This window comes from Blastococcus goldschmidtiae (genome assembly GCF_031845325.1).
Classification (GTDB): Bacteria; Actinomycetota; Actinomycetes; order Mycobacteriales; family Geodermatophilaceae; genus Blastococcus; species Blastococcus goldschmidtiae.
In genome coordinates this window covers 112536-170206 of sequence record NZ_JAVREI010000001.1, presented here as the reverse complement: position 1 = coordinate 170206, position 57671 = coordinate 112536, and the positions used below count along the sequence as shown (strand labels likewise).

Below are 57671 nucleotides of genomic sequence, written 5' to 3'. Positions count from 1 at the left end.
GCCTGCTCCTGCTCACCCTCGAGCCGCGGGACGGCCTGGACGTCGTCACCGAGGACACGGCCGTCGAGCTGGCGGAACGCCTGGACGGCTACAACGCGCGGGGCGTGCCCGTCATCGTCCGCTTCGCACACGAGATGAACGGCTCCTGGTACCCGTGGGGGCAGCAGCCGGCGGCCTACGTCTCCGCCTTTCGCCTGCTCGCCTCGGCCATCCACACGCGGGCACCCGGCTCGGCCACCATGTGGGCACCCAACTACGGCGGTGGGCATCCCTTCGCCGGCGGTGCCCACCAGGCCGCCGCGGGGAGCCCGGACGCCGCCGCGCTGGACAGCGACGGGGACGGGGCGGTCACCGCCGCCGACGACCCGTACGCCCCCTACTGGCCCGGCGCCGACGCCGTCGACTGGGTCGGCATGTCGCTCTACCACTGGGGTGACAGCCACCCCTGGGGGGAGAACGAAGTGCCCGAGCCGGACAAGTTCGTGGCTCAGCTGACCGGTCGGTACAACGGGCTCGGCGGGGACGACCGGGGGCTGCCGGACTTCTACGGCCGCTACGCCGGCGAGCAAGGCAAGCCACTGGCCATCCCCGAGACCGCAGCGCTGTACGCGCCCGGCGCCGGCGGCGCCGATGAGCTCACCATCAAACGCGCGTGGTGGCGTCAGATCCACGACCCCGAGCTCAGCCGGCGCCTACCGCGACTGGCGATGATCAACTGGTTCGAGTGGCGGAAGGACGAGTCGGAGATCGGGGGCTCGGTCGACTGGACGGCGGCCACGAACCCGTCCGTGGCCCGCGCCTACCGCTCGGAGCTGCCCGACTGGGCCCGCTGGGCCGCCAGCGTGCCGGGCTGCGCGAGCACGTCCGACGAGGCGGGCGCCTGACGGCATCCCGTTCCGACCTGCCACGGCGGCCCGGCGCCGCGGGCTAGTTGGCCATGTCCACGAAGCGGCTGTAGTGGCCCTGGAAGGCGACGGTGACGTTCGCGGTCGGGCCGTTGCGGTGCTTGACCAGCATGATGTCGGCCTCGCCGGCCCGCGGGGACTCCTTCTCGTACATGTCCTCGCGGTGGATCATCATGACCATGTCGGCGTCCTGCTCGATCGAGCCGGACTCGCGGAGGTCCGACAGCATCGGCTTCTTGTCCTGACGCTGCTCCGAGCCACGGTTGAGCTGCGACATCGCGATGACGGGGACCTCGAGCTCCTTGGCCAGCAGCTTCAGGGCACGGGAGAACTCCGAGACCTCCTGCTGGCGGCTCTCCACCTTCTTGCCCGAGGTCATCAGCTGCAGGTAGTCGATGACGATGAGCTTGAGGTCGTTGCGCTGCTTGAGCCGACGGGCCTTGGCCCGGATCTCCATCATCGTCATGTTCGGTGAGTCGTCGATGTAGAGCGGCGCATCGGCGATCTCACCCATCCGGCGGGCCAGCTTCGACCAGTCCTCGTCGCTGAGCGAACCGGCGCGCATGTGGTGCAGCGGCACCTTCGCCTCGGCCGACAGCAGACGCATGGTGATCTCGTGCTTGCTCATCTCGAGCGAGAAGATGGCGGCGGGCATGTGGTGCTTGACCGATGCCGACCGCGCGATGTCCAGCCCCAGCGTCGACTTGCCCACACCGGGGCGGGCGGCGATGACGATCATCTGGCCGGACTGCAGGCCGTTGGTCAGCTCGTCGAGGTCGCGGATGCCGGTCGGCACGCCCCGGCTCACCCCGCCCCGGGAGGCGATGGCGTCGAGCTCGTCCATCGTGGGCTGCAGGACGTCGGCGAGACGGGAGTAGTCCTCGCTCATCCGCTTCTCGGTGACGTCGTAGATCTCCTGCTGCGCGCGGTCGACGATGTCGTCGACGTCGCCGCGCCCACCGGCCGCGCCGTAGCCGAGCTGGACCACGCGCGTGCCTGCCTCGACCAGCCGCCGCAGCACGGCCTGCTCGGCGACGATGGCGGCGTAGTAGCCGGCGTTGGCGGCCGTCGGCGTCGACTGGATCAGCGTGTGCAGGTAGACCGCGCCGCCCATCTTCGACAGCTGGTCGGTCCGGTTGAGCTCCGCGGCGACGGTGATGGCGTCGGCCGGCTCGCCTCGGCCGTACAGGTCCAGGACGACGTCGAAGATGATCTGGTGCGCCGGGCGGTAGAAGTCGGCGCCGTGCAGCACCTCGACGACGTCGGCGATGGCGTCCTTGCTGAGCAGCATGCCGCCGAGCACCGACTGCTCGGCCTGCACGTCCTGCGGGGGCTGCCGGTCGTACTCCGGCGCCGACGCCATCGGCCGGCTGTACTCGTCGGCCACCGCCACGGGGATACCTCCATCTCCTTGCGGGCGCGCCCGCGAGCCACTCACCGTGGGGAAGCCGGGAGTTCGGCGGGCGCCGCCGTACCGAACGCGTGTTCGGATGATTGCTACCGCCGGGCACTGACAGTTCGTGCCCGGCGGCAGCTGGGAGGGACGTTAGGAACCCGGAGCGGCGCCGTCCAACACCTCGATCTGCACAACATGTGGACAAGTCGGTGGACGGAGGCGTGTCGACATGTGGAGACCGTCGGGGATATCGACAGGCCACGTGCCCGACCGGAGCCGGTCACCTGCGGGTACGCCGTCCCCCGGCTGTGGACAGGAAATTCCCGAAAGTTTTTCTCGCGACGTGGCGCTCGTGGTGCTGGCGGGACCGACGGGTTCCTGCCGCGCCTCCTGGACGCGTGACGGCGCGCTCAGGAGCCGGCCCGACCGACGGCGTCCCCGAGGGGCGTGAGCAGGATGCTGCTGCTGCCGGTCGCGACCAGGTCGCCTGCCGCCGTCCGCGCGGACGCTTCGGCGAAGCAGACCCGCCGCCCGGACTTGGTCACCCAGCCGCGCACGTGCAGCTCGTCACCGGCGCGCACGGTGCGCAGATAGCTGACCTTGATCTCCACGGTGGTGAATGCGACACCGGCCGGCAACGTCGAGTGGACCGCCGAGGCGGTGGCCGCGTCCAGCAACGTGCACAGCAGCCCCCCGTGGATCACGCCGACCGGGTTGGTGAAGGACTCGTCGGCCACGCACCGGAACGCGACATCGCCGTCGGCCACCACGTCCGGCGTCAGGCCGGTCAAGCGGGCGATCGGGGACGACGGCAGGCGTCCGGCGTGCATGGCCCGCAGGTAGTCCGCACCTGGCATGGTCAGCCCGACGGCCGCTGTGGGGGCGGGGTCGTGCCAGGACACCGTGCGTGCGCGGGTCCTGCCCCAGCCGGCCTGGCCGGTGTGGTCCTGCGCGGCTGCGGGAACCGGGAACTCGTTCATCCGGGATGCACCTCTCTGGTCGGCGACTGCCGTCCCGCGTTTCGGGACGTCGTTACGTTACGACGCGAGGGGGTGGCCCCGGTAGCCTCTCCGGGTGCCACGGCCGAAGTTGCGGACACCGGAGCTCCGAGACCGCCTGCTGACCGAGGCCCTCGACCTGCTGGCCGGAGAAGGCGCCGCCGGGTTCACCGCGCGCCGTCTCGCCTCCCGCGCCCGGACATCGACTCCGGCGGTCTACGAACTCTTCGGGGACAAGGCGGGGCTGATCCGCGAGGTGTTCTTCCTGGGGTGGCGGCTGCTGGCCGACCGGCTTGCCCGCGTCGAGCCGTCGGCCGACCCCCGCGCCGATCTGACGCGGGTCGCCCGGCTCTATCGGGAGTTCATGCTGGAGAACCCCCGGCTGGCCGAGGTCATGCTCGCCCGGCCGTTCGCCGACTTCGACCCCGCGGCCGAGGAGGCCGAGGCGGGTGCTGCCGTACGGGAGCTGATCGTCGGGCACGTCCGGCGCTGCGTGCACGCAGGCCTGCTCGAGGGGGACGAGACCGACCTGGCGCACGTCGTCGTCGCGCTCGTGCAGGGGATGTCCGTGGCCGAGAACGCCCGGCGGCTCGGCAGGTCACCGGCGTCGGTCGAACGGCGGTGGCAGCTGGGGCTGGACGCACTGCTGCGCGGCATGACACCCACCTCCTGAGCGACGCTCGCCCGTCCCACCGGCCGCGGCCCCTGAGGTGCCCTGAACGCCACGAGGGGCGCCGGACCGGAGTCCGACGCCCCTCGGGGACGGTGCACGCGCTCAGGGTGCCTACGGCCCCGTCCAGAGGCTCACCCCGAGCTGGCGAGGGGTGAGGAGGACGGGGTCCTTCGATCAGCCCGCGACGACCTCGATCGCCAGCGAGGTGCTGACCTCGGGGTGCACCCGCACGGTGACGGTGTGCTGGCCCGTGGTCTTGATGCTGCTGGGCAGCTCGATGCGGCGACGGTCCAGCTCCGGGCCACCGGCCGCGGTGACCGCAGCGGCGACGTCGGCGGTGGTGACCCGGCCGAACAGACGCCCGCCGTCACCGGCGCGGGCCGGCACGCGGACCTTGAGACCGGACAGCTGCCCGGCCACGGCCTGCGCCTCCTCGAGCGAGCGCACCTCACGGCTGGCACGCGCCCGGCGGAGGGACTCGACCTGCTTCTCGGCACCCCGGGTGGCCTTGATGGCCAGCCCGCGGGGCAGGAGGTAGTTGCGGCCGTAGCCGCCCTTGACCTCGACGGTGTCGCCAGAGGACCCGAGACCGGTGACCTCCTGCGTGAGGATCAGCTTCAGAGTGCTCATGATCAGCGCGCCGTCGAGGTGTAGGGCAGCAGGGCCATCTCGCGGCTGTTCTTCACAGCTACGGCGACGTCCCGCTGGTGCTGGCTGCAGTTACCGCTGACGCGGCGGGCACGGATCTTGCCGCGGTCGGAGATGAACTTCCGCAGCAGCGTCGTGTCCTTGTAGTCGACGTAGGTCGCCTTGTCCTTGCAGAACTGGCAGACCTTCTTCTTGACCTTGCGAATGGGTGGCTTGGGCACCGGAGTACTCCAGAAAGTTCAGTGGAAGAGGGATCGAGGGATCAGAAGGGCGGCTCGTCGGAGGGGCCGGCCGGCGTCGACCAGGGGTCGCTCGCACCGCCGCCACCGCCGCCGCTGGAGCCGCCGAAGCCGCCGCCACCGCCGCCGCCGCCACCGAAGCCGCCGCCACCCTCACCGCGGGAGGCCTTGGTGACCTTCGCGGTGGCGTAGCGCAGCGAGGGGCCGATCTCGTCGACCTCCAGCTCGATGACGGTGCGCTTCTCGCCTTCCTTCGTGTCGAACGAGCGCTGCTTGAGCCGCCCGCTGACGATGACCCGCGAGCCGCGGGTCAGGGACTCGGCGACGTTCTCGGCCACCTGGCGCCAGACGTTGCACCGGAGGAACAGCGCTTCGCCGTCCTTCCACTCCTGCGACTGACGGTCGAAGGTGCGCGGCGTGGACGCCACGGTGAAGTTGGCGACGGCGGCACCCGACGGCGTGAACCGCAGCTCGGGGTCCGACGTCAGGTTGCCGATGACGGTGATGACGGTTTCGCCGGCCATGCTCAGTGAGCCTCGGGGCGCATCAGCTTCGTGCGGAGCACCGACTCGTTGAGGTTCAGCTGCCGGTCCAGCTCCTGGACGGCGGCCGGCTCGGCCTGGATGTCGACGATCGCGTAGATGCCCTCGGGCTTCTTGTCGATCTCGTAGGCCATCCGGCGACGGCCCCAGATCTCGGTCTTCACGGTGCCACCGGCGTTCGTGACCACGGTCAGGAACCGGTCGAGCGAGGGCGCGATGGTGCGCTCCTCGAGATCGGGGTCGAGGATGATCATCAGTTCGTAATTGCGCACGGAGAACCCCACCTCCTCTGGTCTCAGCGGCCGCAGGGGATCTGCGGCAGGAGGGTCTTGCATGCGTCGCGCGCCCCGACGAGCTCGTGGAGTGCCGGAACGCGCGGGCCCAGGCTACCAGTGCGCGCCCTCCCTGCCCCGGGCGTCGTCCACAGAGCCATGGAACTGCCGCGGCCGCCGTCCCGGGTGGAGACGGCGGCCGCGGCGACGGCTCCGGTTACTTTGAGGCGCGGGCGGCCTGGTGGGTGCGGACGAGCGCCGCGCTGACAGCGGCCAGGGCGACGACCGCGGCCAGCGCGGCGGCCGGCAGCGGGGCGGTGGTCGAGGCCGTGTCGGCGGTCGTGTCCAGCGCGCCGCCCTCCTCGTCGAGGTCCGACCCGTTCAGCCCGGCGAGCCGGCCGAACACCGGGACGGTGGCGCCGTCGTACGTGCCGGCGAGACCGCCGGAGCCCGAGCCGGTCGATTCCGTGGCGCTGCGGCCGGAGCCGAGGAAGCGGGACGGGTCGAAGGCCGCACCGGCCGAGTCCGCCCCCGGGCTCAGCTGCGCGGCGCCCGCGCCGGTCGCGTACGTGTACTGGCTGCCGGGCACGCCCTCGACCGGCGGCGCGGCCGGCGGAGCCGGGGCGGGAGCCGGCGCGGGGGCCGGGACGGGAGCGGCGGACGGCGGGGTGCTGGGCGGCGGCGGGGGAGGCAGCACGGCGGCGGAGGGCGCGGGCAGGGTCAGCGGCGGGAGCTGCGGCACGTTGACGCCCGGCAGGTTGGGCAGCGGGACCAGGGTGTTCACCACGAACGGCGTCGGGGCGGGCAGCGGGGGCAGCAGGTCCAGCGCCGCGTCGGTGAGCACCGAGGTCAGCGAGGCGTTGCTCTGCAGCCGGTAGCTGTAGGTGATCGAGCACGTCAGGCAGGTGCGGTCGAACGTCTCGGTGACCGAGGCGCCCGGCGCCAGCGCCCGCCGGCCCGACGGCAGGCCGAGGGTGACCTCGGTCTTGGCGGTGACGCTGACCAGCGCGGGCAGCAGGCCGCCGCCGCCGACCTGGACGGTCTTGTCCTGGATCTCGTTGACGAAGGTGACCGTGCCGCCGCCGTCGACGGAGACGACGGGCGGAGTGAGGTCGCGGATCGGGACCGTGACGGCCGGCGCGGCGACGGCCACCGGGGCCAGCACGACGGAGGCGGCTGCGACGGAGAGCCAGCCGAGGACCGCGACGGCGACCCCGCGCCGTGCGCTCCGGTGGATGCGACCGGTTGCCATGTGCCACGAACCTCCGACTCGACCTGCTGCTGGGTAATCCCCGTCACGCTGCAGCAACGATCATGTGTGATCGGGGTTACGGCTAAACCTGGGAACACGGAAGAACTAGGGTTCGACGGCGTGGCCAACCACCCGATCGGCGTACACGTGGGCTCCGCGGACGAGGGACCGCTCGCGGCGGCCGCCGCGATGGACGCCGGCGGCGTGCAGATCTTCCTGACCGACCCGCAGAGCTACAAGGCGCCGAAGCCGCGGCCCGACGAGGCCGACCTCCGGGCTTCCGACGTCGCGGTCGTCGTCCACGCGCCGTACATGCTCAACGTCGCGTCGACGAACAACCGGATCCGCGTCCCGGGCCGGAAGCTGCTGGCCCAGCACGCGGCGGCGGCCGCGGCGGTCGGTGCGCTCGGACTGGTCGTGCACGGCGGGCACGTGCTGGCCACGGACGACCCGGCCGCCGGCGTCGACAACTGGCGCAAGACCTTCGCCTACCAGGCGAAGGACGGGGGCTTCGCCCTCCCGCTGTTCATCGAGAACACCGCCGGCGGCGGGAACGCCATGGCCCGCGAGCTCGACGCGATCGCCCGGCTGTGGGAGGCGATCGGCGGGTTCGGCGCCGGCTTCGTGCTCGACACCTGCCACGCCTGGGCCGCGGGCTGGGACCTCGCCACCGCGGTGCACGACGTGCGGGCCATCACCGGGCGGCTGGACCTCGTGCACCTCAACAACAGCCGGGACCCGCACGGCTCCAGCCGCGACCGGCACGCACCGCTGAACGGCGGGGAGATACCGACCGAGCTGCTCCTGGAGGTGGCCCGCGCCGCCGACTGCCCCGTCGTCCTGGAGACCCCGGGCGACGCCGTGAGCCACGCCGAGGAGATCGCCCTCGTGCGCAGCGCACTGCGCTGACCGCCCGCCGTCCTCCCTCGCGGTACGGCGTCCTCCCTCACGGTGGGCGGCGGGGGAGGACGCGCCATGATCAGGGAACCTGATCCCGGACGGCTCGTGGCCGCGGTGATCCCCGGAGCGCGTCCGGGGCATGGTCCAGCGGCCCACCGGCGGGGTCGTCGACCCCCGGCCAGCTGGTCCGGACGACGTCCCGGTCCGGCTGCAGCACGTCCCGCACCACCAGGGCCATGAGAACGACGACGGCGACGTCCCGGATGCCCACCGCGAGGAAGAACCACTCGACCTCGATGCCCCGGTTGTCGACGCCGAGGTAGTGCAGCATCGTCGCCACCCAGACCAGCACCTCCGTGGCCTGCCACAGGAGCAGGGACCGCCACCGGGGCCGGGCGAGGACGACGAGCGGCAGCAGCCACAGCGAGAACTGTGGGCTCCACACCTTGTTCAGCAGCAGGAACCCGGCGACCAGCAGGAAGGCGATCTGCGGGACCCGCGGTCGCAGCGGCGCCGCCAGGGTCAGCCACGCCACCCCGAGGCCGAACACCACGAGCGATGCCATCACCCAGGCGTTGAGCACGGCGGGCGCCTGCCCCTCGGCGAGCGGTCCGTCGAACAGCTCCCCGCCCGCCGCGGAGATCGCCATGTTCCAGATCGACTCGGGATTGGCCCCGCGTTCGCGGCTGAGCACGAAGAACCAGGACCAGTTCTCCGGCGCGATCAGCGCGACCGGCAGGTTGACCGCGGCCCAGGCGGTCAGGGCGGCGAGCGCGGTCCGTCCCCAGACCGGCAGCCGGCCGGCCCGCAGGCAGAGCAGGAACAGCGTGCCGAGCAGCAGCAGGGGGTAGAACTTCGCGGCGACCCCCAGCCCGAGGAGGACGCCGGCGAGCACCGGCCGGGAGCGGGCCCAGGCGAGCATGGCGAACGCCGAGAGCGTGGCCGCCAGCAGGTCCCAGTTCGTGAAGGCGTGGACCACCAGCAGCGGCGACAGGCCGATCATCGCGGCGTCCCACGGCCTCCGGCCGGCCAGCCCCAGCACCGCGCGGACCAGCAGCAGCGCCAGCGCGGACAGCAGCAGGCCGGTGAGCACGGTGTAGCTCTCGACGGGCGGCACGTCGGGGAGCAGCCCGACCGCCGCGGCGGCGCCGTCGTACAGCCGGCTCCCGGCGGCGGCCAGCGCCATCAGCCCGCCGGTGAGGACGGGGTACTCGACCTTCGCGTCCAGGTAGGGCTGCGCTCCGGACTCCAGGCCGTAGACGCCGAACAGCGGGACGGCGTCGGAGTAGCAGAGGTGGGTGTACTGGCGGGAGCCGCTCCAGTCGCCGTCGGCACACGGTGCCTGCTTGATCCAGGCCAGCGCGAGGGCCAGAACCACGAAGAGCAGGCAGATCCGCAGCGGGGTCCAGAACAGGGCCCGGCCGGTCACCGCGTGCCAGCCCCAGGGGCCGCCCACCGCCTCGCTGGCCTGGGCGGCGACCGGATCGGCCCAGCTCGGCACGACCCGGTCGGGAGACACCGCGGGCCCGCCCGCGGATGCGGACGGGCCCGACGGTGTGCTGGTCACCCGGTCAGTGTGCGGGAGCGGTCAGTCGCCCTCGATGATGCCCAGGACACCGCCCTGCGTCGAGGATCCCTCGCCCTCGCCGTCACCTTCGCCCGGAGTGGGGGTCGGCGTCGGGGTCGGCGTCGGGGTCGGCGTGGGCGTCGGCGTCGGGGTGGGCCTGGGCGTCGGCGTGGCCGACCGCGTCGGCGCCGGTGCCGGCGTGGTGGTCCGCGGGGCCTGCGTCGTGCGCGAGGGCGTCGGGGTCGGCGTCGGTTCGGGCACGCCCTCGCCGGTGTCCCCCTTGATCAGCGGGGCATCGGGCAGGTCCTCCTCGGGCGTGCCCTCGAGGACGGTGTTCATGAACTGCTGCCAGATGTCACCGGGCAGGCCCGACCCGTAGATGATCGAGCCACCGGCGTTCCGGATGGGATCGCGCTGGTCGGTGCCGATCCAGACCGCCGCCGACAGCGACGGGGTGTAGCCGACCATCCAGGCGTCGGAGTTGTCCTCCCGGTTCAGGCCCTGGGTGCCGGTCTTGCTGGCCACCTCCCGGCCACCGGACAGGGCGAGGTCCGAGGACCGGGCGACGTCGGTGAGCGCGTAGGAGACGTCGTTGGCGACGCGGGGCTCGATGACCTGCTGGCCGGGGTCGCCGGTGTTCTCCAGCAGCACCGCACCCTCGCTGTCGGTCACCCGCGCGAGGAAGTACGGAGCCCGCTGGATGCCCCCCGAGGCGAAGGTGGCGAAGCCGACCGCCTGGTCGATCGGGCGCATCTCGTACTCGCCGATCCCGATGGCACCGCCGGTGACGCCGGTGGCGTTGGCCAGCGTCATGCTGCTGTCGTCCTGCCATGCCTCGGGCAGGCCGGTGGCCGCCAGCGCCGTCTGGCGCACCTCGGCCGGCCCGACCTCGACGGCCAGCCCGTAGAACGTGGTGTTCAGGGACCGCGTCATGGCCTCCCGGAGGGTGCAGGCGCCGCAGGAGACGCCGCCGGAGTTCACCACCGGGGCCTCGCGGTCGTCGAACTTCTGGTTGTTGCTGCCGTCCCGCCGCGCCGTGACGCTGATGCCGTCCTTCAGCGCGGTCGCCAGCGCGTACGGCTTCATCGACGAGCCCGGCTGCCGCTTGCCCTGCGCGTAGTCGAACCCGAGTCCGTCCTGCCCCCCGTAGTAGGCGCGCACCGCGCCGGTCCTCGGGTCGATGGCGACGAGCGCCTCGCGCAGTTCCTCCGGCTCACCGTTCATCACGTCGTTGACCGCGGTCACGGCGGCGTCCTGGTAGCGCTTGTCCACGGTCGTGACGATCCGCAGACCGCCGCTGTTGACCTGCTCCTCGCTGTAGCCCTTCGCGTACAGCTCGGCCAGCGCCCGGTCCACGATGTGGCCCTGCGAGTCGGACGGGATACCCCTCGACGGCGGCACCTTGGGCAGCACGACCGGGTACTGCGACAGGGCCCGCTCCTCGGCGGACAGCCAGCCCTCGCCGACCATCGCGTCGAGCACCAGCTCCCAGCGGTTCTGCGCGCCCTCGGGATTGGTCTCCGGGTCGTTGGCGGTCGGGCTGCGGATCAGCACCGCGAGGACTGCCGCCTGCTGGGCGGTCAGCTCGGCGGCCGGCACGCCGAAGTACGTCTTCGCGGCCGACTCGATGCCGTAGGCGCCGCGCCCGTAGTAGATGGTGTTGAGGTAGTTCTCGAGGATCTGCTCCTTCGAGTAGTTGTTGTCCAGCTTGATGGCCAGGAAGAGCTCCTGGAACTTGCGGCTGAACGTCTGCTCGGAGTTCTCCAGGATCGCGTTCTTCACGTACTGCTGGGTGATCGTCGAGCCACCCTGCGTCGAGCCACCTGTGACGTTGTTCCAGGCCGCGCGCACGATGCCCGTCGCCGAGATGCCCGGGTCGGTGTAGAAGTCGCGGTTCTCCGCGGCCAGCACGGCGTTCTGGGCGGCCTCGCTCACCTGGTCCAGCGGGACGCTCGTGCGGTTCTCGTCGCCGAGCCGGGCCATCTCGGTGGTGCCGTCGGCGTAGTAGACGACCGTCGTCTGGGCGTTGGTGATCGAGTCGGGGCTGGGCACCTCCGTGCTCGCGTAGACCACGCCGATGAAGACGCCGAGCAGCACGAACAGCCCGCCGATGACGCCGAGGCCGATCTTGAGCCGGCGCCTCCGGCGCTGCTTCTTCGTGCGCGCCGGACGGCCCTTGCCCCCGGACGGCCGGCCGCCGCCGGGCGGACGTCCGCCCGAGCCGGGCGGACGACCCGAGCCGGGGGGACCGCCGGAGCCCGGCGGCCGGCCCCCGGAACCGGGGGGACGGCCACCGGATGCGGGGGGACGGCCCGCGCTCCCACCGGCACCGCGGCCGGTCGCCGAGCGGCCGCGGCCCGGCGGCGGGACCGCCGGTCGGCCGGCGCCGGAGCCGCCGCGCGCAGCGCCACCGCCGCCCCCGGTGCTCCGGGTGCGGGTGGGTGCCGGACGGCGCACCGAACCGGCGCGCGGGCCGACGGGCGAGGTCTCGTCGTGGGGAGGCACGCGGGAGTACCCCTTTCCTGACTGGTGGTGGGCGACGGGGATGCCCACGTCGCAGCCTTGCGTCTTCAGCTGTGGATGCGGGGGAGGACCCCGTCCGGCGGCGCCCGGTAGGGGCTGCTGTGACGGAGGGGCCCGCCGTGACGGCGTAACCGTCCCGCGGCGGTCACTAGTCCCTGGCGGTCCGGCGCCGTCCCCGGCGGGGCTGACGCCCCGGCACGGGCTCGGTACCGAGGACGTACGAGCACTCGAGGTGGTTCCAGCCGCACCCGCGGCAGACCTCGACGGCGTACACGGTGAACTCCTCCTGGGCGGCGTCCATCCGGGCGAGCTCGACCGGGGTCTTGGCCTGGCCGGCCACGGGACCGAGGTGGTCGCCGTACACGTAGTTCACGCGGGTGAGGCGCTCCCTGCGGCACACCGGGCAGGAGGCCTCGGTCGGCTCACCGTGGTACTTCGCTGCCCGAGAGAGGTAGGGACTGGCGTCGCAGACCTCGAACAACCCGGTGCGCCCGGCGTACACCTCCGCCAGGACGGCTCGCCGCTGCAGCGAGTAGTCCACGACGGCTCGACGTCCGGGCACGGCGGCCAATGTACGTCGCGGGCCCGTGGACCGGGGAGTTCGCGACGAGCGCCACATGATGTCCACGAGCTGGTCCGGCGCTGCCGTGGCCGGCGGAGCCGCCGGTACCGGCTCGAGCTCGACCACGGGGATGTCGCGCCGAGTGGGCCCCGAAGGGGTCCGCGCAGGCGCGACGAAGGGGCTCCACGGCGCCGGGGAACGGCACCTGGCCGCGGTGCGGCCCGGAGGGTCGCCATGTCACGGTCCGCGCAGGCGCGACGAAGGGGCTCCACGGCGCCGGGGAACGGCACCTGGCCGCGGTGCGGCCCGGAGGGTCGCCATGTCGCGGTCCGCGCAGACGCGACGAAGGGGCTCCACGGCGCCGGGGAACGGCACCTGGCCGCGGTGCGGCCCGGAGGGTCGCCATGTCGCGGTCCGCGCAGGCGCGACGAGAGGGCTCCACGCAGCAGGGGACGGCAATCGGCCGCGGTGTGGTTCGGAGGACCACGATGTCGTTGTATCGTCTCGATACATCGATCGCAGGGACCGGGGGAGGCGTGGTGCTCGAGTTCGCCATCCTCGGTCTGCTGCAGCAGGCCCCGATGCACGGGTACGAACTGCGCAAGCAGCTCGCTCAGGTGCTCGGCGGGCTGCGCAGCATCTCCTACGGATCGCTGTACCCCGCGCTCAAGCGGATGCGCACGGCCGGGCTCATCAGCAGCGATGAACCTGATCCACACGCCCTGCTGCCGGCGGACGCCCCGCCGCTCACCGGCCGGCGCGGGAAGGTGGTCTACACGATCACCGCGGAGGGCAAGGAGCGCTTCCACGACCTGGTCAGCCAGACCGGGCCGGAGGCGTACGACGACGGCGGGCTCTTCGGCGTCCGCCTCGCCTTCTTCGGGCACACGGCCTCCGACGTGCGACTGCGGATCCTCGAGGGCCGCCGTCGCACCGTCGAGCGGCAGCGCGAAGGGTTGCGGTCCTCACTGTCGCGGACCCGCGAGCGGCTCGACCGCTACACCCTCGAACTGCAACGACACGGCCTGGAGTCGGTGGACCGCGAGGTCCGCTGGCTCTCGGAGCTGATCGATTCCGAACGCCGCGAGGCGTCGGGCAGCACGGCAGGACGCGAGGAGCCGGGCGCCGCACCGGCACCGGCGGCCCCTGCACCGTCATCCGCGGACCGCACCCGGTCCGCGTCCGTCGGACCCGACGAGGGTCCAGGGGAAGGAGAGCCATGGGCTCCGTGAAGGTCGCCATCGTCGGCGTCGGCAACTGCGCCGCGTCGCTCGTGCAGGGCGTGCACTACTACCGCGATGCGGACGAGAAGGCGTCGGTCCCCGGCCTGATGCACGTCCGCTTCGGCGACTACCACGTCTCGGACATCGAGTTCGTCGCCGCGTTCGACGTGGACGCCAAGAAGGTCGGCCGTGACCTCTCCGAGGCCATCGTCGCCAGCGAGAACAACACGATCAAGATCTGCGACGTGCCGCCGCTCGGCGTCTCCGTCCAGCGTGGCACCACCCTCGACGGCCTCGGCAAGTACTACCGCGAGACCATCGAGGAGTCCGACGAGCAGCCGGCCGACGTCGTCGCGGCCCTGCGGGAGTCCGGCGCCGACGTGCTCGTCTGCTACCTGCCCGTGGGGTCGCAGCAGGCCGCGGAGTTCTACGCGCAGGCCGCGATCGACGCCGGCGTCGCGTTCGTCAACGCCCTCCCCGTCTTCATCGCCGGCACCAAGGAGTGGGCGGACAAGTTCACCGCCGCCGGCGTGCCGATCGTCGGTGACGACATCAAGAGCCAGGTCGGCGCCACCATCACCCACCGCGTGCTCGCCAAGCTCTTCGAGGACCGCGGTGTGCAGCTCGACCGCACGATGCAGCTCAACGTCGGCGGCAACATGGACTTCAAGAACATGCTCGAGCGCGAGCGCCTGGAGTCCAAGAAGATCTCCAAGACCCAGGCCGTGACCAGCCAGGTCGACCGGGACATGGGCAAGGACAACGTGCACATCGGCCCCTCGGACCACGTGCCGTGGCTGAGCGACCGCAAGTGGGCCTACGTCCGCCTCGAGGGCCGCGCGTTCGGCGACGTCCCGCTGAGCCTCGAGTACAAGCTCGAGGTGTGGGACTCCCCGAACTCGGCCGGCATCATCATCGATGCCGTCCGCGCCGCGAAGATCGCCAAGGACCGCGGCATCGGCGGCCCGATCCTCTCGGCGTCCTCGTACTTCATGAAGTCCCCGCCGGTGCAGTACGACGACAGCCAGGCGCGCGACTCCGTGGAGGCCTTCATCCGCGGCGACATCGACTGAAGGACCGGCCTTCCCCCCACGCCTCGCACGCTCGGCGCGGGCCCCTGAAGGCCGGCCGTTCCAGCACCTCACGAGGGCCCGCACTCCTGCCGGAGTGCGGGCCCTCGTCGCGTCTGCCGGGCTCCGGGCCGCAGGCTCCCTACGCTGACGCCCATGCGGCCCCCGACCCTCGCGCTGCTGCCCGCACTCGGGCTGCTGGTGGCCCTGGTGGCCGGTTGCGCCGGTGACGGCGCACGCCGCGATGCCGGGGACGCCCTGACCGAGGCCGACGCGGCCCTGCTGGCCGGCCTGCTGCAGCGCAACCACGAGCAGGGCGGCGCCGACTTCGTGGTCACCGTCCCCTACGGGCGGCAGGCCGTGCTGACCCTGACCGGCGAGGTCGACTTCCGGGCCGGCACCGGCCGGGCGCAGGCGGTGACCAGCACGGGAGGCACCGAGGAGGCCCGCACCGTCTTCTTCACCCGGGACGACCTCTGGTTCGGCGACGTGCCCGGCATGGCCGAGGCGCTGGCCGGCACCGGGGAGACCTACCTGAGCCGGCCGATCGCCACGGACTCGGCGCAGCCGCCGCTGGTCGACGTCCTGGTGACCGTCGTGCTCGGACTGGCCGCCGACGACGCCGACGACCCGGCCGCCTTCCTCGACGACGGGTACAGCTGGCAGGGGCGGCGGTCGATCGACGGCCGGCCCACCGAGCTGTTCGGCCTGCCCGGCAGCCGCACCGTGGCCGTGTCCTCGACCGACGACGTGCTGGTGCAGTTCGCCACACCGCTGCCGGCCGGTCCCGGCGCCGACGACCTGGAGGCGACGACGACGCTGGCCGACCACGGCCGCCGGTCGCTGGACCTGCCGCCCGAGGAGCAGACCGCACCGGCGGCCGACCATCCCGAGCTCGCCGCGGCGCTGGGGCTCTGAGCGCGCGCCCGGGGCGGAGCTTTCACGCCCTGGACATGCGGGAAGGGGCGGCCTCTTCCCCAGACCGCCCCTTCCCAGGTACTTCCTACCAGATGACGGCGCCTTCCGGCACCGGGACTCAGTTCACCGACGGATCGGCCGGCGCGGTGCTGAGGACGGCGAGCCGTCCCGTCTGACGGCTCAGCACACGTCGCCACAGCTCGGGTCCGGAGACTTCGGCCAGGACGTCCTCCGGCGAACCGGGCACACAGGCCCAGGCTCCCTCGGCCAGCTCGCCGGCCAGCTGCCCGGGCGACCAGCCCGCGTAGCCGGCGAACACCCGCAGGCCCTGCACCCGGCCGGCCAGCGGGTCCGGGGCGACGTCGAGGTCGACCAGGTGGATCCCGTCGGCGACGGGCCGCAGCCCGCTGCCGGGCCCGGGCGGGGGCCCGACGCACCGCGCCAGGCAGAGCGCCGTGTCGGTCTCGCAGGGCCCGCCGACGTGGAACACCGCGGGAGCGACGGCCAGGTCGCACCAGCCGGGCAGCACGTCGCGGATGTCCACCTGGCTGGGGCTGCCCAGGACCACGCCCAGCGTGCCGGTCTCCGAGTGGTCGAGGACGTAGACCACGGCGCCGGCGAAGGTGGGGTCGATGAGCCCCGGCATGGCCACCAGCAGGGAGCCGGGCCGCACGTCCTCGAGCCGGCCGATGGACAGCGCCGGCACGGCCGCACGGCGGCGACCCGTCGCGGGTCGCGCGGGCGGGCCGGACTCGGGATCGGGCACCGGGGTCACCGGACCCAGTGTGCCGCACGACGGCGCCGTCGGCCCGTGCCCCGGCCTCCTAGGCTGACCGGGTGCGGGACGCGGGGACCACGGTGCGGTCGCTGCTCGTCCGCCCGGACTTCCGGCGGCTGTTCGCCACCCGGCTGCTGTCCCAGTTCGGGGACGGCGTCTTCCAGGCCGCGCTCGCCGGCACCGTGCTGTTCAACCCCCAGCGCGCGGCGGATCCGCTCGACGTCGCCGTCGGCTTCGCGGTCCTGCTGCTGCCCTGGTCGCTGATCGGCCCGTTCGCCGGGGTGTGGCTGGACCGCTGGAGCCGGCGGTCGGTGCTGCTGCGGGCCAACCTCGTGCGCGCCGGGCTGGTGGCCGCCGTGGCCGCCGTGGTGCTGGGCGGCGTCGACGGCGTGCCCTTCTACGCCGCCGGGCTGGTGGTGGTCTCGGTCAACCGGTTCGTGCTGGCGGCGCTGTCGGCCGGGCTTCCGCACACCACCGACGCGCTCGTGCCGGCGAACGCGCTCTCCACGACGTCGGGCTCCATCGCCGCGGTGGCCGGCGGAGGCGCGGCGCTCCTGCTGCTGCAGCTGACCGGCTCGAGCGACGCCGGGTACGCGGCGATCGCTCTGGCGGCAGCCGTTCCCTACCTCGCGGCCGCTGCGGTGGTCTCCGGCTTCACCCGCGGTCACCTGGGACCCGACGCCGTCGACCGGGCCGGCGCCCCGCCGGTCCGGACCGTCGCGGCGGGCATGGTCGCCGGAGCCCGGCACGCCTGGGCGCGGCCGGCCGCGGCGGCCTCGCTGGCCGCCATCGGCCTGCACCGCATCTGCTTCGGCCTGTTGACCCTCATGACCCTGCTGCTCCACCGCGGGCCACTGGAGGACGCCTCGGGCCTCTTCCCGGGCGGGCTGGCCGGCCTGGGCCAGCTGGTCGCGGCGATCGCGGCCGGTTCGCTGCTGGCGGCGGTGCTCACCCCCGCAGCGGTGCGCCGGTTCGGCCGGGTCCGCTGGACGGTCGGGCTGCTGCTCGTCGGCGCCGTCGCCCAGCCGCTGCTCGGGGCGCCGTTCCAGCCGCCCACGGTGATCGCCGGCGGGTTCGTGCTCGGGCTGGTCGGTCAGGGCGTGAAGATCTGCGTGGACGCGACCCTGCAGGAGACCGTGGACGACGACTTCCGGGGCCGGGTCTTCTCCGTCTACGACACGCTCTTCAACGTCGCCTTCGTCGCCGCCGTCCTGGCCGCGGCCCTCGTGCTGCCGCCGTCGGGCCGGTCGGTGCCGGTCCTGCTGGCCGTGGGCGCCGGCTACCTGCTGGCCGTCGCGGCCTATCTCGGCATCCGCCGGCGCCCGGTCCTGCCCGTCCCGGCCTGACGCGGGGTCAGCGCTGCTGCGCCGCCCACCACGCGCGCAGGGCCTCCTCGGCCTCGGCCGGATCCAGCGGGCCGCGCTCGAGCCGCAGCTCCTTGAGGAAGCGCCAGGCCCGGCCGACCTCGGGGCCGGGCGGGAGCCCGAGCAACTCCATGATCGCGTTCCCGTCCAGGTCCGGCCGCACCCTCGCCAGGTCCTCGGCCGCCGACAGCTCGGCGATCCGGGCCTCCAGGGAGTCGTACGTCTCCGCCAGCGCCGTGGCCCGTCGCCGGTTGCGGGTGGTGCAGTCCGAGCGCACCAGCTTGTGCAGGCGGGGGAGCAGGTCCCCGGCGTCGGTCACGTACCGGCGCACGGCCGAGTCGGTCCACTCACCGCGGCCGTAGCCGTGGAAACGCAGGTGCAGGAAGGTGAGCCGGGAGACCGCCTCGACGACGTCCTTCGGGTACTTCAGCGCCATCAGCCGCTTGCGCACCAGCTTGGCGCCGACCACCTCGTGGTGGTGGAAGGAGACCCGGCCCTTCGACTCGTGCCGCCGGGTGGCCGGCTTGCCGATGTCGTGCAGCAGGGCCGCCAGCCGCAGCACCAGGTCGGGCGACCCCGGGTCCGGATCGGCCTTCTCCAGTTCTATCGCCTGGTCCAGCACGGTCAGCGAGTGCGAGTAGACGTCCTTGTGCTGGTGGTGCTCGTCGATCTCCATGCGCAGCGCCGACAACTCCGGCAGGACGACGTCGGCCAGGCCCGTCTCGACGAAGAGCTCCAGCGCGGCGCGGGGGGAGTCCTGCAGCAGGGTCTTCGACAGCTCCGCCTGCACCCGTTCGGCGGTGATCCGGCCGAGCTCCGCCGACATCGCCGTCATGGCGCGCAGCACGTCGTCGTCGGGCACCAGGCCGAGCTGGGCGACGAAGCGGACGGCGCGCAGCATGCGCAGGGGGTCGTCGGCGAACGAGTCCTCGGCCGATCCCGGGGTGCGCAGCCGCCGGCGGATCAGGTCGCCCAGGCCGCCGAAGGGGTCGGTGACGGTGCGGTCGGGGCCGAGCGAGACGGCCATCGCGTTGACGGAGAAGTCCCGCCGGGCCAGGTCGTCGTCGAGGGAGTCCCCCCAGGCGACCTCGGGGTTGCGCGATTCCCGGTCGTAGCGGTCGGCGCGGAACGTGGTGATCTCCAGCCGGGTGCCCCGGACGTCGGCCCCCACGGTGCCGAAGGCGATCCCGGTGTTCCACGTGGAACCGGCCCAGCCGCGCAGCACCTCGAGCGTCTGCTCGGGCCGGGCGTCGGTGGTCAGGTCGAGATCGCCGGGGACCGTGCCGCTCCCCGGCCGCCCAGCGCCCGACGCGGCCGCCAGTAGCGCGTCCCGCACCGAGCCGCCCACGAGGTGGATCTGGAAGCCGGCGGCCGTGAAGCGCTCCCCGACCTCCGCGAGCACGGGGGAGAGGTCGACCAGGTCCCGCACGGTCTGCTGCACGGCCGGCGGAACCGGCTCCGCGGGCGGACGCGGTCGACCGGCCTCGCTCGGACGACTCGGGGGTTGGGCGGACACGACCAGCCAGGGTAGTGCGCGCAGTCGCGCTACCCTCCTGGCATGGCTGGGACCGGCGGACGAGGGCGCCCCGGCCGTCGGTTGCGTCGGGTCGACGAGACGTCCGCCGGTGGCCTGGTGGTCGCCGACGACGGCGTTCAGGGGCCCCGTGCCGCCCTCATCGGGCGCACCGACCGGCGTGGACGCCTGCTGTGGTCGCTGCCCAAGGGGCACATCGAGGCCGGCGAGACACCCGCGGACACCGCCGTCCGCGAGGTCGAGGAGGAGACGGGGATCATCGGTGAGGTGGTCGCTCCTCTCGGCATCATCGACTTCTGGTTCGTCGCCGACGGCCGTCGCGTGCACAAGACCGTGCACCACTTCCTCCTCCGGGCCGTCGGTGGCGCCCTGTCCGACGCCGACGTCGAGGTGACCGAAGTGGCCTGGGTGCCGTTGGACGAGCTCAGCGGCCGGCTCGCCTACGCCGACGAGCGTGCCCTCGTCGAGCGAGCACCCGGACTGCTGGCCGACACCGCGTGAGCCGGTCGGCCGCCGGTGGCGCCGGTGGTCGCCCTGCCGCCGCCTCGGGCTCCGTCCGCACCGGTACCCGGCCCGGGGCGCTGCTGCGCACCGCCGTCGTGCTCCTGCTGCTGGCGACCCTCGCGGTCCTCGCACCGCCCGCCTCCGCCGCGCCGGCCACTCCCGCCCTACCCACCCTGCCCACCCTGCCCGCCCTGGCGGACGACCCGGCGGACGACGCCCGCGATCCCGAGCGCCCGGTGCAGATCGAGGTCAGCCGGTTCGAACCGCGGACCGTGACACCGGGCTCGCTGGTCACCGTGACCGGCACCCTGACCAACACCGGGACCGCGCCCGTCGAGGACCTCAACGTCCGGTTGCAGCGCGGGGACGTGCTGCTCAGCCGGGCCGAGCTCGCCGCCGAGGACCTCGACCCCGATCCGGCGACCACCGTCGTGCCGCCCTTCCAGGCCATCCCGGAACTCGTCCTCGAGCCCGGTGCCGAGGTGCCGTTCAGCTACACCGTGGACTCCGCGGAGCTGCAGCTGGACCGCGACGGCGTCTACCCGGTGCTGCTCAACGTCAACGGCAGCATCGACGGCGACACCCGCCGGGTGGGGGAGCTGTCGACGTACGTCGTCCAGCAGCCGCTCCTCCCCGCCGCCACGACCGCCGTCGCCTGGCTGTGGCCGCTGACCGAGCGCACCCACCGCGACGCCGCCGGCCGGTTCGTCGACGACGGCCTCGCCGAGTCGGTGTCGGAGGGGGGCCGGCTCGACCGCGCGCTCGGCGTCATCGAGCGGTTGCCGCGCAGCACCCTTCCCGGCGCCTCCGCCGCGGAGCCGGCCCTCCCGGTGACCCTCGCGATCGACCCGGCGCTGGTCGAGGCGCTGCAGGTCATGGCCGCCGGCGACTACGAGGTGGCCGGCGGGACGGGCTCGGGGACCGAGGCGGCCGCGGCCTTCCTGGAGCGGCTGCGCGCCGTCGCCGCCGTGCACCCCGTGGTGGCGCTCCCCTACGGGGACGTGGACGTCGACGCGCTCGACGCCGCCGACCTCGGCGACGTCGTCACCCGGAGCCTGCCCGGCACCCCCGCGGGCACGGCGCAGGACCCGCCGGGCTCCCCGGCCGGGACGGCGGCCGAGGAGCCGCTCCTGCCGGCAGGTGGGACCGACGTCCCCGCGGAGGAGCAGCCGGCGCCCGAGGACGGCGCCGGTGCCCGCATCCTCGCCGACGCTCTCGACGTGGAGCCGCGGACGGACCTGGCCTGGGCGCCGGGTGGGACGCTGAGCGCCTCGAGCCTGGCGCGGCTCAGCGAGGGCGGGATCGACGAGGTGGTGCTCGCCCCCGGGGCGCTGACCACCGGCGACTCGGCCGTCGGCCTGACGGATCCCACCGCCGCCGCGTCGGTCACCCTGACCACGGCCGACGGGCCCGTGGACGCGCTCGTCGCCGACGCGCGGTTGAGCGACGTGGTGGCCCGCAGCGAGCACACCGACGGCGGGCCCCGGCTGGCCCAGCAGCGGTATCTCGCCGAGCTGGCCCTGCTCAACGCGCAGGCCCCGCCGGGCTCGACGCAGACCGTGCTGATCGCCCCGCCCCGGGAGATCGACGCCGGCCCCGACGGCGTCGGCGCGATGATGGCCGACACCGCATCGCTGCCGTGGCTCCGCGCGGCCACGGTGAGTTCGCTGGCTGCCGGCCCCCGCAGCGAGGACGGCGCACTGCTCGAGCCGGTCGGGCAGGTCCGCCTGGACGCCGCGGGCCTGGCCGTCGTCGACGAGGCCGTGGCCGCGCGCGACGACCTCGCCGGCGCCGTCGTGGGTGATCCCGCCCTCGCGCTGCAGGCCTTCGACGCCGCGGTGGCCCGCGCCACGTCGGTGGCGTGGCGCGACGACCCGGCGGGGTTCCGCGCGGCCGCCGACGACCTCGCCGCGACCATGCAGCGGCTCCGGAACGGCGTGACCCTGCTGGCGCCGGCCGACGGCACCTACACGCTGGCCTCGAGCGACGCCCCGCTCGTGCTGACCGTGCGCAACGACCTGCCCTTCGCCGTGCGGGTGCTGCCCCAGGTGCGATCCCGCGGCAACCGCGCGATCTCGGTCGGCGACGTCGGCGTCCAGGTGCTGGCCCCCGGTTCCCGCACGGTGCTGCAGGTACCCACCTCGATGCGCCAGTCCGGCGGCGTCGCGGTCACGGCGGCCCTCACCACGCCGGGGGGCGGCACCCTGGGCGAGCGGGTGGAGATGCAGGTGCGCAGCACGGCCTACGGACCGATCTCCCTGATCATCACGATCGGCGCGGCCGCCCTGCTGGCCCTGCTGTTCCTGCGCCGGCTGGTGCACTTCCTGCTGCGCCGCCGCGCCCGCGCCACCGGCTCCGACGCCGGCGTCCCCCCGCTCGGCCCGGACGGCCCGCCGACGCCCGTTCCCACGCGGAGCCCGGTGTGAGCACCGTTCCCGACGACGAGCAGCAGATGACCCCCGACCGGCCGCGCCCCCCGGCGGGCCGTCCGCTGCCACCTCCGCCCTACCGCGCGACACCGCCGGACGGGGCGGCCTTCGCCGCGCCCGAGGACGGCCGCGCCCCGCTGCCGCCGGTGCCGCCGCCGGTCCGGCGGGGGCACGAGGCGCCCCTGTCGCAGCCCGGCCCTGCACGCCGGACGCCGGCGCCCGGACCGCTCCCGCCGCTGCCGCCGCTGCCGCCGCTGCGGCACCGGTGGGTCCCCGCGGCCGACGAGACCCAGGTCTTCCCGATGCCGGTGCTGCCACCGGTGCCCCGGACGATCGACGACACCGACGACGACGTCGAGCAGCGCGAGGGCGCGCCCGGTGCCAGCGGGGGCATCCTGCGCGCCGCGGGCACCATGGCCGTGGCCACGTTCGTCTCCCGCATCACCGGCCTGCTGCGGACGATGGTGCTCGCCGCCGCCCTGGGCGTCGGCCTGTTCGCCGACGCCTACAACACCGTCAACACGCTGCCCAACATCGTCTACGAGCTGCTGCTCGGCGGTGTCCTGACCTCGGTGATCGTGCCGCTGCTGGTGCACGCGCAGGAACGCGACCGCGACGACGGCGTCCGGTACGCCCAGAGGCTGGCCACCGTCGCGCTGACCGGGCTGGTGGTCATGACCGTGCTGGCGATCCTCGCCGCGCCGTTGCTGACCGCGCTGCTCGGCCTCGACGAGGACCCCGAGCAGTACCGGCTGGCCAACTGGCTGGCCCGGATGCTGCTGGTCGAGATCGCCTTCTACGGGCTGGGCGCCTTCGCCCAGGCGATCCTCAACTCCCGGGGCATCTTCGGCCCGCCCGCCTGGGCGCCGGTGCTCAACAACGTGGTGGTGATCGCCACCGGCCTGGTCTTCCTCGCCGCGGCGGGCCCCGGCTCCCTCGAGCCGGCCACCGTCGCCCCCGGCCTGGTGTGGCTGCTCGGCATCGGCACGGTGCTCGGCATCGCGCTCCAGGCAGTGGTGCTCGTCCCGTTGCTCCGGAGGGCCGGGGTTCCGCTGCGGCCGCGCTGGGGCCTGCGCGACACCGGGCTGCGGGAGGCCGGGACCCTGGGGCTGTGGGTGATCGGCTACGTGGCCGTGAGCCAGATCGGCGTCGTGGTCGCGCTGCGGATCGCCAACGCCGCGCAGCGCGAGGGTGGCCTCGGCTCGTCGGTGTTCCAGTACGCCAGCCTGCTGTTCCAGATGCCCTACGGGATCATCGGCGTGGCCCTGCTGACGGCGCTGGTGCCCCGGATGAGCCGGGCCGCCGCGCGGCACGACGTGCCGGGCGTGGTCCAGGACCTCTCGCTGGGCACCCGGCTGTCTGCGCTGGGCCTGCTGCCGGTCACCGCCGTGCTCACCGTCCTCGGCCCGCCGCTCGGCGTCCTCGTCTTCGCCCGCGGCAACACCTCGGTGGAGGAGGCCCAGGCGATCGGCACGGCGCTGGCCGTCGGCGCCTTCGGGCTGCTGCCGATGGCGGTGACCCTGCTGCAGCTCCGGGTGTTCTACGCGATGAAGGACGCCCGCACGCCGACGCTGATCCAGGTCGGCATGGTGGCCGTCCGCGTGCCGCTGCTGCTGCTCGTCCCCGTGGTCGTCGGTCCCGAGCGCGTCGTCGCGGGCCTGATGCTCGTCACCAGCCTCACCTACGTCGCCGGGTGGGTCATCGGTGGCCTCGCGCTGCGCCGGCGGTTCGGCGGGCTGCGCACCCGGGAGACGTTCGGCCCGGTCGCAGCCATGGCGGCGGCAGCGCTGGTCGCGGGCCTGGTGGGCAAGCTTGTCCTGATCGTGACCGATGACCTGCTCGGATCGTCCACCGCAGGGTCGCTCGGCCGGGTGCTGCTCGGTACCGTGGTCATCGGCGCCGCGGCACTCGCAGGTCTCGTGGTCGCCCGTGTCCCGGAGATCCGCGAGCCCCTGGCAGCCGTCAGAGCGCGCGTCCGGCGCGGATGACCGGTCCTCCGCGGGACGCGGTGCCCACGCCGGTGCAGACGCATCGGCCGCTCGAGCAGAACAGGAGGTCGACGGTGTCGATGACGTCCACGGTCACCGGCCTCCCGGAGCGTTACCGGCCACTGGACCAGGTGGGCCCCGACGAGCAGACCGAGACCGGCGTCATCCAGACCTGGCGGGCCAAGGACCGGATCCTCAACCGCGACGTCGCGGTCCGCGTGCACACCCCCGCGGGCCCCGCCGCGCACGCCTGGATCACCCGGGCGCTGACCGCCGGCGGCCTGGCCACCCCGGCCCTCGCGATGGTCTACGACGCCTCCGAGGGCAGCGTGGGGACGCCGGGCGACGACGCCTCGCCCGGCGGAGCGGCCTACGTCGTCAACGAGTGGATCGACGGCGAGGCGCTGTCCGACCGGCTGGCCGAGGGGCCGCTCCCGGAGCGGGAGGTGCGCACCGTGCTGCGCCGCCTCGCCGACGGCGTCGCCGAGGCCCACCGCGTCGGCCTGGCGGTCGGCGGACTCACCCCCCAGAACGTGGTGCTGCGGCCCAACGGCCTGGTGGGCCTGCGGGGTGTGCCCGCGGCCACCGGCTCGATCGACGGCGACGTCGCGGCGCTGGGCGCCCTGCTGGACGCCTGCCTCACCGGTCTCCGGCCCGGGGAGCCCGAGCCCCGGCCGCTGACCGGTCCCTCCGACCTCGTGGCGCTGGCCCGGCGGGCGCGGTCGACGGAACCCGGTCAGGCCCTGTCCAGCGTGGCCGCCATGGCGGCCATCCTGGCCGAGCGCCCGCGCAGCCGGCCGTCGACGGGCGGCTCCCGGGCCGACCGGAACGACAGCCAGCGATCGGACCGGCAGCGCTCCGGGGCGCCCGTCCGCCTGGACCGCGACACCCTGCCGCCGGTTCCACCCGTGCGCCCGGCCGGACCGGGCACCGCGGTGTCACCGGTCGCCCTCGGCGGCGACACCGTCCACGCCCGGTCCGTCGTCCCCACCTCCGGTGCCTACGCGGGCACCCCGTCCCAGCCGTCCGACGACGGGCTCTTGTCCGACGACCTCTACACCGGCCCGGCGACCGGTTCCTCCACCTTCGACGACGACGACGACGAGGACGGCGCCCGCCGGCACAAGCTGCTCGTCGTCGGTCTGCCCCTGCTCGCGCTGCTGGTGGTGATCGCGCTGGCGTGGTGGGTGGGCACCAGCCTGCTGTCGGTCGCCGGCTCGGTCGACGAGGACGCACCGCCGTCGATCAGCGTGCCGACGGCCGGCCCGTCGGACGGGGCAGAGGAGGAGGACGGGACAGGGGACGCTGGCCCCGTCGCGGGCCCGGAGGTGGCCATCAGCGAGGCTTCGATCTTCGACCCGGGCGGCGACGGGGCGCCGGAGAACGACGGCGACGTCCCGCTCACCTTCGACGGCGACCCGGCGACGACGTGGTCGACGCTGAACTACCGCGGATCGCCGGCCTTCGGCAACCTCAAGCCCGGTGTCGGTGTGCTGTACGACCTCGGCAGCGCCCAGGAGGTGGCCGGGGTCACCGTGACCACCCCGAGCCCGGGCGCGACCGTGGAGGTCCGGACCGCGGAGACGGCGGCCGGCGCCCTGGAGGGCTTCGACGTGGCCGCCGCCGCCACGCTGGAGGACACCACCGAGCTGGCTTTCGACGAACCGGCCCAGGCCCGCTACGTGCTGCTCTGGATCACCGGACTCGTGGACGGTCCCGACGGCTTCTCCGCCCAGATAGGCGAGATCACGGTCCAGGCGGCCGGCTGACCTCCCGGGCGGCCCACCCCCCGGTGGAATGCCGCCCCTACGATCGTCGTTGTGCCGCCTGTGAGTGACTCCCCCACGCCCGGTCCCGCCGTCACGACGGAGGAGATCGTCGACCCCGTCATCCCGCCGGCCGAGCACGACGGCGTCCGCGACCTGATCATCATCGGGTCCGGCCCTGCGGGCTACACCGCGGCCACCTACGCGGCCCGGGCCAACCTGCACCCGCTGGTGTTCGAGGGCTCCCAGTTCGGCGGCGCGCTGATGACGACCACCGAGGTGGAGAACTTCCCCGGCTTCCCGGCGGGCATCCAGGGCCCCCAGCTCATGGACGACATGCGCACCCAGGCCGAGAAGTTCGGCGCCGAGCTCGTCCCCCGCGACGTCACCGAGGTCGACCTCACCGCGAACCCGAAGATCGTGAAGGTCGGCGACGAGGTGCACCGGGCACACGCGGTCATCGTGGCCACGGGCTCCAAGTACCGGTACCTCGGCCTGGAGAACGAACAGCGCCTGCTGGGCCGCGGCGTCTCCGCCTGTGCCACCTGCGACGGCTTCTTCTTCCGCGACCAGGACATCGTCGTCGTCGGCGGCGGTGACTCGGCGATGGAGGAGGCCACCTTCCTCACCCGCTTCGCCAAGAGCGTCACCGTCGTCCACCGGCGGGAGGAGCTGCGGGCGTCCAAGATCATGCAGAAGCGCGCGCAGGACAACGAGAAGATCCGCTGGGCGCTGGGCAAGCAGGTCACCGAAGTCCTGGGCGACACCACCGTCTCCGGCGTCGAGCTGACCGACGGCAGCGGGGCCACCGAGACGCTGCCCGTGAGCGGGCTGTTCGTGGCCATCGGCCACGACCCGCGCACGGAGCTGTTCGTCGGCCAGCTCAAGCTGGACGACGAGGGCTACGTGCAGGTCGAGCACCCCACCACCCGCACGAACATCGACGGTGTCTTCGCGTGCGGCGACGTCGTCGACCACATCTACCGCCAGGCCATCACCTCGGCCGGCACCGGTGCGGCCGCGGCGATCGACGCCGAGCGCTGGCTCGCCGACACCTTCGACGAGCGCTGAGCGGGCATAGAACCACCGTTCCGCGGGTTCCACCCACAGGACAGCGCTGATCGACTCAGAGCAAGCCGACGAGAGGGAGAACGACCGATGGCAGGCAACACCGTGACGGTCACCGACACCAGCTTCGCGTCCGACGTGCTGGGCAGCGACAAGCCCGTGCTCGTGGACTTCTGGGCGGAGTGGTGCGGACCCTGCAAGATGGTCGCGCCCGTGCTGGAGGAGATCGCCGCCGAGCACGGCGACAAGCTGACCATCGCCAAGCTCAACATCGACGAGAACCCGCAGATCGCCCGCGACTACCAGGTCATGTCGATCCCGACGATGACGGTGTTCCAGGGCGGCCAGCCGGTGAAGAGCATCATCGGCGCCAAGCCCAAGGGCGCGATCCTGAACGACCTCGCCGACTACCTGTGATGCCCGGCCCCTGCTCCGGCAGGGGCCGCCACGCTGAGTGACAACGGGTCCACCTGTCCACCCGGGCAGGTGGACCCGTCGGCGTCCGGGGACCCCGGCTGGGCCGAGGACGGCGTCGGGGACGACAATCAGGACACGATGGGAGCCAACGGCGGTATGCGAATCCTGGGCCCGGGTGACCGCGGCGCCGCCGTGGCGGACGTGCAGACCGCGCTGCGCAGCCTCGGGCTGCTGCCCGATGCCGACGGAGCGTCCGCGCCGCGCCCACCGCACGCCATGGCCACACTTCCCGACGTGGCGCTGGACTCCGCCGTCTTCGACGACGCCACCGAGCTCGCGGTCCGGCACTTCCAGCAGAACCGCGGGCTGTCGGTCGACGGGCGGGTCGGCGAGGAGACCTACCGCGCCCTCAACGAGGCGCGCTGGTCGCTGGGGGACCGGCTCCTGCGCTACGACCCCGAGCGCGCCATCCGCGGGGACGACGTCATCAACCTGCAGGAGCGCCTGCACGAGCTCGGCTACGACGCCGGGCCCGTCGACGGCATCTTCGGCGGCGACACCGAGGCCGGTCTGCGCGCCTTCCAGCGCGACTACGGCCTCACCTCCGACGGCACCTGCGGCCCGGGCACGTTGCGGGCCCTGCGCCAGCTCGGCCGGAAGGTGACCGGTGGACGCCCGCAGCTGCTGCGGCAGAGCGCGTCCTTCGTCGACAGCGGCCCGCACCTGATCAGCCGGCGGATCGTGGTCGACCCCGGCCACGGGGGCACCGATCCCGGCCACACCTACGGCGAGACGACCGAGGCCGACCTCGTCTTCGACCTCGCCTCACGGATCGAGGGCCGGCTCGCCGCCGCCGGAGCGACGGTATACCTGACCCGCGGCCGCAACCAGAACCCGACGGCGGCCGAACGCACCGCCTTCGCCAACGACGCCCGCGCCGACCTGTTCCTCTCCCTGCACCTGGACGCGCACGCCTCCGAGCACGCCCGCGGGGTGGCGAGCTACTACTACGGCACCGGATCGGGCGCGTCGTCCACCGTCGGTGAGCAGTTCGCCAACCTCGCGCGCCGCGAGGTGGTCGCCCGCACCGGGCTGCTGGACCTGGGGTCGCATTTCAAGACCTGGGACCTGCTGCGGATGACGCGGATGCCGTCCGTGCGGCTGGACTGCGGCTACCTCTCCCACCCCGTGGACCGGTTGCTGCTGCTGGACGCCCGGCTGCGCGCCTCGATCGCCCAGGGCGTGCTGGCAGCCGTGCAGCGGTTGTTCCTGCCCGCGGAGGCCGACCCCCCCACGGGCACCTTCACCCTGTCGTCCTTCGACGGCACCCGCTGAGCCATGACATCGTCGTCCTCCGCCGGGATCAGGTGACCTGATCGTCGAGCGTCCTACCTCACCGTGCACGGTCAGGGAGGACGCCCGGAGGTGAGGGAGGACGTGTGTCCGGGGCGGGGACAGCGGGCGCCCGGCGAGTGTGACGGGGCGGTCCGCTCGGCGTCCCGGAACTCGATTCCCCGCGGGCTTAGACTTCGAAGGTGGCCACTCTCCCGCCCGGCTCGTCGGCCGGTTCCGGACAGCAGGGCGCGCACCGCGGTGCGCCCCACCCCTCCCCGCGGCATCCGCGGCTGGACCCGCTGGCCGACCGCTACGCAGCACGCACCCATGGGATGAAGAGCTCGGAGATCCGGGCGCTGTTCTCCGTGGTGAGCCGGCCCGAGGTGGTCTCGCTGGCCGGCGGCATGCCCGCGGTCACCGCGCTGCCCCTGGACGCCGTCGGCTCGATGATCGGCGACCTGGTCTCCGGCATGGGCGCCCAGACGCTCCAGTACGGCTCCGGCCAGGGTGATCCCCGTCTGCGCGAGCGGATCTGCGACGTGATGGCCCTCGAGGGCATCACCGACGCCTCGCCCAGCGAGGTCGTCGTCACGGTCGGCTCCCAGCAGGCGCTGGACCTGGTCACCCGCGTCTTCGTCGACCCCGGTGACGTCATCCTGGCCGAGGCGCCGTCCTACGTCGGCGCCCTGGGCGTCTTCCAGTCGGCCGAGGCCCGCGTCCGGCACGTGGCGATGGACGACGACGGGCTGATCCCCGAGGCCCTCGAGGAGGCGCTGAAGGAGTGCCGCGCCAACGGCGACCGGGTCAAGTTCCTGTACACGGTGCCGAACTTCCACAACCCCGCCGGCGTCACGCTGACCGAGCCTCGCCGCCAGGCGATCGTCGCCCTGGCCGAGAAGTACGACCTGCTGGTCATCGAGGACAACCCCTACGGCCTGCTCGGCTTCGAGCACGAGCCCATGCGCGCGCTGCGCGCCCGCAACTCCGAGCGGATCATCTACCTGGGCTCGTTCTCCAAGACGTTCTCCCCAGGTCTGCGCGTGGGCTGGGTGCTCGCGCCCCTCGCCGTCCGCGAGAAGCTGGTGCTCGCGACCGAGGCGCAGGTGCTCTGCCCGCCGTCGCTCACCCAGTACGCCGTAGCCCGGTACCTGGACACCCAGCCGTGGCGCGAGCAGATCAAGCTGTTCACCGAGCTCTACCGCGAGCGCCGGGACGCCTGCCTCGAGTCGCTCGAGGCGCTGATGCCGGCCGGTACGACCTGGACCAAGCCGGACGGCGGCTTCTACGTGTGGCTCAAGCTGCCGAACGGGCTGGACGCCAAGCTGATGCAGCCGCGGGCGGTGAACGCGCTCGTCGCCTACGTCCCGGGCATCGGCTTCTACGCCGACGGCAGCGGCCAGGAGTACATGCGGCTGTCCTACTGCTACCCCGAGCCCGACCAGATCCGCGAGGGCGTCCGGCGGCTGGCCCGGGTCATCGAGGCGGAGCTGGACCTGCACAGCACCTTCGACTCCGTCGACACCGGCAGCTTCCGCGCGATCCGGCCGGGCACGGAGTTCACCGGCTCCGGCACGATCGTCGGCCCCGCCAACAGCAACGCCTACGAGGACGGCCGATGACCGAGTCCGCACCCGCACCGGCCCCCGAGACCGGGAACGACCCGCACCCGCTGCGCGCCGTGGTCCTCGCCGGCGGGCTCACCTTCGAGCGCGAGGTCTCGCTCTCCTCGGGCACCCAGGTCGTCGAGGAGCTGACCCGCGCCGGTCTGGACGCCGAACTGCGCGACGCCGACGCCGAGCTCCTGCCCGGGCTCGCGGCTGCACCCGCCGACGCCGTCTTCATCGCGCTGCACGGCGCCACCGGTGAGGACGGCGCCCTGCGTGCCGTCCTCGACCTGGCCGGCGTGCCCTACGTGGGCTCCCCCGCGGCGGCCTGTCGGCTGGCGTGGGACAAGCCGGCCGCGAAGTCCGTCGTCCGGTCCGCCGGGATCACCACCCCCGACTGGGTGGCCCTCCCGCACAGCACCTTCCGCGAGCTCGGCGCGGGCACCGTGCTCGACCTGATGGTCGCCCGGCTGGGGCTGCCCCTCATGGTCAAGCCCGCGTCGGGGGGATCGGCGCTGGGCGTGCAGAAGATCAGCCGGGTGGAAGACCTCCCGGCCGCCATGGTGAGCTGCTTCGCCTACGGGGACACCGTGATGGTCGAGCGCTACGTGGAGGGCGTGGAGGTTGCGCTCGCGGTCGTCGATCTCGGCGACGGCCCCCAGGCGATGCCGGCGGTCGAGATCGAGCCGGAGTCCGGCGTCTTCGACTACACCGCCCGCTACACCCCCGGCCTGACCGAGTACCACGCACCGGCCCGCATCCCGGACGACGTCGCCGCCCGGGCCGCGGCGGTCGCGGTGCGCGTGCACGAGGTGCTCGGGCTCGCCGACCTGTCCCGCACCGACGCGATCATCACCACGGACGGCGAGGTGCACTTCCTCGAGGTGAACGTGTCGCCAGGGCTGACCGAGACGTCGATGTTCCCGATGGCCGTCGAGGCCGCCGGCTACGAGCTCGGCGACGTCATCGCCCGGCTTCTCGCGGCTCGGGCTTCCTCGCCCCGCTGACACCGCACGCACCGACGAGCGCCGCTTAACGTCTGTGACGTTAAGCGGCGCTCGTCGGTGGATAGGCGCTGGTCAGGCCTCTGGACGTCGTCCGGTGATCTCGGGGGCCATCACGCCGATGATCCGCTGGAGGTCGTCGACCGAGCCGAACTCGACGACGATCTTCCCCTTGGACCGGCCGATCTGGATCTTGACCTTCGTCTCGAACCGGTCGGAGAGCCGGGAGCCGAGCTCCTCGACCCCGGGAGCCGAGATGTTGCGGGTCCGGCGCTTCGCGGTGGGGCGCTCGGCCGCGGCCATCGCGACCGCCTCCTCGGTGGCCCGCACCGACATGCCCTCCGCCACGATCCGGGTCGCCAGGGCGTCCTGGGCGTCGGCGTCCGGAAGGCCGAGCAGCGCGCGGGCGTGCCCGGCGGAGATGACACCGGCGGCCACCCGGGTCTGCACCTTCACCGGCAGCTTCATCAGCCGGATCGTGTTGGTGACCTGCGAGCGGCTGCGGCCGATCTTGCTGGCCAGCTCCTCGTGGGTGGCGCCGAACTCCTCCAGCAGCTGCTGGTAGGCCGCGGCCTCCTCGAGCGGGTTGAGCTGGACCCGGTGGATGTTCTCCAGCAGGGCGTCGCGCAGCATCGCGTCGTCGGTGGTGTCGCGGACGATCGCCGGGACCGTCTCGAGCCCGGCCGCGCGGGCGGCGCGCAGCCGGCGCTCGCCCATGATGAGCTCGTAGGTGACGGTCCCGCCGTCGGCGCCGGGGTTCTCCCGCACGACGATCGGCTGCAGGAGTCCGAACTCCTTGACGCTGTGGCTGAGCTCCTCCAGCGCCTCGTCGTCGAAGACCTGGCGGGGCTGCTTGGGGTTCGGCACGACGTCGTCGACCGAGACCTCGCGCAGCTGCGCACCGGGGACACCGAGCGCACCCGGCGCCTCGACCGGCGGGGCGATGCCGACGTCGACCCCTGCGGCGGCCGGGGCAGCCGGGACGTCGGAGGCGTCAGGGGTGGGGCGGTCGGCCGTCGAGGGCTCGGCGGGAGGCGGCACGAGGCTCACCGGCGACGGTGCGGCCGTCGACGGCGACTCGTCCGCCCCGGACCGGTCAGCCGGCTCCGTGGACTGCGGGGGAGCAGTGGGCGCCGACGGGGGCGGGCCGGTCGGGATGAGGGCGGCCAGTCCGCGACCCAGTCCACCGCGCTTGCTCATCTTGGCTCCTCGTTGGGGATCGCGCTCACTGGCCGTCCTGCGTGCTCACGCCATCGGCGACGGCGAACGCCGTCGCCGCGCCTGGCGTGCTGGTGCGGTCGATCGGGGGCAGGCCCACGCCGCGATGGGCGAGCTCGCGGGCTGCCTCGACGTAGCTGGTGGACCCGCGCGAGCCAGGGTCGTAGGTGAGCACGGACTGGCCGTAGCCCGGCGCCTCCGACACGCGCACGTTGCGCGGGATGACCGCGTCGAGCACCACGTCGCCGAAGTGGTTGCGCACCTCGTCGGCGACCTGGTCGGCGAGCTTGGTCCGACCGTCGTACATGGTGAGCAGGATGGTGCGGACGGCGATGCCCGGGTTGAGGTGCTGCCGGACGAGGTCGATGTTGTTGAGCAGCTGACCCAGCCCCTCCAGCGCGTAGTACTCGCACTGGATGGGGATGAGGACCTCGTCGCCGGCGACCAGCGCGTTGAGCGTCAGCAGCCCGAGGGACGGCGGGCAGTCGATGAGCACGTAGTGCGGGCGCTTCTCCGGGGGGAGGGCGGCGATGTAGCCCTCGATCGCCCGGCGCAGCCGATGCTCGCGGGCGACGACCGAGACCAGCTCGATCTCCGCGCCGGCCAGGTCGATGGTGGCCGGTACGCAGAGCAGGTGCGGGCTGGCCGTCGTCGGGTGCACCACCTCGGTCAGCGTGCTGTCGCCGACGAGGGCGTCGTAGATCGACGGCGTCCCGACCGTGTGGTCGACACCGAGGGCCGTGCTCGCGTTGCCCTGCGGATCGAGGTCGATGACCAGCGTCCGCAGGCCGTAGAGCGCCAGGGCGACGCCGAGGTTCACCGTGGACGTCGTCTTGCCGACGCCGCCCTTCTGGTTCGCGATGGTGATGATGCGGATCCGCGCGGGCGCCGGGAAAGGATCCTGGTCGGCCGCGTGCAGCACGCGGGTCGCCCGCAGCGCCTCCATCGCGATGGGGCTGTCGAAGTCCGCCATGCCCCCGGAGGACGACTGGTCGGCCGCGAGGCTGCTCCGCAGCCGCTCGCCCGGGTCGCTCATCGCAGTCCCTCCTGGTGCCGTTTCACGTGGAACGGGTCGGGTAGCTGTACCTGTTCCACGTGGAACAGGCTCGTGGAACGGCCCGCCGTCACCTCGCGGGGGAGAGCCGTCACCGTGCCCCACGCGTCATGACGACCACGGTAGTGGCAGCGGCCCCCAGGGATGCACCGACCGCCCGCGGATGGATGTCCCGCATGCCCGCCGCCTCCAGTTCCGGGATCAGCGCCGGGAGCTCCGCCAGGGCACGGGCACCGACGAGGGCCACCAGCTGGGTGCCCGGACGCAGCAGCCCCCGGCACCAGCCGACGAGCCGGGGGAGCGGGGCCACGGCGCGGGCGGTGACGACGTCGACCGGCCCGACGGAACCGGCCACCGACCGCTCCTCGGCCCGCCCACGGAGCACCTGCCACGGTGTGCGCTGGGCGTCGGCGAGCTCGGCGACCGCCTCCTGGAGGAACTCGACGCGGCGCGCCATCGGCTCGACCAGGGTGAGGGCGATGTCGCGGCGGGCCAGGCCCAGCGGGATCCCAGGCAGCCCCGCTCCACTCCCGACGTCGACCACGCGGGCGCCCTGGGGCACGGCCTCGGCGACCGCCGCACTGTTCAGCACGTGCCGCTCCCAGAGCCGGGGGACCTCGCGCGGCCCGATCAGGCCCCTCGCCACACCTGCGGAGGCGAGCTTCGCGACGAAGGCGCACGCCGCCGGGAGCGCGTCCCCGAAGACCTCCCCGGCCACCGCGGGCGGCGGCGGGGCGTCGGGAGTCGGCTCGGTCACGAGGCCTCCTCGCCGGCGCTCGTCAGCCGCGTCCGCGGGGCAGGTCCACCCACCGGTTCGCTCGCTCGACGGCTCACCGGTCCGGCAGGACCACGACGCGGCGGTTCGGCTCCTCGCCCTCGGACTCGCTGTGCACGCCCTCGACACCGGCGATGACGTCGTGGACGACCTTGCGTTCGAACGGGTTCATCGGGCTGAGCCGCTCCGGCTGCCCGCTGCCGGAGACCCGGCGGGCGGTCTCGCCGGCCAGTGCCGTCAGATCGGCCCGGCGCTTGGCGCGGAAGCCGCCGACGTCCAGCATCAACCGGCTGCGCACTCCGGTCGACTGCGCGACGGCGAGCCGGGTGAGCTCCTGCAGCGCCTCGAGGGTGGCGCCGTCCGGACCGATCAGGTCGTTCAGCCGGCCACCCACGATGGCGACCGAGGCGCGATCCCCCTCGACGTCGAGGTCGATGTCCCCGTCCACGTCGAGGATGTCGAGGAGTCGCTCGAGGTAGTCACCGGCGACGTCCCCTTCCTGGACCAGCAGGGCCTCCCCACGCGGCCCGGTGGACCCAGGGGCCCCACCCGCCCCGTCGGAGTCCAGGTCAGCCGCCTCGACGAGGGCGTCGTCGCTGGCGGCGTCGGCGTCCGGCAGCGCCGGGGCGGTGTCGGTGGTGTGCTGCTGCGGGGCACTCACGGAGGTTCCTCCACTGTCGGTTCGGGCATCCGGGTCGGCCCCGGTGGTCATGGTCCGGACCGTGGTCCGGCGTGCGCCGTCAGCGGCGCTTGCGCTTGCCCCGGTTCGCGGGGCCCTGGCCCGCCCGTCCGGCGCCACCGCGCGGGGCGTTGCCCGCACCGTTCGCGGACGGTCCGGCCGGGCGTCCGTCGGCCGCACCGCTGGCCGTCGCACCGCTCGCGCCGTTCTCACCGTCGACGGTGCTCTCGGGGGTAGCGGTCGCGGGCTTGGCACCCGGCTTGGGACGGACCGGCTTGGCGCCCGGCTTGGGCGCGAGCGTCTTCGGGTCGACCGCGGGCTTGTCGGCACCGGACTTCGCCTTGGCGGCGGCCGAGCCGGGCGGCGGCATCTTGCGCAGGATGAAGAACTGCTGGCCGAAGGTCCAGGAGTTGTTCACGACCCAGTACAGGAGGACGCCGATGGGGAAGAAGAACCCGGTGACGAACAGGCTCAGCGGCATGCCGTAGAGCAGCAGCTTCTGCACCGTGGCGGCCTGGCCCTCGACCGGACCGGAGCGCCGCATGATCTGCTTCTGCGTGAAGTAGGTGGTCAGGCACATCAGCGGGATGAGGATCAGCGCGACGGTGCGGATGCTGCCGTAGGTGACCCCGTCCAGCGCCAGGATCGCCGTCTCCTTGGCGCCGTCCATGTTGAACGACGAGGAGATCGGCGCCCCGAACAGGTCGGCCCGGGCTGCCTGGTCGGTGAGCTCGTCGGACCAGCTGTAGAGCCCGTCCTTGTCCGGCGCGAGCCGGCGCAGCACGTGGAAGAGCGAGAGGAAGATCGGGATCTGCGGCAGGATCGGCAGGCAGCCGGCCAGCGGGTTGACCCCGCGCTCCTTCTGCAGCGCCATGATCGCCTGGCTCATGCCCTGCCGGTCGCTGCCGTACTGCTTGCGCAGCTTGGCGATCTCGGGCTGCAGCTCCTGCATCGCGCGCTGCGACTTCACCTGCTTGACGAACAGCGGGAAGAGCAGCAGCCGGACGGTGACGACCAGCAGCGCGATGGACAGCGCCCAGGTGAGACCACCGGCCGGGTCGAGGAAGGTGGAGAGCACGTCGTGCCACCGGGCCATCACCCAGGCGATCGCGGTGTACAGCCAGTCAAGCAACGGAGGTCTCCTCGTTCGCCCGGCGCGAGGCCGGCGGGGTGGCACGTGCGGGTTCGGGTGCCACTGGCGCCGGCACCGCAGTGCTCGACGTGCGGGCGGGCTCGCGGGTTCCGCCGGGGACCGGGTCCACGCCCCCGGGGTGCCAGGGCGCGCACTTGAGGATCCGGCGGACGGCGAGCCAGCTGCCGCGCGCCGCTCCGTGGCGGTCGATCGCCTCGGCGGCGTAGGCGCTGCAGGTGGGGTAGAACCGGCACCGCGGCGGCAGCGCCGGGCTGATCGCCCGCGAGTAGAAGCCCACCGCGGCCAGCAACGCCCGGCGCACCGGTGCCCGGCCGCTCACCGGCGGGCCCGCGGGTCGAGCAGCCGGTCCAGCCCGCGGGCCAGATCGCGGCGCAGGACCCCGGAATCGGCGTCCGCCGCCTCCGGGCGTGCCCGCACCACCAGGTCCGCCGTGGCCGGCAGCCGGTCGAGCTCGGCCCGGACAGCGGCCCGGAGCCTCCGGGTCACGCGGTGACGGACCACGGAGTTGCCCACCGCCTTGCCGACGACGAAGCCGGCCCGCGCACCGGACGGCGCCGGTGGACGCGCCTCATCACCGGGCGCCGGGTCGCCGCCCGCCAGGGCGGGCCGCTCAGGGAGGAAGTGGAGCACCATGGTCGGCCGCCCGGCACGTCGGCCGGACCGGACGACCGCGGTGAATTCCGGGCGCCGGCGCAGGCGTGCCTGCGCGGGCAGCACGTCAGGCGGAGAGCTTCTCGCGACCCTTGCGCCGGCGGCCGGCGAGGATCGCGCGGCCCGCACGGGTGCGCATCCGCAGCCGGAAGCCGTGGGTCTTGGACCGGCGACGGTTGTTCGGCTGGAAGGTGCGCTTGCTCACGAGGTACTCCCACATCACGTTCGGCGGTGCGCGCCCCCGGTGGGCGGACGCGCAGGGGGTACCGGCACGAACGGCGCGAACCGTACCCACCCGGACCCCGGAAGCTGGTCTTCCGCGGACGAACACGTGCACGCCAGCGCCCGGTGTGCGGGCATGGCGGCAACAGCCGTCACGGACTCCGGACAGCATAGCCGAGGAAGCCAGGCTGCCGGTGCCCGGGACTGGTCCGGACTCCGCATGATCCCCCGGCGGCGCCACCGGCCCGGGACGGCACGCCGTCGCGACGCGCCCGAACCAGTGGACGCGTCGTTGCCGCCCTGTGGACGAGGCTGTTAGCGTCGCCGTCGCCCCGCACCGGACGACAGGGTCACGGCGCGTGGGCCGACCCCTCGGTCTCCCGACCCCCGAAGCGCCCGTGGATCCCGACGACGGGGCGCTGACCAGCGGAAACGCTGGACAGACCCCGGGCTCTCGTCGGCCTCGGTGGCAACGGCACCGGTAGTGCACAGCCTGTGGACACCCGTGTGGAACACGAATGTCCGCAGCTGACCGCCGGGAACGGAGCGCGGAGCCACGCCAGCCGTCAGGCTGACAGGACGCGGCGCTCGAGGGAACCGGCCGCTCGGGGTCGACGGCATGGGGAGGACGACGGCATGGCGGACGCCACGCTGGACCTGGCGACGGTCTGGGACCAGATCCGGGAGCGGCTGGCCACCAGTCTCTCCCCCCAGCAGAACGCCATGCTCAACCTGACCCGCCCGCTGGGGCTGGTCGAGGACACCGCGGTGCTGGCCGCACCCAACGAGTTCACCCAGACGGTGCTGGAGTCCCGGATGCGCCGGGTGCTCGCCGAGGCGCTGTCCGAGCAGTTCGGCCGGGACATCCGCGTGGCCATCCAGCTCGAGGACGCTCCCGAGGACCCGGCTCCGGGGAGCCAGGACGATGAGCCGACGCGCCGTCCCTGGTCGGCCGCCGAGGCGGCGCTCGAGGCGCGGCGCGCCGAGGAGGACCGGGCCAGCCGTGACCGGGCCGACGACGGCCGCAGCGCGTTCGGCGTCCGCACCGACGCGGTCGGCTCGGCGCCCTGGGACCGGGACCCGGCCGACGACCGGGCGGCCCGCGCGGAGGCGGAGGTCCGCGAGCTGCGGCCCGTCGACCGCGGCGCCCCCGAGGACTGGGCCACCCCCGCCTGGGGTGGCGAGCCCGCGACCCGTGACTGGGGCGGCTCCGACGACGGCCGCTCCGCCGACGTGCTGCCCTTCGACCTCTCCTCGCCGGACGGCGACCAGCGCGGCGCACGCTCCGGGGGACGGCGACGGCCCGAGACCAGCCGGCCGGCGGGACTCGACCCGGGGCTGAACCCGAAGTACGTGTTCGACTCCTTCGTCATCGGCAACAGCAACCGGTTCGCCCACGCCGCGGCGGTCGCGGTGGCGGAGGCGCCGGCCCGCGCCTACAACCCGCTGTTCATCTACGGCGAGTCCGGGCTGGGCAAGACCCATCTGCTGCACGCCATCGGGCACTACGCCGCCCGCATGTTCCCCAACGTCAAGGTGCGCTACGTCAGCACCGAGGAGTTCACCAACGAGTTCATCAACCTGGTGCACTCCGGCCGGGCCGAGGACTTCCGCCGTCGCTACCGGGACATCGACTTCCTGCTGATCGACGACATCCAGTTCCTGGAACGGGCCGAGCGGACGCAGGAGGAGTTCTTCCACACCTTCAACACGCTGCACAACGCCAGCAAGCAGATCGTCATCACCTCGGACCGCGCGCCGAAGAAGCTGACGACGCTGGAGGACCGACTGCGGACCCGCTTCGAGTGGGGCCTGATCACCGACGTCCAGGCGCCCGACCTCGAGACCCGCATCGCCATCCTGCGCAAGAAGGCATGGGGTGAGCGGCTGCAGGTGCCCGACGCGGTGCTGGAGTTCATCGCCAGCAAGGTGCAGACCAACATCCGCGAGCTCGAGGGCGCGCTGATCCGGGTCACCGCGTTCGCCAGCCTCAACAAGCAGCAGGTGGATCTGCCCCTGGCCGAGCTGGTGCTCAAGGACCTGATCAGCGACGAGCAGGGGCCGCAGATCACCGCTGCGATCATCATGGCCGCCACCGCCGAGTACTTCTCCGTGACGATGGAGGAGCTGCAGGGCTCCAACCGCAGCCGCACGCTGGTCAACGCCCGGCAGATCGCGATGTACCTCTGCCGCGAGCTGACCGAGCTGTCGCTGCCCCGCATCGGTGCCTCGTTCGGCGGCAAGGACCACACCACGGTCATGCACGCGGTCAAGAAGATCACCAACCTGATGAGCGAACGCCGGGCCACCTACACCCAGGTCACCGAGCTCACCGCACGCATCAAGAGCCGCGCCCGGCAGTGACATCGTGACACCGTCCTCCTCCGGAGGACACCGCGGCCACGTGCCGTCCCCCTGGCGCGCTGAGCGCATCCATCACGCCTGCGCGGAACCCTCCGGGCCCCACTCGGCGTGATCAGGCCGGGCTCGTCCCCTGCTGGGACGACCGCGTCGGTCGGCCCTGCGCGGGACCCTCCGGGCCCCACTCGGCGTGATCATGCTGGGCTCGTCCCAGGCCGGCGCTGAGCGCGTCGGTCGGGTCAGCTGACGCCACCCTCGGTCGACCGCGCGGTGTGGTGGGAACCCTCGCCGTCGACGGCGGGGGTCGCTGTTCCACAGCGTGTCCGGGACCCTGCGGCGGGGCTCGTCACGCGGCCGCCACCGGGACGTCGGACGGGCGTCGCGGACCGGTCGACATGTCGCTGTCCACAGTTGTGTGGAACTCCGTGGACAGCGGAACCCCAGTTCCCGCGCGTCAGACCCCGGCCGTCGACCGACCATCCGGTCGACACGTCGAGAAGTTGTCCCCAGGAATGTGCACAGGTTGGGGAGATCCGTGCCGGAGCCGGTCCGCGACGCCCGGCCTCGGTGACGAGCCGGCCGCGCTCCGGCGCTGCACAGGCCCGTGACCTGCACGTATGTCGGACATTCGGAGAGCAGGCCGCGGCGGGCGCGGGGAACGGTCGGCCGGCGTGCACACGGCATGGGGACGAACAGGGGGCAACCAGGGGAGTGGAGGTGGACGACCGGCGGTGTCTGTGCACGGCGGTCGAGTTGTCCACGTGTCGACAACAGGACGGCGGTGACCGCCCACAGCGAGCCAACAGGCCTGGTGGGGCACTGACCTGCGGAAAGGGGCCCGGTCCCCAGCTTCCACACGTGTGATGACGAGGATGAAGTACTTCTACCCAGAATTTCTCGAACCACATTCAGGGTGGGGACCCTCCGTTCGGGCCGTGCTCCAGGAGCGCACCCGGCACCGACGGAGCGCCGAGCAGAGCACCCGACAGGGGACAGGGTTTCCCCCGGAGGCACCTGAGCAGGCACCATGAGCACCGCACCGGCGGTGGGGCCTCCGCCTCGACGTCCGGCGCACCGTGGACGCAGACGAGATCGGGTGGATGGACAGATGAAGTTCCGGGTGGCACGAGAGGTGCTCGCCGACACCGTGGCGTGGACGGCCCGCAGCCTGCCGCCGCGGCCGTCGGTGCCCGTCCTCGCCGGCATCCTGCTCGAGGTCGACGGCAGCCAGCTGTCGGTGTCCGGCTTCGACTACGAGGTGTCCGCGCGCGCCGAGGCCGACGTGCAGGCGACCGAGAGCGGCCGCGTCCTGGTTCCCGGCCGGCTGCTGGCCGAGATCACCCGAGCTCTGCCGCCGCACCCGGTGGACATCACCGCCGACGGCCCGCGGCTGGCGATCACCTGCGGCAACGCCCGGTTCAGCCTGCCGACGCTGCCCGTCGAGGACTACCCGTCGCTGCCCTCCATGCCGTCCTCGGCCGGTGTGGTGGACAGCGACGTCTTCGCCGAGGCCGTCTCGCAGGTGGCGGTGGCGGCCGGGCGTGACGACACGCTGCCGATGCTCACCGGCGTCCGGCTGGAGATCGAGGGCGACCAGATCACCCTCGCCGCCACCGACCGCTACCGCCTCGCGGTCCGGGAGTTCGCCTGGCGACCCGACACCTCGGGGCTGTCCGCAGCCGTCCTCGTGCCGGCCCGCACCCTGGCCGACGCCGCCAAGACGCTGACCAGCGGTCCGGAGATCACCGTCTCCCTGTCCTCGGGCAGCTCCGGCGAGGGCATCCTCGGCCTCTCCGGCAAGGACCGGCAGGCCACCACCCGGCTGCTGGACGCCGAGTTCGTCAAGTACCGCGCGATCATGCCCAGCGAGTCCGCGGCCAGCGCCACGCTCCCGGTCGGCCTGTTCACCGACGCAGCCAAGCGCGTCGCCCTGGTCGCCGAGCGCGGCACGCCCCTGCGCTGCGAGTTCACCCCCGGGCAGGTCACCCTGCGGGCCGGCGGCACCGACGACGAGGGGCAGGCCGAGGAGCGCTGCGACGTCGACTTCGACGGTGAGCCGCTCACCATCGGCTTCAACCCGACGTTCCTGCTCGACGGACTGGCCGCGGTGCACACCGACCGCGCGCGGATGGACTTCACCAGCCCGCTCAAGCCTGCCGTGCTGTCCGGCGTCGAGGAGCCGGCCGACGACGGCGGAGCACCGGCGTCGCGTCCGGGCAGCTACCGCTACCTGATCATGCCGGTGCGCCTGCCCGGATGAAAGAGGACCCCGTCGCCCCCCGCGCCCCGCTCCGCTCGGCGTGGGACCCTGCGACGGGGCCTTCCAACCGAGGCCAGGACGCCGTGTCACCGAAGGAGCAGACGTGCAGCTGGGGCTGATCGGGCTGGGCAAGATGGGCGGCAACATGGCCGAGCGGGTGCGCCGGGCCGGCCACGAGGTCGTGGGGTACGACCGCTCACCGGGCAAGCGCGACGTCGACAGCCTGCCGGCGCTGGTGGAGGCGTTGTCCACACCGCGCGTGGTGTGGGTGATGGTGCCCTCCGGTGACCCGACCCGGGAAACGGTCAAGGAGCTCGCCGGTCTGCTCGAGCCCGGCGACGTCATCATCGACGGCGGCAACTCCAAGTACACCGACGACCAGGTCCACGACGTGATGTGCCGCGAGAAGAGCATCGGCTACATCGACGCCGGGGTCTCCGGCGGCGTCTGGGGCCTGGAGAACGGTTACGCCCTGATGGTGGGCGGCACGAAGGAGGACGTCGCCAAGGCGCAGCCGATCTTCGACGCCCTCAAGCCGCCGGCGCCGCACGACGAGTCCGGGCAGGCCATGCCCGGCGCGGGCTTCGTGCACGCCGGCCCCGTGGGCGCCGGCCACTTCAGCAAGATGGTCCACAACGGCATCGAGTACGCGCTGATGCAGGCCTACGGCGAGGGCTACGAGCTGCTGGCCGCAGTCGACCTCGTCGAGGACGTACCGGGCGTCATCGCGTCCTGGACCCAGGGCACCGTCATCCGCTCCTGGCTGCTCGACCTGCTGGTCCGCGCGCTGGACGAGGACCCGGAGCTCGAGGGGATCAGCGGCTACGCCGAGGACTCCGGCGAGGGCCGCTGGACCGTCGAGCAGGCGATCGAGAACGCCGTCCCCGTGCCGACCATCGCCGCGTCGCTCTTCGCCCGCTTCTCCTCCCGGCAGGACGACTCGCCGACCATGAAGGCGGTCGCCGCGCTGCGCAACCAGTTCGGCGGGCACGCCGTCCGGGCCGTGGAGACCCAGGAAGCCGAGAAGCCGGCCTGAACCGCCCCCGTCCGACCATTCCTGCGAGCTGAAGGGCCGAGGTGTACGTCCGGCACCTGCAGGTCGGCTCCTTCCGGAGCTGGGAGCGCGTGGACCTGCCGCTGTCCCCGGGCCCGACCGTGCTGGTCGGCCGCAACGGGGAGGGCAAGACCAACCTGGTCGAGGCCGTCGGCTACCTGGCCACGATGAGCAGCCACCGGGTCTCCAGCGACGCCCCGCTGGTCCGCCACGGGGACGCGCAGGCGGTCGTGCGGGCAGCGCTGCGCCGCGGGGACCGCGAACTGCTGGTCGAGATCGAGATCAACCCTGGCCGGGCCAACCGGGTGCGGGTGAACCGGGCACCGCTGCAGCGGCCGCGGGACCTGCTCGGCATGGTCCGCACGGTGCTCTTCGCGCCCGAGGACCTCGCGCTGGTGCGCGGCGACCCGACCGAGCGCCGCCGGTTCCTCGACGAGCTGCTGGTCACCCGCACGCCCCGGCTGGCCGGGGTGCGCGCCGACTACGACCGGGTGCTCAAGCAGCGCAACGCCCTGCTGAAGACCGCACGGCTGGCCCGCGGCAAGGCGATCGAGACCCTCGACGTGTGGGACGGCCACCTCACCGATCTGGGCGGTCAGCTCCTGTCCGCCCGCCTCGGTCTCATCGCCGACCTCGCACCGCAGGTCGCGGAGTCCTACGCCCGGGTGGCCGGCGACGGAGCGCTGGTCGCCGGTCTCGGCTACTCCTCGACCGTGCCGCTGGCCGGCGAGGGCACGGCGCTGCGCCCGGACGCGGCGCTGCCCACGGCGGAGGAGCTGACCGCCGCGATGCGCGAGCGCGTGGCCGAGCGCCGGGGTGACGAGCTGGACCGCGGGATGACGCTGGTCGGACCGCACCGCGACGACCTGGTCATCCACCTGGGTCCGGCACCGGCGAAGGGCTTCGCCAGTCACGGCGAGTCCTGGTCCCTGGCGCTCGGCCTGAAGCTGGCGACCTTCGCGCTCCTCCGGGCCGACGGCGAGGACCCGATCCTGGTCCTGGACGACGTCTTCGCCACGCTGGACGCCGAGCGCCGCGCGGCGCTCGCGGAGGTGGCACGCTCGGCCGAGCAGACGCTGATCACCGCCGCGGTGCTCGACGACGTGCCGCTCGAGCTCCGCGGCGGCCGGGTCGAGGTCGGCGCCGGCGCGGTGCGGGTGCTCGACCCCGGGGAGGTGGCATGAGCACCGCGAGGACGACGGGGGAGCGAGCATCGCAGCGAGCGCCAGCGAGCGAGGAGCGGAACGAGCCCGGAGTCGAGCCATGAGCGAGGACCGGCCGGCCCGTCCGAGCGACATCGCCCGGGCCGCCCTCGAGGCCGCGCGCGCCGCCTCTGCCGCCCGCCCGCGCCCGACGCGCCGCCGGATCGCCGGGCCCCGGCGGAGCTGGAGCGGCCCCGGCCCCGGCGCCGACGACCCCCAGCCGCTGGGCCGGCTGGTCGACTCGCTGGTCGACGCACAGGACTGGTCCGAGCGCACCCGGACCGGTGCGGTGTTCGGCAGGTGGGAGATGCTCGTCGGGCCGGAGATCGCCGCGCACTGCGCGCCGCAGACCCTCACCGAGGGGGAGCTGCTCATCGTCGCGGAGTCCACGGCCTGGGCCACCCAGCTGCGGCTGCTGGCGCCGACCATCCTGGGCAAGCTGCGGGCCGGGGTGGGCGGGGACGTCGTGACCCGGTTGCGCGTTGTCGGACCGACGGCCCCGAGCTGGAAGAAGGGCCCGCGCTCCGTGCGCGGCCGGGGCCCGCGCGACACGTACGGATAGGCACCGCACCACGACGGAAGGGCAGCGATGAGCACGCCTCGGGACCGCGACGGCTTCGACGACGACACCGGCCGGGCCTGGCAGGAGCCCGCTCACCTCGGCGGCGACGAGCCTGCGGGGGAGCCGCCGGCGCAGGAGGGACCGCCGGAGGACGCGCCGAACTTCGTGGACCGCCGCAAGCAGCCGCGCGACAGCGACCACTCCGTCGACCCGGAGGCCTGGCGGCCCGCCGGCTGGGACCTCCCGCCGGCCGAGCCCGAGCGGCCGGCCGCGACGCCGGGCCCGTCCGGCGTCGACCCCTCGTGGGCCCCGCCGGGCGCGCCGCAGGAGCAGGCGCCCGCACCCCAGCGGCGTGGGCTGTTCGGCGGCCGCCGTCAGCGGGACCCCGAGATGGAGCGGGCGTTCACCTACCAGGGCGACGTCGTCGGCGCGCAGGGCTGGGCGCTGCAGCGCGGCTGGACGATCTCCGACGGCACCGCGCCGGAGGACGCCGTCCTCTCCGAGCTGATCGCCTCGGCGCCGCCCCGGCTGACCAAGGACCACCGGCCCGGCAGCGTGCTGCGCGGGCGCGCGGGATCGCTCGAGCTCGTCGCCTTCGACGCCGTCTACACGTCCGGCCGGCACGTGGTGCCGGAGTACGCGATCACCGCGGCCCCGCTGCTCGGCACGCCCCCGCCGCTGCGGCTGTCCCCGGCCCGGCTGTGGAAGCACGGCGTCGGCGGCATGGTGCAGATCCCCTCGGAGGACCCGGACTTCGAGCGCCGCTGGACGCTGCTGGCCGCCGAGGACGGCCCGCAGGTGCGCCGGATCGCCGGCGACCCCGAGGTGCGCCGCCTGCTGCTGGGCACCGACGACGGCGACGAGTTCTGGACGGCGGGCGGCTTCCTGGCCGCGATCCGGCCGGACGGCCACCGTCCCGAGCTCATCGAGCACCACACCCGGCTGCTGACCGCGCTCATCGGCGCGCTCGCCGTCGGCTCCTGACCCGGCTCGTCCGCTGAGCGCCCCGGGCCGGTCCGACGCCGCACCCGCATCCCCCGGCGCGGGGCCGCGGGACCTGCTTCCGCTGCTGCGGCCGCACCGTCGCGCGCTGGCCGCGGCGGCCGGACTCTCCCTGGTGGCCGCGGCCGCGGCGCTGGCGCAGCCCGCCCTGGTCGCCCGGGTCATCGACGTCGTCGGTTCGGGGGAGGCGCTGCTGCCCACCGTCTCGCTGCTGGTGGTCGTGCTGCTGGCCGCATCGGCGCTGGGCGCGTTCCAGCAGTACCTGCTGCAGCGCACCGCGGAGGGCGTCGTCCTCACCACCCGGCAGCTGCTCGCCGACCGGCTGCTGCGCCTCCCGGTGGCCGAGTACGACCGGCGGCGCACCGGTGACCTCATGTCGCGGGTGGGTGCCGACACCACGCTCCTGCGCGCGACGGTCACCTCCGGCGTCGTGGACGTGGTCGGCTCGGCGGTGCTCGCCGTCGGTGCGGTGATCGCGATGGCGCTGGTCGACGTCTGGCTGCTGCTGCTCACCCTGCTCTCGGTCGGCATCGGGGTGACCGTGGTGGTGCTGGCTTCCCGCGGGGTGCGCCGCCTGTCGCGGCAGGCGCAGGAGGAGGTGGGCGCAATGACGGCCGCCGTGGAGCGGGCGCTGTCGGCCGTGCGCACCATCCGGGCCAGCGGTGCCACGTCCCGCGAGGTCGCCTCCGTGGGGGGCAGTGCGCGGCGGGCGTACGAGGCCGGCGTGCGGTTGGCCCGGCTGGAGTCGCTGATCTCCCCCGCCGGGTCCATCGCGGTGCAGGGTGCGTTCCTCGCGGTGCTCGGCGTCGGCGGCTACCGCGTGGCCGACGGCTCGATCACCGTGGCCGCCCTGGTCGCGTTCATCCTCTACCTGTTCCTGCTGGTGATGCCGCTGGGCCACGCGATCTCGGCCTGGACTCAGCTGCAGACCGGCCTGGGCGCCCTGGCCCGCATCCAGGAGGTGCTCGCCCTGGAACCGGAGCAGGACCAGCGCCCGGAGCGGGCCGGCACCGTCGCGCCGCGTGCCGGTGCACCGCTGCTCGAACTCGACGACGTCTCCTTCGCCTATCCGGACGGGACACCGGTGCTGCGCGGGATCTCCTTCGAGGTGGCGGCGGGGAGCCGCGTCGCACTGGTCGGACCGTCGGGTGCGGGCAAGTCGACGATCCTGGCGCTGATCGAGGGGTTCTACCCGGTTGCCGCCGGCGCGGTCCGCTGGGCCGGCACCGACGTCCGGGCCGTGCCCCGTGCGGCACTCCGCGCCCGGCTGGGCTACGTGGAGCAGGAGGCGCCGGTCCTCGCGGGGACGGTGCGCGACAACCTGCTGCTGACCCGGCCCGACGCGACCGACCCCGAGCTGTGGGCGGTGCTCGCCGACGTGGGCCTGACCGAGGTGGTGCGCCGGTCCCCGCGCGGCCTGGACGTGCTGGTGGGTGACGAGGGCGTGCTGCTCTCCGGTGGCGAGCGCCAGCGCCTGGCCATCGCCCGATCGCTGCTGGCCAGGCCCGAGCTGCTGCTCCTGGACGAACCCACCGCCAGCCTCGACGCCCGCAACGAGGGGCTGCTCCGGGAGACCCTCGCGGCCGCGGCGTCCGACCGTGCGCTCCTGGTCGTCGCCCACCGGCTGTCCACGGTCCTCGACAGCGACCAGATCGTGGTGCTCGACCAGGGCCGGGTGGTGGCCCGTGGCACCCACGCGGAGCTGGTGGAGACCAGCCCGCTGTACCGGGAGCTGGCCACCGCCCAACTGCTGGTCAGCTAGCCCGCGCCTTCCCCGCTGGGCGGCGGGGCTCCGCCGTGCTGGCGATCGACCACCAGTACGCGTGCCCGGCCAGCCCGCGCGGGGCGAACGTGGCCCGCTGCCGCAGCACGTCGGCATCTCCGGGCGCGTCGTGTTCCACGTGGAACTCCAGCCAGGCGAGGCTGGGCAGGCGCATCTCGGCGCGCAGGCGCAGCAGCCGGCTCGGCACGAGCTCCTCGACCGGCCAGAAGTCGAGGGCGTCACCGACGTAGAGGCGGTTCGTGTCCCGGCGGCCGCGCCGCAGCCCCACCCCACCGACCGCGCGGTCCAGCAGTCCGCGCACCTGCCACGCCAGCGGGAACGAGTATCGGCCGCGCTCGCCGCCGATCTCCTCGACCACCCGCCACAGGGCGCCCGGCTCGGCGGCGGTGCCCCGGGTCCGGTCGTCCACGAAGAGGCTGCCGCCGGCCCATCCCCGCGGTGCGGACGGCGTCGGCCATCACCCCGGCGGTGCGCCGGTCGGTCGCCTCGAACTCCGCACCCCCACCAGCGCGTGGACGAGGTAGTGGACGACGCCGGCACAGGCCGCCGCTACCTGCGCGGCATCGCCGACATCGGCGTGGGCCACCTCGACCTGCGCGGCCCACGGGTGGTCGCGGATCCGCTCGGGGTTGCGGGTCATGACGCGCACCCGGTGCCCGGCGGCCAGCAGCTCGGGGACCAGCCGCTCGCCGATGTAGCCGGTGGCGCCGGTGACCAGGCAGAGCTTCGGTGCGTCGGTGGGCATGGACCCGGGTGTCGGCGGGGTCGGCCGCACACGCCCGGATCACGGACGACCGGTGCCCGGGAACCGGTCGTCCGGACCCGGAACCGACCGCGACGGTGTGAGCCCCCCGAGGACGGCGTGTCGATACCGGGGGCAGGACATGTGGTGGCGGAGGTGCCGGAAGGGGCTCAGACACGACGTGAGGGCGTGGACGGCGGCATTCCTGTCAGTGGACCCGGTATCCTCGACAGCAGAAACCGCCAGCAACCGGCCCAGCGTCGTCCTGCGCCCCGAGGGGCCAGTGCCGTTCTGCGCGTCGTCCCCCGTCAGCACCGGGGGTCCGCGTGCCGGTTGCGCGAAAGGAAGGCCCCCCGTGGTCGCAGCACCGCAGACCGAGAACGCCTACTCCGGCAGCTCCATCACCGTCCTCGAAGGCCTCGAGGCGGTCCGGAAGCGCCCCGGTATGTACATCGGCTCCACCGGCGAGCGCGGACTGCACCACATGGTGTGGGAGGTCGTGGACAACTCCGTCGACGAGGCGCTGGCCGGCCACGCCGACCGGGTCCACGTCACCCTGCTGGCCGACGGCGGTGTGCGGGTCGAGGACAACGGCCGTGGCATCCCGGTCGACATGCACCCGGTCGAGAAGCGGCCCACCGTCGAGGTGATCATGACCGTCCTGCACGCGGGCGGGAAGTTCGACGGCAAGAGCTACGGCGTCTCCGGCGGACTGCACGGTGTCGGCGTCACCGTCGTCAACGCCCTGTCCACCCGGCTGGACGTCAACGTCTGGCGGGACGGGACCGAGTGGAAGCAGAGCTACGCCTACGCCAAGCCCGGCCCGCTGGAGGAGGTCGGCCCCACCAAGAAGCGCGGTACCGCGATCACCTTCTGGGCCGACGGCGACATCTTCGAGACGACGCGCTACTCGTTCGACACGATCAACCGCCGCCTGCAGGAGATGGCCTTCCTCAACAAGGGCCTGACCATCGTCCTGCGCGACGAGCGGCCCGGGCACAGCAAGGTGGAGTCCGGCCTGGGTGACGAGGTCACCCTCGCCGAGGCCGCGCCGGAGGCGGGCGCCGTCGACGAGGCCTTCGAGCCCACCGAGATCACCTACAAGTACGACGCCGGTCTCATCGACTACGTCGCCCACATCAACGCCAAGAAGTCGCCGATCCACAAGTCGGTCGTCAGCTTTGCCGCCGAGGGCACCGGCAAGAACGACATGGCCATGTCGATCGACGTCGCGATGCAGTGGTCCGAGGCCTACTCGGAGTCGGTCTACACCTTCGCCAACATCATCAACACCCACGAGGGCGGCACGCACGAGGAGGGCTTCCGCGCGGCGCTGACCTCGATCGTCAACCGCTACGCCGAGGAGAAGAAGCTCTTCAAGGGCAAGGACGAGAAGCTCACCGGCGAGGACATCCGCGAGGGCCTGGCCGCGATCGTCTCGGTGAAGCTGGGCGACCCGCAGTTCGAGGGCCAGACCAAGACCAAGCTCGGCAACACCGAGGTCAAGGGATTCGTGCAGCGGGTCTGCAACGAGCAGATCGGGCACTGGTTCGAGGCGAACCCGGCCGAGGCCAAGATGATCATCAACAAGGCCTCGTCGGCCGCGCGGGCCCGCCGTGCCGCGCAGGACGCCCGCAAGCTGGCCCGCAAGAGCCTGCTGAGCAACAACTCCCTGCCGGGCAAGCTGGCCGACTGCCGCTCCACCGACCCCCGCGACTCGGAGATCTACATCGTCGAGGGTGACTCGGCCGGTGGATCGGCCAAGTCCGGCCGCGACTCGATGTTCCAGGCGATCCTTCCCATCCGCGGGAAGATCATCAACGTCGAGAAGGCGCGCATCGACCGGGTCCTCAAGAATAACGAGGTCCAGTCGATGATCACCGCGTTCGGCACCGGCATCCACGACGAGTTCGACGTGTCGAAGCTGCGGTACCACAAGATCATCCTGATGGCGGACGCCGACGTCGACGGCCAGCACATCCGCACGCTGCTGCTGACGCTGCTGTTCCGCTTCATGCGGCCGCTGGTCGAGGCCGGGCACGTCTACCTCGCCCAGCCCCCGCTGTACAAGATCAAGTGGGGCGGCAAGCACGCCGACGACTACGTCTACACCGACCGGGAGAAGGACGCCGTGCTCAGCGCGGCCGCCCAGTCCGGCCGCAAGGTCAAGGACGACGCGATCCAGCGGTTCAAGGGCCTCGGCGAGATGAACGCCAAGGAGCTGTGGGAGACCACGATGGACCCCGCGACGCGCATCCTGCTCCAGGTCACCCTCGAGGACGCCGCCACCGCCGACGAGTTGTTCAGCGTGCTCATGGGCGAGGACGTCGAGGCCCGCCGCAGCTTCATCACCCGCAACGCCCGCGACGTCCGCTTCCTCGACGTCTGAAAGAGGACCCCGTCCTCCTCACCCCTCGCACGCTCGGGGCGAGCCTCTGGACGGGGCCGACGACAAGCCTTCATCCACCTCTGTGCACCGACCTGTGGAGACCTGAACCGTGACGGAGACCCCACCCCGCGACCGCGTCGAACCGGTCGACCTCCAGCAGGAGATGCAGCGCAGCTACATCGACTACGCGATGAGCGTCATCGTGGGCCGGGCCCTGCCCGAGGTCCGCGACGGCCTCAAGCCGGTGCACCGCCGCGTCCTGTACGCCATGTACGACCAGGGGTTCCGACCCGACCGCAGCTACGTCAAGTGCGCCCGCGTCGTCGGTGAGGTGATGGGTAACTACCACCCGCACGGCGACACCTCGATCTACGACGCCCTCGTGCGCCTGGCCCAGCCGTGGGCGATGCGCTACCCGCTGATCGACGGGCAGGGGAACTTCGGCTCGCCGGGCAACGACCCGGCCGCGGCCATGCGGTACACCGAGGCCCGGCTCACGCCGCTGGCCATGGAGATGCTCCGGGACATCGACGAGGAGACCGTCGACTTCCAGCCCAACTACGACGGCAAGAACCAGGAACCGTTGGTCCTGCCGGGGCGCATCCCGAACCTGCTGATCAACGGCTCCGCCGGCATCGCCGTCGGCATGGCCACCAACATGCCGCCGCACAACCTCCGCGAGGTCGCGGCCGCCGTCTTCTGGATGCTCGAGCACCCCGACGCCGAGCCCGAGGAGGCGCTGGCCGCCTGCATGGAGCGGGTCAAGGGCCCCGACTTCCCGACCCACGGCCTGATCGTCGGCCGGGACGGCATCGAGGAGGCCTACCGCACCGGCCGCGGCTCGGTGCGCATGCGCGCCGTCGTCACCGTCGAGGAGGACTCCCGCGGGCGGGTCCAGCTGGTCTGCACCGAGCTGCCCTACCAGGTCAACCCGGACAACCTCGCCGAATCCATCGGCGAGGCGGTCAAGGAGGGCCGGATCCAGGGCATCACCGACATCGCCGACGAGTCCAGCGACCGGGTCGGTCGCCGGCTGGTCTTCACGCTGCGCCGCGACGCCGTCGCCAAGGTCGTGCTGAACAACCTCTACAAGCACAGCCAGCTGCAGACCACCTTCGGCTGCAACATGCTCTCCATCGTCGACGGCGTCCCCCGGACGCTGCGCCTGGACGAGCTCGTGCGCGAGTACGTGAACCACCAGATCGAGGTCATCCAGCGGCGCACCCGGTACCGGCTGCGCAAGGCCGAGGAGCGCGCGCACATCCTGCGCGGCTACGGCAAGGCGCTCGACCATCTCGACGACGTCATCGCGCTCATCCGCCGCAGCCCGTCGGCCGACGAGGCCCGGACCGGGCTGATGGAGCTGCTGGACGTCGACGAGATCCAGGCCGTCGCGATCCTCGACCTGCAGCTGCGCCGGCTCGCGGCCCTCGAGCGCCAGCGGATCCTGGACGAGCTGGCCGAGATCGAGGCCCGCATCGCCGACCTGCTCGACATCCTGGACAAGCCGCTGCGCCAGCGGCAGATCATCAAGGACGAGCTGGCCGAGATCGTCGAGAAGTACGGCGACGACCGCCGCACGCAGTTCGTCGCGAACGACGGCGACGTGTCGATGGAGGACCTCATCGCGGAGGAGGAGGTCGTCGTCACCATCACCCGCACCGGGTACGCCAAGCGGACGAAGAGCGACCTCTACCGTTCGCAGCGCCGCGGCGGCAAGGGCGTGATGGGCGCGGCCCTCAAGCAGGACGACATCGTCGACCACTTCTTCGTGGGGTCCACCCACGACTGGATCCTGTTCTTCACGAACAAGGGCCGGGTGTACCGGTCCAAGGCCTACGAGCTGCCCGAGGCCAACCGCACGGCGCGCGGGCAGCACGTGGCGAACATCCTGGCGTTCCAGCCGGACGAGAAGATCGCCCAGGTCATGCAGATCAAGGACTACACGGTCGCCCCGTTCCTGGTCCTGGCCACCGCCCGCGGGCAGGTGAAGAAAACCCGGCTGACCGACTTCGACTCCCCCCGCCAGGGCGGCGTGATCGCGATCAACCTGCGCGACGGCGACGAGCTGGTCGGGGCGGCGCTGATCGACAGCACGTCGGACCTGCTCCTGGTCACCCGCAAGGCGATGTCCATCCGGTTCACCGCCGACGACGGCGCCCTGCGGCCCATGGGCCGGGCGACCGAGGGCGTGCGCGGCATCTCGCTGTCCGAGGACGACCGGCTGCTGTCGATGATGGTGGTGCAGGAGGGCGTGGACGTCCTGGTGGCGACCGAGCGCGGCTTCGCCAAGCGGACCGGCATCGAGAACTACCCGAACCAGGGCCGGGGCGGCAAGGGCGTGCTGACGGCGGACCCGAAGGCACGCAAGGGTGCGCTCGTCGGCGCCCTGGCGGTGACGCTCGGGGACGAGCTGTACGCCATCACCTCCGGCGGCGGCGTGATCCGGACGCCGGTCAACGGGGTGCGGCACAACAAGGACCGGGCGACCATGGGCGTCAAGTTGATGAACTTGCCGGAGGACGTGTCCATCGTGGCGATCGCCCGTACGACGGACAACGACGAGCCGTCGGCCTAGGGTGACACCAGGTGACGAATCGATCGGTCCCCGGGCACGCGCGAGCGCTGCCCGGGCGCCGGTCACGAGGGAGCGGTCTGTGCCGCGGGTGAACGGGAGACTGGCATGAGCGACCGGCCACAGGGTTCGGTGCGCACCGGGTCCCGCGGGGGAGACGGCCCGACCGGTGGCGACTCGCCCGGCGAGGGTGGGAACGCACAGCTCTCGGGGCAGGAGGGTGCGACCGGTCAGCAGGCCGCCGGTCAGTCCGCCCCCGGCACCGGGACGCAGTCCATCCCGACCACGGGGACGCAGTCCATCCCGACCACGGGGACGCAGTCCATCCCGACCACGGGCACGCAGTCCATCCCCATCACGGGGGCGCAGGCCGCAGCCAAGGCTCCGGCGGCGCCGGCCGGCCCCACCAAGGGGACGCAGTCCGGTTCCACCACCGGGACCCAGTCCATCCCGACCACCGGCACGCAGTCCATCCCGACCACGGGAGCGCAGGCCGCAGCCAAGGCTCCGGCCGCGCCGGCCACCGGGACGCAGTCCATCCCGGTTGCCGGCAGCCAGCGCGCCACCGGCGCGACCCCCGCTGCCGCTCCGCCGGCAGCGGTCCCGCCGGTGCCGGTTCCGCCGTCCGGCGGAGGAGCCCCGTCCGGCGGAGGAGCCCCGTCCGGCGCAGGAGCCCCGTCGGGTGGCCGGGCTCAGACCGGTGCCGCCACGGGACGTCCGGGACGGTCCTCCGGCCGCGGTCCGCGCCGGGCCCGGCTGCAGCTGCGGCACATCGACACCTGGTCTGCGCTGAAGATCTCGCTGGTCCTGTCGATCGCGCTGTTCTTCATCTGGATGGTCGCCGTCGGCGTGCTCTACCTGGTGCTCAACGCGCTCGGCGTCTTCGACACCCTCAACGAGCTGTTCGGTCAGCTGGGCACCGAGAGCGGCTCGGAGGAGGGCAGCGAGGTGCTGACCCCGGGCGTCGTGTTCGGCGGCGCGGCGATCATCGGCGCCATCAACATCGTGCTGCTCACGGCGCTGTGCACGGTGGGGACCTTCATCTACAACATGTGCTCCGACCTCGTCGGCGGCCTCGAGGTCACCCTCTCCGAACGGGACTGAGCGAGGACCCCCCTCCGGGGGTCCTCGTCGTCCCAGGTACGCTGTTCGAGGTTCACGGGCCTGTAGCTCAGGCGGTTAGAGCGCATCCCTGATAAGGATGAGGCCGGAGGTTCAAGTCCTCCCAGGCCCACCCGTGTGCCGGTGCCTCCGGTACCGCACGCCGTGCACCACGGCGCACCGACCGCCCAGGAGGTCTTCCGCGTGCTGAAGAAGCTGGCGCTGGTCGCAGCGGCCGTCGGAGCCGTGGCTGCCGTCCGCAAGCGCTCGAGCGGCAAGGTCGAGGCCGACCTCTGGCGCGAGGCCACCAGCGGCCCCCAGGCCGTCAGCACTCCCACCGCACGCTGATCCACCGGGGCCCCGGCCCCGCCGGGGACGTAGCTCAATTGGCAGAGCACCGCCTTTGCAAGGCGGGGGTTAGGGGTTCGATTCCCCTCGTCTCCACTCCTCGACACCGGACCCGCCGGTCGACCGCACGTCACCGCCGCGGCCGGTCACGGGGTCGTGACGGGACGGCGCGTCGGCGCCCGCCTGCGACCGGGGTCAGTAGCGTCGCGTCCCGCTGTCCCGAGACCCCGGAGGTCCCGACGTGAGCACCGAGCAGCCGCCACCCGCCGCGCCGGTACCACCTGCCGCGCCGCCACCCCCGCCGCCCGGCTGGCGCCCGGCGCCCCCTCCGTTCGTGCGCGAGCCCAGCCCCTTCCGGCGCGGCTTCGGTCTCGGCCTGGGCGCGAGCCTCGGCGCCGGGCTGGGCCTCGGTGTGGTGGGCGTGGGCCTGGTCGTCGTCATGGTGGTGGCCCTGGTCGGGCTGGTCTCCGGGGGTGGCGGGGACGCGACGAGCGATCCGGCGACCGAGCTGGCCTGGGGCGAGTCCACGGCGGAGTCGAGGCTGCTCGCGGTCCCGGTCACCGGGGTGATCCTCGGCGGGGAGAGCGACGGCGCCGTCTTCGGTGGCGCCACCTACGGCTACGAGGTCGCCGACACCATCGACGCCCTGGACGAGGACGACGCCGACGGGCTGATCCTGGAGGTGAACACCCCGGGCGGCACGATCTACGGCTCCCGCGCCATCGCCGACGCCGTGCAGCGCTACCAGGAGCGGACCGGCAACCAGGTGATGGCCCACGTGCAGGGGATGTCCGCCTCCGGCGGGGTCTACGCCATGGCCGGGGCCGACCAGATCGTGGCCGACCACGGCAGCCTCGTCGGCAGCATCGGCGTCATCATGGGCCCCTTCCAGCGCTTCCGGGACGTCACCGGCATCCCGGGTTCGCTGCTGGAGCCGGGCGTCACCACCGACGGCGGCATCACCGAGGAGTACCTGTCCCGGGGCCGCGGCAAGGACCTCGGCAACCCCTACCGCGACATGACCGAGGAGGAGCGGGCGGTGCTCGGCGCCGGCCTGGACCGCGAGTACGCCGCGTTCGTCGCGTGGGTGTCCGAGGCGCGCGGCATCCCGGCCCAGACCATCGTCGACGAGCTGGGCGCATTCGTGTTCGACAGCTCCACCGCCGTCGAGCGCGGCCTGGTCGACCGGGTCATGGGCCGGGACGAGGCCTACCGGTACGCCGCCGAGATGAACGGCGCCGACCCCGAGGACACCCGCGTGGACCGGATCAGCGGCCCGGGTCTGCTCGAGTCCCTGCTCTCGGCGCGGTCGCCCGGAGGCGGCACCGCGGCGGAGGCCCTGGAGCCCGGGCTGAGCACCGTGTGCACCGGCGCGCCCCTCGTGCTCGCCTTCCACGGGGAGCTCTCGGTCCCCTGCTCCGGGAGCTGAGCACACCGGCCGCCTCACCGGTCGCGCACCAGTGGGAGAGTGGAGGGGTGACTGAATCGACTCCCGCCCGCCGCGCGGTCCTGCACACCAACCACGGGGACATCACCGTGGATCTGTTCCCCGACCACGCCCCCAAGACGGTCGCGAACTTCGCCGACCTCGCCGAGGGCGCCCGCGAGTGGACGCACCCGCAGACTCGGCAGAAGACCACCGACAAGCTCTACGACGGCACGATCTTCCACCGGGTCATCTCCGGCTTCATGATCCAGGGCGGCGACCCGCTCGGTCAGGGCATCGGTGGCCCGGGCTACCAGTTCGGCGACGAGTTCCACCCCGAGCTGTCCTTCGACCGGCCCTACCTGCTGGCCATGGCCAACGCCGGGCCGGGCACCAACGGCTCGCAGTTCTTCATCACCGTGGGCCCGACCCCGCACCTGAACCGGAAGCACACCATCTTCGGCGAGGTGGCCGACCAGGCCGGCCGGGACGTCGTGGACACGATCGCCGCCGTCCCCACCGCGCGAGGCGACAAGCCGCTCGAGGACGTCGTGATCGAGTCCGTCGAGGTGCAGCGCAGCTGACCACCACCCCGGACGACGGGGGCGCCGGCGCGGGGAACCGGCCGGCGCCCCCGCCCGCCACCTGCTACCGGCACCCCGACCGGCCCACGGGGATCTCCTGCACGCGCTGCGGGCGGCCCGTCTGCCCGGAGTGCATGGTCCCGGCCTCGGTCGGTTTCCAGTGCCCGCAGTGCGTCGCGGCCGGCAACGCCACGGTGCGCACGGCACGCCCGCGCACCCTTCGGACGGCGGGACGGCGGTGGGGTGTCGTCACCCTGGGCCTGATCGCGCTCAACGTGGCGATGTTCGTCGTCACGGCGGTGTCGGCCTTCTCGGTGGGCAACTCCCCGGCGGACAACCAGCGGTCCCCCGTCTTCGTCGACCTCGCGCAGTGGCCGGCCGGCGTCCACTACCTGGACGAGTGGTGGCGGGTCCTCACCGCGGCGTTCCTGCACATCGGCCCGGTGCACCTGGCGATGAACATGCTGGCCCTGCTGCTCTTCGGCTCCGAGCTGGAGCGCCAGCTGGGATGGGCGCGCTACCTCGCCGTCTATCTCGCCTCGGCGCTGGGCGGCGCGGTGGCCATCCAGCTCCTGGGCGACCCGAGGGTCGTGGTCGCCGGTGCGTCGGCCGCCATCTACGGGCTGCTCGGCGCTCTCGGCGTGCTGATGCTGGCGAGCCGGCAGGACGTCCGCGGTCTGCTGACCCTGCTCGCGATCAACGTCTTCATCAGCTTCCTGCCGGGGATCTCGCTGCTCGGCCACCTCGGAGGACTGGTGGCGGGTGCGCTGGCCGCCGGGGTCCTGCTGCTGCTCCGCCGCCGGCCCCACCTCCAGGTCGCGGCACTGGCGCTGCTGGGCGTCGCGCTGCTCGTCGTCTCCCTGACGGTGCCGACGCTGACCGTGCTGGACCTCTAGGCCGTCGGGTCCAGCCGGCGCAGCTCGCGGGCCACCGCGGACGGATCGGCACCCAGGTCCCGGCGGCCCAGCACCACGAGCACTCCGTCGTCGTCGTCCGGGCCGGCGGCGGTGTCCAGCTCGAGGGTGGGGGTCCGCAGGCCCAGGCGGCGGGT

Annotated in this window: 52 protein-coding genes, 2 tRNA genes and 1 pseudogene (2 of these 55 cut by a window edge); 32 read left to right on the top strand and 23 right to left on the bottom strand. The window is 73.2% G+C overall.

What is annotated here, in order from left to right; all coding sequences use genetic code 11:
- Nucleotides 1-884, top strand: partial view of a glycoside hydrolase family 26 protein gene (locus RM425_RS00835; protein WP_311343281.1) — the 3' portion only. It extends 349 nt beyond the left edge of the window; 884 of the gene's 1233 nt are visible here — the last part of the coding sequence; the start codon falls outside the window, past its left edge; it ends in the stop codon at nucleotides 882-884.
- A gap of 43 nt (nucleotides 885-927) precedes the next feature.
- Here the strand turns inward: RM425_RS00835 and dnaB are convergent, their stop codons facing one another.
- Complete coding sequence (gene dnaB, locus RM425_RS00830; RefSeq protein WP_449495066.1) at nucleotides 928-2298, bottom strand: replicative DNA helicase; 1371 nt, start codon at nucleotides 2296-2298, stop codon at nucleotides 928-930.
- 413 nt (nucleotides 2299-2711) lie between these two features.
- On the bottom strand, nucleotides 2712-3281 hold the full coding sequence (locus RM425_RS00825) for a PaaI family thioesterase (RefSeq protein WP_311343280.1): 570 nt from the start codon (nucleotides 3279-3281) through the stop codon (nucleotides 2712-2714).
- A gap of 94 nt (nucleotides 3282-3375) precedes the next feature.
- Between RM425_RS00825 and RM425_RS00820 the strand changes: the two genes are divergently transcribed.
- The gene (locus RM425_RS00820) at nucleotides 3376-3972 is read left to right on the top strand and encodes a TetR/AcrR family transcriptional regulator (RefSeq protein ID WP_311343279.1); all 597 of its coding nucleotides are present in this window, start codon (nucleotides 3376-3378) and stop codon (nucleotides 3970-3972) included.
- Nucleotides 3973-4146: 174 nt separating this feature from the next.
- Here RM425_RS00820 and rplI read toward each other — a convergent pair whose 3' ends face one another.
- The 5 genes from rplI to RM425_RS00795 all read right to left on the bottom strand — a co-directional run bounded on the left by rplI (nucleotide 4147) and on the right by RM425_RS00795 (nucleotide 6925).
- Nucleotides 4147-4602 (bottom strand): 50S ribosomal protein L9, encoded by a 456-nt coding sequence (gene rplI, locus RM425_RS00815; RefSeq protein ID WP_396137013.1) that lies wholly within the window; start codon nucleotides 4600-4602, stop codon nucleotides 4147-4149.
- Nucleotides 4603-4604: 2 nt separating this feature from the next.
- Entirely contained in the window at nucleotides 4605-4841 is a 237-nt protein-coding gene (rpsR, locus tag RM425_RS00810) for a 30S ribosomal protein S18 (protein WP_026856604.1), read from the bottom strand.
- 41 nt (nucleotides 4842-4882) lie between these two features.
- Nucleotides 4883-5383: a single-stranded DNA-binding protein gene (locus RM425_RS00805; protein ID WP_311343278.1), complete on the bottom strand. Its 501-nt coding sequence runs from the start codon at nucleotides 5381-5383 to the stop codon at nucleotides 4883-4885.
- 2 nt (nucleotides 5384-5385) lie between these two features.
- The gene (gene rpsF, locus RM425_RS00800) at nucleotides 5386-5673 is read right to left on the bottom strand and encodes a 30S ribosomal protein S6 (protein ID WP_311343277.1); all 288 of its coding nucleotides are present in this window, start codon (nucleotides 5671-5673) and stop codon (nucleotides 5386-5388) included.
- 217 nt (nucleotides 5674-5890) lie between these two features.
- Nucleotides 5891-6925, bottom strand: coding sequence for a hypothetical protein (locus RM425_RS00795; protein WP_311343276.1), 1035 nt, complete (start codon nucleotides 6923-6925; stop codon nucleotides 5891-5893).
- A 120-nt stretch (nucleotides 6926-7045) separates the two neighbouring features.
- On the opposite strand from RM425_RS00795, the gene RM425_RS00790 reads away from it, so the two are divergent.
- On the top strand, nucleotides 7046-7834 hold the full coding sequence (locus RM425_RS00790; protein ID WP_311343275.1) for a deoxyribonuclease IV: 789 nt from the start codon (nucleotides 7046-7048) through the stop codon (nucleotides 7832-7834).
- 70 nt (nucleotides 7835-7904) lie between these two features.
- On the opposite strand, the gene RM425_RS00785 is transcribed toward RM425_RS00790, so the two are convergent.
- From RM425_RS00785 to RM425_RS00775, 3 genes are all read right to left on the bottom strand, one after another.
- On the bottom strand, nucleotides 7905-9392 hold the full coding sequence (locus RM425_RS00785; protein ID WP_311343274.1) for a glycosyltransferase family 87 protein: 1488 nt from the start codon (nucleotides 9390-9392) through the stop codon (nucleotides 7905-7907).
- A gap of 21 nt (nucleotides 9393-9413) precedes the next feature.
- On the bottom strand, nucleotides 9414-11897 hold the full coding sequence (locus tag RM425_RS00780) for a transglycosylase domain-containing protein (protein ID WP_311343273.1): 2484 nt from the start codon (nucleotides 11895-11897) through the stop codon (nucleotides 9414-9416).
- 166 nt (nucleotides 11898-12063) lie between these two features.
- Entirely contained in the window at nucleotides 12064-12477 is a 414-nt protein-coding gene (locus RM425_RS00775; RefSeq protein WP_311343272.1) for a DUF5318 family protein, read from the bottom strand.
- 539 nt (nucleotides 12478-13016) lie between these two features.
- Here RM425_RS00775 and RM425_RS00770 point away from each other — a divergent pair.
- From RM425_RS00770 to RM425_RS00760, 3 genes are all read left to right on the top strand, one after another.
- Nucleotides 13017-13709: a PadR family transcriptional regulator gene (locus tag RM425_RS00770; RefSeq protein ID WP_311343271.1), complete on the top strand. Its 693-nt coding sequence runs from the start codon at nucleotides 13017-13019 to the stop codon at nucleotides 13707-13709.
- Complete coding sequence (locus RM425_RS00765) at nucleotides 13697-14773, top strand: inositol-3-phosphate synthase (protein WP_311343270.1); 1077 nt, start codon at nucleotides 13697-13699, stop codon at nucleotides 14771-14773. Before RM425_RS00770 ends, RM425_RS00765 begins: the two co-directional genes overlap by 13 nt.
- A gap of 153 nt (nucleotides 14774-14926) precedes the next feature.
- Nucleotides 14927-15688: a hypothetical protein gene (locus RM425_RS00760; protein ID WP_311343269.1), complete on the top strand. Its 762-nt coding sequence runs from the start codon at nucleotides 14927-14929 to the stop codon at nucleotides 15686-15688.
- A gap of 118 nt (nucleotides 15689-15806) precedes the next feature.
- Here the strand turns inward: RM425_RS00760 and RM425_RS00755 are convergent, their stop codons facing one another.
- Complete coding sequence (locus RM425_RS00755; RefSeq protein ID WP_311343268.1) at nucleotides 15807-16463, bottom strand: YqgE/AlgH family protein; 657 nt, start codon at nucleotides 16461-16463, stop codon at nucleotides 15807-15809.
- Between the two features lie 62 nt (nucleotides 16464-16525).
- Here RM425_RS00755 and RM425_RS00750 point away from each other — a divergent pair, with 62 nt between their 5' ends.
- Nucleotides 16526-17812, top strand: a complete 1287-nt coding sequence (locus RM425_RS00750; RefSeq protein WP_311343267.1) for an MFS transporter — start codon at nucleotides 16526-16528, stop codon at nucleotides 17810-17812.
- A 7-nt stretch (nucleotides 17813-17819) separates the two neighbouring features.
- Here the strand turns inward: RM425_RS00750 and RM425_RS00745 are convergent, their stop codons facing one another.
- On the bottom strand, nucleotides 17820-19271 hold the full coding sequence (locus tag RM425_RS00745; protein ID WP_311343266.1) for a CCA tRNA nucleotidyltransferase: 1452 nt from the start codon (nucleotides 19269-19271) through the stop codon (nucleotides 17820-17822).
- A gap of 117 nt (nucleotides 19272-19388) precedes the next feature.
- Between RM425_RS00745 and RM425_RS00740 the strand changes: the two genes are divergently transcribed.
- The 9 genes from RM425_RS00740 to RM425_RS00700 all read left to right on the top strand — a co-directional run bounded on the left by RM425_RS00740 (nucleotide 19389) and on the right by RM425_RS00700 (nucleotide 31482).
- The gene (locus RM425_RS00740; protein ID WP_311343265.1) at nucleotides 19389-19865 is read left to right on the top strand and encodes an NUDIX hydrolase; all 477 of its coding nucleotides are present in this window, start codon (nucleotides 19389-19391) and stop codon (nucleotides 19863-19865) included.
- The gene (locus RM425_RS00735; protein ID WP_311343264.1) at nucleotides 19862-22294 is read left to right on the top strand and encodes a DUF6049 family protein; all 2433 of its coding nucleotides are present in this window, start codon (nucleotides 19862-19864) and stop codon (nucleotides 22292-22294) included. The genes RM425_RS00740 and RM425_RS00735 overlap by 4 nt, the downstream gene beginning before the upstream one ends.
- Entirely contained in the window at nucleotides 22291-24285 is a 1995-nt protein-coding gene (gene murJ / locus RM425_RS00730) for a murein biosynthesis integral membrane protein MurJ (RefSeq protein WP_311343263.1), read from the top strand. The genes RM425_RS00735 and murJ overlap by 4 nt, the downstream gene beginning before the upstream one ends.
- A gap of 80 nt (nucleotides 24286-24365) precedes the next feature.
- Nucleotides 24366-26054: a protein kinase family protein gene (locus tag RM425_RS00725; RefSeq protein WP_311344014.1), complete on the top strand. Its 1689-nt coding sequence runs from the start codon at nucleotides 24366-24368 to the stop codon at nucleotides 26052-26054.
- A gap of 51 nt (nucleotides 26055-26105) precedes the next feature.
- The gene (trxB, locus tag RM425_RS00720; protein ID WP_311343262.1) at nucleotides 26106-27122 is read left to right on the top strand and encodes a thioredoxin-disulfide reductase; all 1017 of its coding nucleotides are present in this window, start codon (nucleotides 26106-26108) and stop codon (nucleotides 27120-27122) included.
- Nucleotides 27123-27209: 87 nt separating this feature from the next.
- Complete coding sequence (trxA, locus tag RM425_RS00715) at nucleotides 27210-27536, top strand: thioredoxin (protein ID WP_311343261.1); 327 nt, start codon at nucleotides 27210-27212, stop codon at nucleotides 27534-27536.
- Nucleotides 27537-27605: 69 nt separating this feature from the next.
- Nucleotides 27606-28871 carry an N-acetylmuramoyl-L-alanine amidase gene (locus RM425_RS00710; protein WP_311343260.1) on the top strand — a complete coding sequence of 422 codons (1266 nt, stop codon included), beginning with the start codon at nucleotides 27606-27608 and terminating at the stop codon, nucleotides 28869-28871.
- A gap of 200 nt (nucleotides 28872-29071) precedes the next feature.
- Nucleotides 29072-30490 carry an aminotransferase-like domain-containing protein gene (locus RM425_RS00705; RefSeq protein ID WP_311343259.1) on the top strand — a complete coding sequence of 473 codons (1419 nt, stop codon included), beginning with the start codon at nucleotides 29072-29074 and terminating at the stop codon, nucleotides 30488-30490.
- Nucleotides 30487-31482, top strand: a complete 996-nt coding sequence (locus RM425_RS00700; protein WP_311343258.1) for a D-alanine--D-alanine ligase family protein — start codon at nucleotides 30487-30489, stop codon at nucleotides 31480-31482. Before RM425_RS00705 ends, RM425_RS00700 begins: the two co-directional genes overlap by 4 nt.
- Nucleotides 31483-31554: 72 nt before the next feature.
- Here the strand turns inward: RM425_RS00700 and RM425_RS00695 are convergent, their stop codons facing one another.
- The 8 genes from RM425_RS00695 to rpmH all read right to left on the bottom strand — a co-directional run bounded on the left by RM425_RS00695 (nucleotide 31555) and on the right by rpmH (nucleotide 37214).
- Complete coding sequence (locus RM425_RS00695) at nucleotides 31555-32679, bottom strand: ParB/RepB/Spo0J family partition protein (RefSeq protein WP_311343257.1); 1125 nt, start codon at nucleotides 32677-32679, stop codon at nucleotides 31555-31557.
- Nucleotides 32680-32704: 25 nt separating this feature from the next.
- Nucleotides 32705-33733 (bottom strand): ParA family protein, encoded by a 1029-nt coding sequence (locus RM425_RS00690; RefSeq protein ID WP_311343256.1) that lies wholly within the window; start codon nucleotides 33731-33733, stop codon nucleotides 32705-32707.
- A 109-nt stretch (nucleotides 33734-33842) separates the two neighbouring features.
- Nucleotides 33843-34508: a 16S rRNA (guanine(527)-N(7))-methyltransferase RsmG gene (gene rsmG / locus RM425_RS00685; protein WP_311343255.1), complete on the bottom strand. Its 666-nt coding sequence runs from the start codon at nucleotides 34506-34508 to the stop codon at nucleotides 33843-33845.
- 73 nt (nucleotides 34509-34581) lie between these two features.
- Complete coding sequence (locus RM425_RS00680; protein ID WP_311343254.1) at nucleotides 34582-35187, bottom strand: Jag family protein; 606 nt, start codon at nucleotides 35185-35187, stop codon at nucleotides 34582-34584.
- Nucleotides 35188-35266: 79 nt separating this feature from the next.
- A complete protein-coding gene (gene yidC, locus RM425_RS00675; protein ID WP_311343253.1) occupies nucleotides 35267-36337 on the bottom strand; it encodes a membrane protein insertase YidC in 1071 nt (356 codons plus the stop codon).
- Nucleotides 36330-36677 carry a membrane protein insertion efficiency factor YidD gene (yidD, locus tag RM425_RS21585; RefSeq protein ID WP_396137012.1) on the bottom strand — a complete coding sequence of 116 codons (348 nt, stop codon included), beginning with the start codon at nucleotides 36675-36677 and terminating at the stop codon, nucleotides 36330-36332. The genes yidC and yidD overlap by 8 nt, the downstream gene beginning before the upstream one ends.
- On the bottom strand, nucleotides 36674-37075 hold the full coding sequence (gene rnpA, locus RM425_RS00665) for a ribonuclease P protein component (protein ID WP_311343252.1): 402 nt from the start codon (nucleotides 37073-37075) through the stop codon (nucleotides 36674-36676). Before rnpA ends, yidD begins: the two co-directional genes overlap by 4 nt.
- Before the next feature lies 1 nt (nucleotide 37076).
- Entirely contained in the window at nucleotides 37077-37214 is a 138-nt protein-coding gene (rpmH, locus tag RM425_RS00660; RefSeq protein ID WP_040338882.1) for a 50S ribosomal protein L34, read from the bottom strand.
- A gap of 653 nt (nucleotides 37215-37867) precedes the next feature.
- On the opposite strand from rpmH, the gene dnaA reads away from it, so the two are divergent.
- From dnaA to RM425_RS00625, 7 genes are all read left to right on the top strand, one after another.
- Nucleotides 37868-39595, top strand: a complete 1728-nt coding sequence (dnaA, locus tag RM425_RS00655; RefSeq protein WP_311343251.1) for a chromosomal replication initiator protein DnaA — start codon at nucleotides 37868-37870, stop codon at nucleotides 39593-39595.
- Between the two features lie 1105 nt (nucleotides 39596-40700).
- Nucleotides 40701-41852 carry a DNA polymerase III subunit beta gene (dnaN, locus tag RM425_RS00650; protein ID WP_311343250.1) on the top strand — a complete coding sequence of 384 codons (1152 nt, stop codon included), beginning with the start codon at nucleotides 40701-40703 and terminating at the stop codon, nucleotides 41850-41852.
- Nucleotides 41853-41892: 40 nt separating this feature from the next.
- Nucleotides 41893-42888, top strand: coding sequence for a phosphogluconate dehydrogenase (NAD(+)-dependent, decarboxylating) (gene gnd / locus RM425_RS00645; protein WP_311343249.1), 996 nt, complete (start codon nucleotides 41893-41895; stop codon nucleotides 42886-42888).
- 41 nt (nucleotides 42889-42929) lie between these two features.
- On the top strand, nucleotides 42930-44090 hold the full coding sequence (gene recF, locus RM425_RS00640) for a DNA replication/repair protein RecF (protein ID WP_311343248.1): 1161 nt from the start codon (nucleotides 42930-42932) through the stop codon (nucleotides 44088-44090).
- A gap of 79 nt (nucleotides 44091-44169) precedes the next feature.
- The gene (locus tag RM425_RS00635; RefSeq protein ID WP_311343247.1) at nucleotides 44170-44670 is read left to right on the top strand and encodes a DUF721 domain-containing protein; all 501 of its coding nucleotides are present in this window, start codon (nucleotides 44170-44172) and stop codon (nucleotides 44668-44670) included.
- A gap of 27 nt (nucleotides 44671-44697) precedes the next feature.
- Nucleotides 44698-45654, top strand: coding sequence for a hypothetical protein (locus RM425_RS00630; protein ID WP_311343246.1), 957 nt, complete (start codon nucleotides 44698-44700; stop codon nucleotides 45652-45654).
- A 13-nt stretch (nucleotides 45655-45667) separates the two neighbouring features.
- Nucleotides 45668-47434 (top strand): ABC transporter ATP-binding protein, encoded by a 1767-nt coding sequence (locus RM425_RS00625; RefSeq protein ID WP_396137020.1) that lies wholly within the window; start codon nucleotides 45668-45670, stop codon nucleotides 47432-47434.
- Here the strand turns inward: RM425_RS00625 and RM425_RS00620 are convergent.
- Nucleotides 47427-47873, bottom strand: a pseudogene (locus RM425_RS00620) (DUF2867 domain-containing protein); the annotation flags it as partial. The gene RM425_RS00625 and the pseudogene RM425_RS00620 sit on opposite strands and share 8 nt — an antisense overlap.
- Before the next feature lie 39 nt (nucleotides 47874-47912).
- Nucleotides 47913-48200 (bottom strand): SDR family NAD(P)-dependent oxidoreductase, encoded by a 288-nt coding sequence (locus tag RM425_RS00615; RefSeq protein WP_311343244.1) that lies wholly within the window; start codon nucleotides 48198-48200, stop codon nucleotides 47913-47915.
- A 352-nt stretch (nucleotides 48201-48552) separates the two neighbouring features.
- Here RM425_RS00615 and gyrB point away from each other — a divergent pair, with 352 nt between their 5' ends.
- The 9 genes from gyrB (at nucleotide 48553) to RM425_RS00570 (ending at nucleotide 57516) form a co-directional block, all read left to right on the top strand.
- Nucleotides 48553-50586, top strand: a complete 2034-nt coding sequence (gene gyrB, locus RM425_RS00610; protein WP_311343243.1) for a DNA topoisomerase (ATP-hydrolyzing) subunit B — start codon at nucleotides 48553-48555, stop codon at nucleotides 50584-50586.
- Between the two features lie 109 nt (nucleotides 50587-50695).
- Nucleotides 50696-53164 carry a DNA gyrase subunit A gene (gene gyrA, locus RM425_RS00605; protein WP_311343242.1) on the top strand — a complete coding sequence of 823 codons (2469 nt, stop codon included), beginning with the start codon at nucleotides 50696-50698 and terminating at the stop codon, nucleotides 53162-53164.
- A 105-nt stretch (nucleotides 53165-53269) separates the two neighbouring features.
- Complete coding sequence (locus RM425_RS00600; protein ID WP_311343241.1) at nucleotides 53270-54265, top strand: DUF3566 domain-containing protein; 996 nt, start codon at nucleotides 53270-53272, stop codon at nucleotides 54263-54265.
- 56 nt (nucleotides 54266-54321) lie between these two features.
- Nucleotides 54322-54395: transfer RNA gene (locus RM425_RS00595), tRNA-Ile, on the top strand.
- Nucleotides 54396-54406: 11 nt separating this feature from the next.
- A complete protein-coding gene (locus RM425_RS00590) occupies nucleotides 54407-54610 on the top strand; it encodes a DLW-39 family protein (protein ID WP_311343240.1) in 204 nt (67 codons plus the stop codon).
- A gap of 23 nt (nucleotides 54611-54633) precedes the next feature.
- Nucleotides 54634-54706: transfer RNA gene (locus RM425_RS00585), tRNA-Ala, on the top strand.
- A 145-nt stretch (nucleotides 54707-54851) separates the two neighbouring features.
- Nucleotides 54852-56039: a S49 family peptidase gene (locus RM425_RS00580; protein ID WP_311343239.1), complete on the top strand. Its 1188-nt coding sequence runs from the start codon at nucleotides 54852-54854 to the stop codon at nucleotides 56037-56039.
- Nucleotides 56040-56086: 47 nt separating this feature from the next.
- Entirely contained in the window at nucleotides 56087-56620 is a 534-nt protein-coding gene (locus RM425_RS00575; RefSeq protein WP_311343238.1) for a peptidylprolyl isomerase, read from the top strand.
- A gap of 134 nt (nucleotides 56621-56754) precedes the next feature.
- Nucleotides 56755-57516: a rhomboid family intramembrane serine protease gene (locus tag RM425_RS00570; RefSeq protein WP_311343237.1), complete on the top strand. Its 762-nt coding sequence runs from the start codon at nucleotides 56755-56757 to the stop codon at nucleotides 57514-57516.
- Here the strand turns inward: RM425_RS00570 and RM425_RS00565 are convergent.
- On the bottom strand, nucleotides 57513-57671 hold the final stretch of the coding sequence (locus RM425_RS00565; protein ID WP_311343236.1) for a PH domain-containing protein. It continues 258 nt past the right edge of the window; only the last 159 of its 417 coding nucleotides appear in the window; the start codon falls outside the window, past its right edge; the stop codon is at nucleotides 57513-57515. The genes RM425_RS00570 and RM425_RS00565 overlap by 4 nt on opposite strands.

Coding starts and splice junctions, on each gene's coding strand:
- RM425_RS00825 (WP_311343280.1), bottom strand. CDS start 3,281: ATGAACGAGTTCCCGGTTCCCGCAGCCGCGCAGGACCACACCGGCCAG.
- rplI (WP_396137013.1), bottom strand. CDS start 4,602: ATGAGCACTCTGAAGCTGATCCTCACGCAGGAGGTCACCGGTCTCGGG.
- RM425_RS00805 (WP_311343278.1), bottom strand. CDS start 5,383: ATGGCCGGCGAAACCGTCATCACCGTCATCGGCAACCTGACGTCGGAC.
- RM425_RS00795 (WP_311343276.1), bottom strand. CDS start 6,925: ATGGCAACCGGTCGCATCCACCGGAGCGCACGGCGCGGGGTCGCCGTC.
- RM425_RS00765 (WP_311343270.1), top strand. CDS start 13,697: ATGGGCTCCGTGAAGGTCGCCATCGTCGGCGTCGGCAACTGCGCCGCG.
- RM425_RS00760 (WP_311343269.1), top strand. CDS start 14,927: ATGCGGCCCCCGACCCTCGCGCTGCTGCCCGCACTCGGGCTGCTGGTG.
- RM425_RS00740 (WP_311343265.1), top strand. CDS start 19,389: ATGGCTGGGACCGGCGGACGAGGGCGCCCCGGCCGTCGGTTGCGTCGG.
- RM425_RS00725 (WP_311344014.1), top strand. CDS start 24,366: ATGACGTCCACGGTCACCGGCCTCCCGGAGCGTTACCGGCCACTGGAC.
- trxA (WP_311343261.1), top strand. CDS start 27,210: ATGGCAGGCAACACCGTGACGGTCACCGACACCAGCTTCGCGTCCGAC.
- RM425_RS00700 (WP_311343258.1), top strand. CDS start 30,487: ATGACCGAGTCCGCACCCGCACCGGCCCCCGAGACCGGGAACGACCCG.
- RM425_RS00695 (WP_311343257.1), bottom strand. CDS start 32,679: ATGAGCAAGCGCGGTGGACTGGGTCGCGGACTGGCCGCCCTCATCCCG.
- RM425_RS00690 (WP_311343256.1), bottom strand. CDS start 33,733: ATGAGCGACCCGGGCGAGCGGCTGCGGAGCAGCCTCGCGGCCGACCAG.
- dnaA (WP_311343251.1), top strand. CDS start 37,868: ATGGCGGACGCCACGCTGGACCTGGCGACGGTCTGGGACCAGATCCGG.
- dnaN (WP_311343250.1), top strand. CDS start 40,701: ATGAAGTTCCGGGTGGCACGAGAGGTGCTCGCCGACACCGTGGCGTGG.
- RM425_RS00635 (WP_311343247.1), top strand. CDS start 44,170: ATGAGCGAGGACCGGCCGGCCCGTCCGAGCGACATCGCCCGGGCCGCC.
- RM425_RS00630 (WP_311343246.1), top strand. CDS start 44,698: ATGAGCACGCCTCGGGACCGCGACGGCTTCGACGACGACACCGGCCGG.
- RM425_RS00615 (WP_311343244.1), bottom strand. CDS start 48,200: ATGCCCACCGACGCACCGAAGCTCTGCCTGGTCACCGGCGCCACCGGC.
- RM425_RS00600 (WP_311343241.1), top strand. CDS start 53,270: ATGAGCGACCGGCCACAGGGTTCGGTGCGCACCGGGTCCCGCGGGGGA.
- RM425_RS00570 (WP_311343237.1), top strand. CDS start 56,755: ATGGTCCCGGCCTCGGTCGGTTTCCAGTGCCCGCAGTGCGTCGCGGCC.